The following is a 55,023-nucleotide window of genomic DNA, read 5'->3' on the forward strand; positions in this document are numbered from 1 at the left end:
GGGCGCGCGTCCGTCCGCGCGCCACGTCTGCTGGATATGCGCTGGGGTGATGCAGGCCCGCAGCTGACACTGGTCGGCAAGGGTGTCTGTTTCGACACCGGCGGTCTGAATATCAAGCCGGGTAGCTCAATGGGGCTGATGAAAAAGGATATGGGCGGGGCCGCCACGGTGCTGGGCCTTGCCCATATGATTATGGGGCTGGGGCTGAAGCTGCGGCTCCGCGTCCTGATCCCGGCGGTCGAAAACAGCATCGATGGCAATGCCTTCCGCCCGCAAGACATCTTGACATCGCGCAAGGGTTTGACGGTCGAGATCAACAATACCGACGCCGAAGGACGGCTGGTGCTGGCGGATGCTTTGTCCCTGTCAGACGAGGATGATCCGGATCTGGTGATTTCCATGGCCACACTGACCGGGGCGGCGCGCGTGGCGGTGGGGCCCGGCCTTTCGCCATTCTACACCAACAGTGACGCCCATGCGGACGCGATCATGCAAGCGGGCCGTGCTGTGGCAGATCCGGTCTGGCGGATGCCGTTCCACGAACCCTATGAGAAAATGATCGAACCGGGGATTGCCGATCTGGACAATGCGCCTTCGGGCGGGTTTGCCGGGTCCATCACGGCAGCCCTTTTTCTGCGCCGCTTTGTCGAAAGCCCCTATATGCATTTCGACATCTACGGCTGGCAGCCAAGTGCCGCCCCGGCCCGGCCCAAGGGTGGTGTCGGCATGGGCGCCCGCGCCGTGCTGGAAGCCCTGCCAAAGCTGTTGGACCTGTGACCGACCGCCGCCTGACACCGGTCAATGCCCGGGTGGCGGCGATGCATCTGGCGGGGCAGGTCACGGCAGAGAAGTTCGTCGAGGGCTGGCCGATGATGCTGGCCCGTCCGGTCACGGATCTCTGCGCGAGCCCCTGCGGGCCGCGCGACCGGCAGTTGCTGATCGGGGCAATTGTGACCGTGTACGAGGATCATGAAGGCTGGTCATTCGTGAAGGGGGCGGATGGTTACGTGGGCTACCTGCCCTCTGACCGCCTGATCCAGCCCGCTCAGGCGACACATATCGTGTCCACCTTTGCGATCCACGCTTATGAGGCCGAAGATTTCAAATCACCCGCGCTGGTCGCACTACCCTTTGGGGCGAGGCTGACCGTGGCGGATGAACGCCGCAAATTCTTTGAAACCAACCTAGGCTTTGTGCCCAAAAGCCATGTGCGCCCGCTCGATAAACCTTTCACGGATCCAGCCACGATCGCGCAGCTGCATTTCGGTGTGCCGTATCTGTGGGGCGGCAATTCCACCCGGGGCGTCGATTGTTCCGGTTTGATCAGTGCCAGCCTGAGCGCATGCGGCCTACCCTGCCCTGCCGATAGCGACATGCAGCGCGATGGGCTGGGCCATGATCTGACTGAACCGTTGCAGCGCGGTGATCTGATTTTCTGGAAAGGCCATGTGGGCATGATGGTGGATACCGAGACACTGATCCACGCCAATGCGCATCACATGGCCACGCGATACGAACCCATCGACCAAGCCATCCTGCGGATCGAAGCGCAGGGAGATGGACCTGTGATCGCGCGCAAGCGGCTTTAGGATGCGGTCAAACCTTGGGGTTCATCCAGACCGTTTGCCCGGCAACAGGCCGTCACCGTGTTGGCGAGCAGGCAGGCGATCGTCATCGGGCCAACGCCACCGGGAACAGGTGTAATGGCCCCGGCAACCGCCGCACAACTGTCATAATCCACGTCCCCCACCAGGCGGGTACCACCTTCGGGCTTTTCAATCCGGTTGATGCCCACATCAATCACAGTTGCGCCCGGCTTGATCCAATCGCCCTGCACCATTTGCGGACGACCGACCGCCGCAACGACGATATCGGCCTGCCGCACCACACCGGGCAGGTCCTTGGTCCGGCTATGGGCAATCGTCACCGTGCAGCTATCACCCAGCAGCAGTTGCGCCATGGGCTTGCCCACGATGTTGGACCGGCCGACCACAACGGCATTCATGCCCGACAGCGACCCGTGGTGATCGCGCAGCATCATCAGGCAACCTAGCGGGGTGCAGGGCACCATGCTTTTCTGCCCTGTCCCCAGAAGGCCAACATTGGAGATATGAAACCCGTCCACATCTTTGGCCGGATCAATGCTGTTGATCACCAGATCACTGTCCAGATGGTCAGGCAGCGGCAACTGGACCAAAATACCATGCACCGTCGGGTCATTGTTCAACTGATCAATCAGCGCCAGCAGATCGGCCTCAGTAGTCTGGACATCCAGCCGATGCTCAAATGACGCCATGCCAACCTCGACAGTCATTTTGCCTTTTGAGCGGACATAAACCTGACTTGCCGGGTCTTCGCCAACCAGAACCACCGCCAGCCCCGGCGTGATCCCATGATCAGCTTTCAACCGGGCCACGTGGTCCGCCACCTGGCCGCGCACTTTCGCGGCAAAGGCTTTTCCGTCAATCACAGTCGCTGTCATATCGTCTCTTTCAATATGGGAGGGTGGGCGGGGCGATGTTCCGGACCTGTCGGGGACGAGCGTCGCCCTGCCCGACCTAAAACAAACCTTCGATCTGACCATCCGCATTCAGCATGATCTGCTCTGCCGACGGGACACGAGGCAAACCAGGCATGGTCATGATTTCCCCGCAGATCGCCACGATAAACCCGGCGCCCGCACTCAGCCGCACCTCGCGGACCGGTACCGCATGGCCGGTTGGCGCGCCGCGCAGGTTCGGGTCGGTTGAAAAACTATACTGTGTCTTGGCCATGCAGACCGGCAAATGGCCATAACCCTGCTCTTCCCACTGGCGCAACTGATCGCGAATTTTGGTATCTGCGATCACCTCATCAGCGCGGTAAATCCGCTTGGCAATCGTGTCGATCTTATCAAAAAGCCCCATATCGTCAGCATAGATCGGCGCAAAATTCGCCTCATCAGCATCGGCAATCTGTGCCACACGCGTGGCTAGATCGGTGGTTCCCTCAGATCCGAGTGCCCAATGCTTGCACAGGATCGCTTCGGACCCCTGGGTTGCAACATAGGCCTTGACCGCGTCAACCTCGGCATCCGTATCGGTGACAAAATGGTTGATCGCCACGACAACCGGCACACCAAAGGATTTCACGTTCTCAATATGGCGACCCAGATTGGCACACCCGGCATTTACCGCGTCCACGTTCTCGACACCCAGATCAGCCTTGGCCACGCCGCCATTCATCTTCATCGCGCGCACCGTGGCCACGACCACGACGCAAGACGGGGCAAGACCCGCCTTGCGGCACTTGATGTTCATGAATTTTTCGGCCCCCAGATCGGCGCCAAAGCCCGCCTCTGTCACCACGTAATCGGCTAGTTTCAACGCGGTCGTTGTTGCGGTGACCGAATTGCAGCCATGCGCGATATTCGCAAATGGACCGCCATGCACAAAGGCCGGATTATTTTCGAGCGTCTGCACTAGATTGGGCTGCATGGCGTCCTTCAGCAACACCGTCATCGCACCATCGGCCTTGATATCGCGGCAATAAACCGGGCTGCGGTCGCGCCTGTAGGCCACGATGATATCACCCAAACGTTTCTGCAAATCATCCAGATTGCGGGCCAGACACAGGATCGCCATCACTTCGGACGCCACGGTAATATCAAATCCGGCCTCACGCGGGAAACCATTGGCCACACCGCCCAAGCTGGTCGTGATCTGGCGCAAGGCCCGGTCGTTCATGTCCAGAACGCGGCGCCAGACGACGCGGCGGATATCAATATCCAGCGCATTACCCCAATAAATATGGTTGTCGATCATGGCTGACAGCAGGTTGTGGGCCGATGTGATCGCATGGAAATCACCCGTGAAATGCAGGTTCATATCCTCCATAGGCACAACCTGCGCATAGCCGCCACCGGCGGCCCCGCCCTTCATGCCGAAACACGGACCCAGCGACGCCTCGCGAATACAGATCGCGGCCTTCTTGCCGATCGCATTCAGCCCGTCGCCCAGACCCACCGTCGTGGTGGTCTTGCCTTCACCCGCAGGGGTTGGGTTGATCGCGGTCACAAGGATCAGTTTGCCATCAGGCCGGTCCTGCACAGAGTCGATCAGCCGCTGGCTGACCTTCGCCTTGTCATGGCCGTAGGGCAGCAGATCGTCACTGTCGATGCCCAGCTTCGCCCCGATTTCCTGGATGGGACGCTTCTGCGCTGCGCGTGCAATCTCGATATCCGACTTGTATTCCATTGGTTTTTCCCTGTGCCCGGCCGAAAGCCACTGATCATTACCATCGCTTCTATCGGTGGCACACCATGGCATGCGCTTGGATTGCGACATTTTCGCCCTCAGAATCGTCCAGACAGGCGGAAACCGTTTCTGATGGGAAACCTATGGTCGCCAGGCGCGCTGATCAGGGACATGCAATCGCACTGTCTCACCGACCTGAATACGGCCCTCGCGCTCGACCCAGGCCGTCACACCGCGCTTGCCTTTGGCGGCCGCCTTGAACGCATCACCTGCCCCAGGATGATCCGCATTGATCACCTTGGCCGGCAGATGGCAGGGCCGGTTTTCCATATCGACCACAATCGCCGACCCGTCGGGAAACTGCAGGCGCGAGGACGGCGGGACATGAGTGAAATCAGGTATACCCCTCACCACCAACGATGCCCCGATATGGGCCGGATCAAAGGTGGGCAAACCACAATCCGCTGCAACCTCTGCCAGTTCCTCAGCAGACATCACCGTGAGCTGACGCACATTGCGAATTTCCGTGCCAGTGGCGTACTGGCTGCGCACCCGCACACAGGCAGCGCGGGTCAGCCCGCCATGCGCCTCGCCCGGAATACCGGCATAGGTCAATTCCGCCTGTTCCACAGCCACCGAGCGCAACGACGCCTCGCGATCCGGCACGCGCCCGATCCAGACGATTTCTCCCACAATCTCGGTCGGTATCAAGGCAGGCATCACACACTCCAAAGCAATCTCAGCCAAGGGCTATCCGATCCTGCGGGGACCTTCAAATCAGCAATCGTGACATCAGGTTTCAACCAAAAACGCCGCCCCTGAGGGCGGCGTTTGATCCAATCAGACCGAAGGTTCCGGCTCCATCCCGCTATCGGGTTCGCGCGGTGGTTTCTTCAGCTTTGTTTTCGGGATCGAGGTCACAGACGGTGTCCCGCCAGAGCTCGCATCGTCCGCATCATCACCGGTATGCGGCGGTTCGCCCGCCATGACGCGCTTGATCTCGTCACCGGTCAACGTCTCATATTCCAGCAGGCCGTGCGCCAGACGCTCGAACTCTTCCTTGCGCTCTGTGATGATCTCATAGGCGCGTTCATATCCCTTCTGGATAAAGCTGCGCACCTCTTCCTCGATCAGCTCCTTGGTATGGGCGGACACGGACAATCCAGCGGTATTACCCTGATATCCCTCATGGGCCTCGGCATAGTCGATATTGCCGACCTTGTCAGACATGCCCCAGCGCAGCACCATCGCGCGCGCCAACTGGCTCGCCTGCTGGATATCGCCAGCCGGGCCATTGCTGACCTGATCCTCACCATATTTGATGATCTCAGCCGCCTTGCCTGCCATGGTCATGGCCAGACGCTGGTGACATTCATCCTTGAACATGTTCAGGCGATCCATTTCCGGAAGGCTCATCACCATGCCCAATGCACCACCACGCGGGATAATCGTTGCCTTATAGACCGGATCGCATTTCGGCAGGGTTATCCCAACAATGGCGTGCCCGGCTTCGTGAAAAGCGGTCATTTCCTTCTGCTCGGCAGTCATCACCATCGACCGGCGCTCGGCCCCCATCATGACTTTGTCCTTGGCGGACTCAAAGTCGATCATCGTGACAAAACGGCGACCGACACGCGCAGCCATCAGCGCCGCCTCATTCACAAGGTTCGCCAGATCAGCACCGGAAAAGCCGGGGGAGCCACGGGCAATGATGCGCAGATCCACATCAGGACCCAACGGGATCTTGCGGGCATGCACGCCAAGGATCTTCTCGCGGCCCTTGATATCAGGGTTCGGCACCGTGACCTGACGGTCGAAACGACCGGGGCGCAGCAATGCAGGGTCAAGCACATCACGACGGTTGGTCGCCGCGACGATGATCACACCTTCATTGGCCTCGAAACCATCCATCTCGACCAGCAACTGGTTCAGCGTCTGTTCACGCTCATCATTGCCGCCGCCGTAACCGGCACCACGGGACCGACCGACCGCGTCAATCTCGTCGATAAACACGATACATGGGGCGTTTTTCTTGGCTTGTTCGAACATGTCACGAACGCGGGACGCACCCACACCCACAAACATTTCAACAAAATCCGATCCCGAAATCGTGAAGAACGGCACGCCTGCTTCACCGGCAATTGCCCGCGCAAGCAGCGTTTTACCCGTACCCGGAGGGCCTACCAGCAGCGCACCTTTTGGAATCTTACCGCCCAGGCGGCTGAATTTCTGCGGATTGCGCAGGAATTCCACGATCTCTTCCAGCTCCTCCTTGGCTTCATCAATACCGGCGACATCGTCAAACGTGACCCGCCCATGCTTTTCCGTCAGCAGCTTGGCCCGAGATTTGCCAAAGCCCATGGCACCGCCTTTGCCGCCGCCCTGCATCCGGTTCATGAAATAAATCCAGACACCGATCAGCAGTATGAAGGGCAGAATGCTCAACAGGAAGCTTTGGAAAAACGATGTTTCCTGACTGCGCGCCTCAACAGGGACATTGGCGGCGATCAAAAGATCAGTGATTTCAGCATCTTCCGGCTTGATAGTCGTAAAGGTACGACTGCCTTGGGTATAGCGCACCCGCTCGCCATCGATCACCACCTCGGTGACTTCGCCACCTTCGACGGCGGCCACAAATTCGGAGTAGCTGCGAGAGTCACTGCTCGTCGAACCCGGCGGACTGCTGAAAAGATTAAAGAGCGCCAGCACCATAAGGAACAGGACGACCCAAAAGACCATGTTACGCGCGTTGCCCAAGGCAGAAACTCCTTCGAAATCGGGAAATGTCGCGACAGAGTCGCGGCGTATGCGTTTCACCTAAAATAGAGGCAAAACCTTAATCTTCAATGCGCAAACGCCTCTTCGTGAAAATCCGCGACAATCTGCGCTGTCCAACCGTTGGACAAGCCCGCAATCGGGGCGGCGATCAGCGTATCGTCACGCCAAACCGCTGGTGTCGCCAGAAGCGAGGGGCGTGGCAGCCCCGTATTACGCCACCCCGCGCAGTCGGCGATCCCGTCACCCAATGCGCGGATCTCCAGATCATCCGCGTGTGGACCAGATAACTGCCAGCGATTGTCCCAAATGGCTGTCGTTGGACCGATCAGATCAGCCACTGCATTATATTCTCGCGTCACGCGCCACATCTCGCCCTTGCGGGTGATCAGGCAACCGCCAACCGTCGTGTTGCCCTCGGCTGAAAATCCATGGATCGTTTCAAACAGCGCCGTGTTGCGTGGCGGATAGGATGCGCCACTGACCCAAGGCAGCATCGCCCGCCACAGCCGTCGCCGCATCTCAATCGGCAAAGGATCGGTCTGGGGCAGATGCAGCACCAAATCCCCATGCTCCTGTCGGATGTACTTTGCTGCCTCAATCCTTGCGTAATAATCCAGCGCATCCTTGGTGGCGCGCATGGTCACGCCAACCGACTTCAGCACATCTGCTGTGATCCCCAACGCTTCCAGTTCCACCAACGCCTTGCGCACGCGACTGCGTTCATAGGTGTCATCCTCGTTGGTCGGGTCATCAATCCAGGCCACCCCGTGCCTGCGCAGGTAATCACGCAAGTCTTTGCGCGACTGCTGCCACAAGGGCCGCGCCCATGTAATCCCGTGGCGTTCAAACCGCACATCCATTCCGGCCAGCCCGTCCGGTCCAGACTTACGCGCGAGCCTGATCAGAAAATTCTCGGCCTGATCATCTGCCGTGTGGCCCAGAACAACCGCGCCAATGCCACGGGCATGCGCCCAGTCAGCAATCAGGCGATACCGGGCAGTGCGCGCGGCGGCCATCAGGTTGCCCTTACCGTCCCAACCCTCCCAGCGGAGCGTGTCGTGGCTGATCCCGGCAGCCTCGCAAAAGCGGGCAACATGGGCGGCTTCTGCCGCCGCATCAGATCTCAGACCATGATCGACAGTGACGACGGCAACCTCAAAACCGTCATCCCGCGCCAACCGGGCATAAAGATGCAAAAGCGCCATCGAATCCCCGCCACCCGATACGGCAACGCCGATCCGACGGGGCGGCTTATCAAGGAAAACAGTCCGCGCGAAATGCAGCAACAGCGCATCAATCGCGTCCGCATCAGCGGGGGTGTCTATTGACATCCCAGATTGAACATCGCCTGTTCGGCATCCGTCACCGCCGGATTGCCGGGGAACCGCACACCAACCTCGGCGAGGGTCAGACAGGCATCCTGGGTTTGGCCAATGGTCCCCAGCGACGCGCCCAGCTTGAACAGGGCATCAGGCGCCTTGGGGCCTGTCGGATCACCGGAAAACGCCGCCAGATAGGCACGCGCGGCCTCGGTCATCTCACCCAGGCCTTCCAGCGCCTCGCCCCGCAGATACTCTGCCTGCGCCGTCAGCGGGCTTCCCGGATAGGTCGTGCCAAAGGTCGCAAGCTGGTCAGCGGCGCTGCGAAAGTCACCGGCAGCGAGCGCCTCCTGCGCCCGCTCAAAATCGTTACGCTCACCCACAGCAAGGGCCGGACCGCCAGTTGCTGGCGGGGGATCGGCCACCGGCACATTTGTCAGGTTCTCACCACCGCCCAGGGTCGGAGTATCACCCAACTGGCTGATGTCGCAATTCGCCTCCAGCTCGCACAGACGGAACTCCAGATCACCGATACGGTTGGTGCCGTCCACGGTGATCCGGTTGACGCGAAACTCCAACTCTTCGGTTTTTGAGGTCAGACGCTGCAGCTCCGCCTCGATCGCGTTCAGACGATCCAGCGGGGTGCTGCCCACCACGCCGGAATTCAGACCACCGGTCGTTGACAACTCGCGTTTCAGCCGCTGCACATCGACATAAAGCACCGTCAACTGCTGGCGGATATCAGCAAGCGTTTCATCCTGCTGGGCCAGACCCGGAAGCGGTGCCAGAACAATGGCAAGGGCAATGGCGATACGGTGCAACATCAGTGTTCCTTTGGTCGGGGTCAGCTCGTGATGGCCGAGAATGAAAGCACCGTAACGGCTCTGCGGTTCTTGGCATAGCAGCTTTCTTGGCTACAGACTTCGATCGGGCGTTCCTTGCCATAGCTGGTCACTTCCAGACGGCCAGAGGGCACACCGCGCGACACAAGGTATTCGCGAACGGCATTCGCACGGCGGAAACCCAGAGCAATGTTATATTCACGCGTACCCTGCTCATCTGCGTGGCCTTCGACAACGGCGCGATAATCGGCGTTGGTCAGCAGCCACTGGGCCTGACCATCCAGAATGGTCTTGCCTTCGGGCGTGATAGTCGAGGTGTCGACAGCAAACAGCACGCGGTCGCCAATAGTCTGGTTAAAGAATTGCGGGCTGGTCGGGTCACTGGCCGATCCAGCCAGACCGCCATTCGCCCCATTGGCACCATCAGCACCGGCACCTCCACCGCCAAAACGGTCAGGGTTCGTACAAGCCGCAGTGGCGAGCGCCAGTAGCAGCACGGTCGCGCGTGTCATCATCTTCATCGGATTGATCCTGTTGTTATCTGCTCATTTTGTCCCAGCATAGCATGGCTTGCCTGCATTGGGAATCACACTTCATTACGGCTGCAGCGGACCCCATGACGGGTCAGACGATCCGCCTTGCAGCGGCACAGCCTTCAGGTTCCGGCCCGAGATATCGACCGAATACATCGATGATGTCCCGCCCGCACCCTGGGTTTCGCGGCTGAACATGATGACCCGGCCATTGGGGGACCATGTGGGGCCTTCATCCAGGAAGGACGAGGTGAGCAAACGCTCTTCCGACCCATCTGTGCGCATGACACCAATATGGAACCGGCCTGCGTTCTGCTTGGTAAACGCCACCAGATCGCCGCGCGGTGACCAGACCGGCGTGCCGTAACGGCCCTCACCAAAGGAAATCCGGCGCGCCTCGCCCCCGTTCGCAGGCATGATATAAAGCTGCTGGGTACCAGACCGGTCACTTTCAAACACGATCTGGCTGCCATCCGGTGACAGGCTGGGGGCCGTTTCAATCGACGGGGCCGAGGTCAGACGCACATGCTGCCCACTACCCAGGTCAGTACGATAGATATCGGTATTGCCACCATTCGCCAGACTATAGATCACCTGCCGCCCGTCGCGGGAAAAGCGGGGGCTGAAAGCCATTTCACCCGGTGCGGTCGCCAATTGCTGACGGCCTACATTGGCCACGTTCAGCACGTTGATGCGCGGGAAACCGGATTCGAAACTGGTATAAAGCACGCGATCACCATTCGGCGAAAATCGCGGCGCCAGCACAATGGCACTGCTATCAGTCAAGAACTGCACGTTCGCCCCGTCATAATCCATGACGGCCAGACGTTTCTGACGGTTATCCTTGGGGCCACTTTCGGACACGAACACCACGCGGCTGTCGAAATAGCCACCTTCACCAGTGATGCGGGAATAAGCGGCATCGGCCACCTTATGGGCCATGCGGCGCCAGCCATCGACAGTACCGACCAGTTGCTGGCCTTGCCCAAGCTCAGTGCCAGCAAAGACATCATATAGGCGGAACTTGACCACCAACTGATTGCCATTGACCGTCACGGCACCCGTGATCAGGCCCTGCGCGTTAACCGCGCGCCAGTCGGGATAGGCGATCGGCTGGGTGAAAGATGACACCTGCGAGATGAAAGCGTTTGAAGGTATTTCGCGAAACAGACCCGTGCCGGTCAAATCCTGCACCACCAATCGCGAGATGTCGGCGGCCACCTGTTGAGCCGCCGCGTTTTCAGCCTGGAACGCAGGTACCGCAATTGGCAGCGGTTCAACCTGCGGGTTTCGCAGGTCGATTTCGAGTGCATAGGCTTGCGTTCCCAGCAAAACTACAAACAGCAGGGTCATCAGTTTTTTAAACATGGGCTCTCTCATCCGCTTTACCGCGTCTCTGGTTATTATGATCCATGCGCATCTCTTGGCCAACACCGCAAGTCTTGCATGGTTCCATTGGCATATCTGCGCCGGGGGTTTATCAATAGCGTGCCCCCGATGCGTCGAAATTGGCTGTCACTTCGCGCCATTCTTCAAATTTCTCCGGGGGCAGCCGATATCCAGTTGATCCCTGACACCGTAAAATGGCCCGGCGTGCGGCCTCGAATGCGACGTTGATACTCGCATCAGTGCCACCACTGCCAGAGATCAGGCGAGGGTTACCCACAACTTTGCCATCACGACCAAGTTCAAAAACAACCGTGACCGTGACACGCGCCGCTTCTGACCCAGGATCAATATTCCAGCAATTGTTGATTGCGATGCGAAACGCGTCTTTCTCTGATCCGGTCATCGGTGGACCAGCCGCGACCGCCGGGGCTTCCGGTGTTGCGGTTTCACCAGCGCCCGCCAATGCATCGGCAAGAGCTGCGGCAACAGCATCGTCTGTCTCTGGCTCTACCGGCGTCTCAGCCTCTGCAGTCAAAGGTTCCTCCGTCGGCTCCTCTACAGGTTCTTCAACTTGCGGCGCGGGCCGGCTGGGTCGCGCGCTCGGGCGTATTGAAGTTTCCACAGCACCCGAAGGCGTCTCATCTGCAATCGCAATCTCGGTTTCCGCCTCTGGCGGCGCGGTTGCTTCCTGCTCATCTTCAACGATCTCAGGATCGGCAGTCTCGTCCTGCACAACCTCATCGCGGGCAATCTCATCCGGTGCTGCATCCGGGGGCGGAGGTGCTGCTGGCACAGGGGCGATGGTATCGGTCACGCGCGGGCGGGGGCGTTCGCTGATTTCAAGATCGGGGCGGGCCGGTGGCGGCGCAGGTGGCGCGGGATCAACAGGGGGCACATCATCCACCTCCGCCACAGGCGGTGCCGGAGGTGGCGGCGGTGGCGGAGTGTCCTCAACCGGCTGCTCAACAGGCTCCGGCGGCGGCGCCACTTCGGTAGGCGTTTCATCCGCTGGGGGCGGTGGTGCGGTATCTGTCACAGGTTGCACAGGGGCGGTCGGCTCTGCCGTACCCGGATCGGGTGTGCTCGCGGCCTGAAGTGCTGCAAACTCTTCCCCACTCACCGTTGTGACCACCATCGTGTCAAACTCAAGCGGGTCCGAACTCAACCCCCAGCCCAGCAAAAGCCAGCCGATCAGAACCGTGTGGCCCGCAGCAGAGATAATGGTGCCCGGCGTTTGCATGGCCCTACCCGCCGGTCTCCGGGTTCGCCACATCCGTCACCAGGCCGATATTGGTAAAGCCGGCTGCGTTCAGATCACCCATAATCTCGGCCACGACATTCCAGCTATTGGCCCCATCGGCGCGCAGATAGATGCGGTCACTGGTGCGCTCTGCGGCGACGGCCTGTAACTTGGCCACCAGTTCATCACGCGGGGTTTCGGTTTCCTGAATGGTCACTTCGCCTGCCGCCGTTATGGTGACGGTCAGCGGCTCCTCATCATCCGTCGGCAGGGCGGTTGCGGCGGTCTGCGGCAGTTCCACAGGAACGCCAACCGTCAATAACGGGGCAGCGACCATGAAGATGATCAGCAAAACCAGCATCACATCCACAAACGGGGTGACGTTAATCTCGGACATCGGTTGCGTACGACCCCCGCGACGGCGGCCACGGCGCCCGCCGCCTCCGCCTGATTTGATAACACTTGCAGCCATGGTCAGCTATCCAATTGACGGCTCAGGATCGTGGCGAACTCATCGGCAAAGGCCTCGTAGCCGCCCACGATCCGATCACTATCAGCCGACAATTTGTTATAGAATATCACCGCCGGAATGGCCGCTAGCAGGCCAAGACCCGTGGCCAGCAAAGCCTCTGCGATCCCAGGGGCCACAACGGCGAGGTTCGTGTTCTGCGCCTCCGCAATCTCGATAAAGGCGTTCATGATACCCCAGACGGTCCCGAACAGACCGACAAACGGGGCGGTCGAACCGACAGTGGCCAGCACCGGCAGACCGCCCTGCAATCGCGCCGCCTCTTTGGCGATGGCCACATCCATTGACCGGTCAATCCGGGCGGTGGCATTGGCGATCAACTCACCCTCTTGCGTATGGGATCTGCGCCATTCCAGCATGCCTGCGGCAAAAATCTTCTCGCTCGGGCCATCCGGGTCAGTCCCGATCTTGTCAAACAAGCCATCCAGCGGTTCACCCGACCAGAACGACCGGTCAAAGATATCGGCCTCCGCCTTGGCCTTGCGATACTGTATGATCTTGTCGATGATCACCGCCCAGCACCAGATTGATGCAGCGATCAGCATGATCATGACAAGTTTGACGGTAATCGTCGCGCGCGCAAATAGCGCCCACATGGTGAAGTCGGTTGCTGCTTCCATTGTGCCTGCTCTGCCTCTAGGCCCATTTTGGGCTCTGATTGGGCACAGGCATAACCCAAGGCGAAAGGGAAATCCAATCAATCCCGCATTTCAAAGCTGAAACTGGCGACTTTTTAATGGATCGAACGGCGGATCGCCGCTGGCAACCGGGCCACAGCACCGCTGGCATTCATGCAGATGATGGTGACCGTAGCGGTAAACAGGGTGACATCGGCACGCTTGACCTCCTGGCGGACAATCAGGCGAACGCCCGAATTCTCGACCATATCCGTCTCAACCACCAATTCATCATCATATTTGGCCGGCATCAGATAGTCCGCCTCGACCCGGCGGACAGCAAAGACATAGCCCTCCGCCTTCATCTGCGCCTGATCAATGCCCAAGCCACGAACCCACTCACTGCGGGCGCGTTCGATGAATTTCAGATAATTGGCATAATAAACAATGCCCGCCAGATCAGTGTCTTCATAATAAACGCGGATAGGGAAGGTATGTGTCATGATGGTCGTGTTATCCTCGCCTGCAACCGCAACGCATGGCTCGCATCCCGGTCCATGGCAGGCATAACCGGATCATAAGCGGCCCGTATCACATCTGCAATTTCAGGTCTTAAAACGGCGTTACCTTCAATCATCGCCAATGGCGGTTGCTGGTCAAAGGCGGTGTCGGACCACAACAGGATCGTCTGAACCGCCTGCGATAGCGCCAGCGTGTCGGCGGAAACGGCCCCCAGATGGTCATCCATGCGCAAAAACACGAATGCCGCGCGAATGGCACCTGCCGCGTCAAAACGGAAAATCCGGTACTGATTGGCATCCGCCTGCTGCAGCTTGGCGACCAGCGGCAGAAGATCAGGAACCAGAGCATCCAGATGCGGCACTTGGGGCAACTCAGCCCAGTCGCGACAAAAGAAGATCATGAAATTCGCACCAAGTTCCGGATCAGTCTCGGCCATCTGATGCCCGGCCAGGGTCACGACCGCTTCAATCGCGCCCTTGAACACCGCAAGGGTCGCATCATCCACCCCGAATACCACCGGCACAATCGGCCTGCCCCAGCGGGCAAACACATAATTCCCGTCGGCACGAGTGAAGAGCGCGGCAATATCCTGATTTCTTTCTTCCATAAATACTCCCGCCGGAGGCAGCTTAGCCAAACAAATCAGTCTGGGATTTCGGCGGCTCCAGCCCCAGATGTGCCCAGGCCGCCTGCGCCAGCATCCGGCCACGCGGCGTGCGCTGGATCAACCCTTTCTGCAACAGGTAGGGCTCGATCACATCCTCCAGGCTGTCGCGACTTTCCGACAATGCCGCCGACATGGTCTCGACCCCGACCGGGCCACCTCCATAGCTTTCCGCAATTAAGCGCAGATAGCGCCGGTCGGCATTGTCCAGCCCCAGATGATCCACACCGAGTCGGGTCAGCGCCCGGTCGGCAATCGCTTGGGTCACGGTGCCGTCGCCCTCGACAATCGCGAAATCCACGACCCGGCGCAGCAAACGCCCCGCAATGCGCGGCGTGCCCCGCGCGCGGCGCGCAATCTCGCGCGCGCCTGCATCGGCGGCAGGCGCCCCCATCAGCCGCGCACCACGGGTGACAATCTCGTGCAGTTCATCCTCGGTATAGAATTCCAACCGGGTCGGAATGCCAAAGCGATCCCGCAAAGGCGTTGTCAACAACCCCATGCGCGTCGTCGCCCCGACAAGGGTAAAGGGCTGCAACTCAATCCGGACTGTCCGCGCGGCAGGGCCTTCGCCAATCACCAGATCCAGCTCGAAATCCTCTAACGCCGGATACAGCACCTCCTCCACCGCCGGGTTCAGGCGATGAATCTCGTCGATGAACAACACATCCCGCGCTTCAAGATTGGTCAGGATCGCCGCCAGATCACCCGCCTTGACCAGCACGGGGCCGGATGTCATGCGAAAATTCACCCCCAACTCCCGCGCCATGATCTGCGCGAGCGTCGTCTTGCCCAGACCGGGGGGGCCATGAAACAGCGCGTGATCCATCGCCTCGCCACGTCTGCGCGCACTTTCGATAAACACCTTCAGGTTCGCGCGCGCCTCGCGCTGCCCGATAAACTCATCCAGCGTCTGCGGACGCAAGGCGCGATCAGCATCCTCAGGCTGCGGATCAGGACGCAAGGTGGGATCAGGCTGGGTCATCATCCTTTACCGTTATCCCACCGAATCCAGAGCACAAGCACAAACCCAACAAAGGCAATCGAGACCAAAAATGCTGCAATTGGTCCGATGACGTCAGATAGTACCGCGGCCAATAGCATGGCAGGAGGCATTGTCAGAGTCAGCAAACGTCTCATTGCCCTACCCTTTCGGCGCCAACAGCTTCAAGGCCGCACGGATCAGGGCAGAGGTATCCGCATCCGGGTTCGTGCCAGCCGCCTCTGCCACGGCACTTGCCGCCTCGCCCGGCGCGTAGCCCAGATTGCCAAGGGCCGACAGCGCCTCCGCCTGCGCCGGGTTTGCCTTGGGCGCAGGGGCACGCCGGACCTGATCCGGCGTCTCAGCCTCGATCACGACATCACCCAGCGCATCGCCCACTGTGCCGCCCATCGCCATCACACCCGGCGCCTTGTCTTTCAACTCAATGGTGACCCGCTGCGCCGTTTTGGGGCCGACGCCCTTGGCCTTGGCAACAGCGTTCCAATCGCCCAGCGCAATCGCCCGGCTGACGCCGTCAGCCCCGATCGTCCCCAGAATTGCCATCGACGCCTTGGCCCCGATCCCCTGCACCGACATCAGCAGGCGATGCCATTCCTTTTCGACCAAGGTCGTGAAACCAAAAAGCTGCAGATTATCCTCGCGCACCAGCAGATCGGTATAAAGCGCAACCGCTTCGCCATTGGCTGGCAACCCGGCCATCACACGGTCAGAAACATAAACGATATAGCCCACGCCGCGCACGTCGATCAGCACATGGTCGGCGGCGCGGTATTCCAGCCGCCCTGCAATCTTGCCAATCACGCGCCAGCCCTCGCCAGCGCCTGCGCCAAGGTACCCGCAGATTGCAGATGATGGGCGTGGCAAATGGCAATCGCGAGGGCATCTGCGGCATCCGGCCCGGCAATCTGCACACCGGGCAATTGCAGCTTCACCATGTGGTCGACCTGACACTTGTCGGCATGGCCCACGCCAACGACAGCCTTCTTGACCGCGTTCGGGGCGTATTCGCCTATGGCAAGACCCGCCTGTGCAGGCACCAGCATGGCAATCCCCCGCGCTTGTCCCAGCTTCAGTGTCGCAACTCCATCCTTGTTGACGAAGGTCTGCTCAACGGCAGCGGCATCAGGGCGATGGGTCGCGATCATCTCTGTCAGCCCGGCATGAAGCGATAGCAATCTGGCAGCCAGATCATCGCCAACCGAATGGCACACGCCATTCGCCACATGGCTCAGACGCGATCCGGTCACTTCGATCACGCCCCAGCCCATGTTGCGCAAGCCCGGATCGATCCCCAAAACACGCATCACTGCCCCATTCTTCTTATTGTCATAAAATTGCTAGCACAAAACGCGAACAAAGACCAAGAGGCTTTCAGCCGAGCCATGACGCCACGGCATGACACCAACGGCCTGAATGCGTCAGTATGGGGTCTAAAGGCGACAGATTTAACTATTTGTAAATAAACAATTTACGGCGTAATCCGCACAAAAATAAGGCATTCTGAAAACGCATATGAGTCATGCAAAAACGTCACTGGTAACACCAATCAAAGCCTCCTAGATGCGCCTTATCAGACAACGCTGCATCGCAGCACAAATCAAGGAACAAGGCCATGGCCGCATTTGACACCACCCGCCCCGCTGCTGGCCTCTCTGCCGGCGCTTTCTCCGCTTTCGTTGCACGCTCTTTCGCTTCTCTGGCAGCCTGGAACGACGCGCGCGTTACACGCAACGCGCTGTCGAAACTCTCCGCCCGTGAACTGGAAGACATCGGTCTGTCCTATGGCGACATCGACAATATCGCGACACGCGGCATTCGCTGAACCCGCGCGAGGCATCAACGCAAAAGGCCGCTTCCATCTGGAAGCGGCCTTTTTGTTTCCGTCACCCTAGCAGGATCAAGGAAGAATATTCTGGATCGCACCTGAGATGAATACAGTTGCAGGATCAGCCTGCATCACCCATGCGCCCGCCTGCTCCATCATGGAACCTTGCTGAAGCGAGGTCACACGGTCGGCGTAAGCAGCTTCGCCGAGATAGGCAAAAAGGAAGCCCTTGAACAGGAAGCCGGTGATAATCAGGGCAAGAAGCCCTTTCAGCGGAAAGCGCGGCTTATAGATGCGTGGACGCGCCACGATCAGGCCATCGGCATTCACCGTTTTCACAACGCCACGTGCCATACGATCATGGCGGCGCACGATACGCTTCAGTCTCTTATCAAAAGGAACATTGGCTTGAGCCATGCCATCCTCCGCTAAATTACCAACTACGGTCTATCAAAGATCGCTAACAAATCTGGCTATAACAAGACATTTCACTGTTGAACGTGCGGAATCTCACAATACCGGTGTGTTTTTGCTCATTACCAGGGTTGTCCAGTCAACAATACTGTCCGATTGCACCAGATTGAACCCGTTTTGTTGATAAACGCCGATCACTTCATCAGCTTGTTCATTCAAAATACCGGACAGAATCACATAGCCGCCCGGTGCGGTATGGGCTGCCATCTCCGGCGCCAGAGCGACCAGCGGTCCCTTTAAAATATTGGCAAAAATCAAATCAAAGGGGCTCGCATCGGACAGCGCAGGCGTATCAAATCCAGCGGCAACGACGCAGTTGACTCGCCCGTCCAGCCCGTTCGCCGCCACATTCGCCCGCGCCACATCAACCGCCACCGGATCAATATCGCTGGCCAGCACCTGACCGGGCAAAACATGCGCCGCTGCCATCGCCAGAACAGCCGTGCCACAGCCGATATCGGCCACCTTTTCGCCAACAAACCCGTCCGTCAGCAACGTGTCGAAGGCCCGCAAACAGCCCAATGTCGTGCCATGATGACCTGTACCAAAGGCCATCTGCGCCTCAATCAGCAATGCAATCGCATCCTCGGGAACCTTATCGGCGTCATGCGCGCCATAGACGAAAAACCGGCCTGCCGCGACCGGGGCCAGTTCCCGCTGCACCTTTGATACCCAATCCTGTTCGGGGATGTCGGACACCGCGAACAACTTGGCACCATGCAAGGCCGCCAGCACTGATAGCGCCGCCTGATCAGGCGCTTCGGTGAAATAGGCACCAACCTCCCACAACCCGGACCCATCCTCGATCTCGAACACACCCACACCGGTCGGTTCCGGCACCAGCGCCTCCAGATCATCGGCCAGCCGGTAGGCCGCATCTTCACCGGGGATCGTCGTCAAGGCGGAATAAGTTGTCATAGGGTCAAAGCCTTGTCAGGGATGCCACCGGTTAGGCCTTGCGCCGTGCTGCGTCAAGCAGACCGGGATCAGACAGGATCACCCCGCAAATCTCATCCGCCCAGGCGGCATAAACCGACGGGCCGGGATGAAATCCATCCGCTGACATATTGGTATCGTTCAGACCCAGCTTGATGGTGACCGGGGTGCAGGCAGGCCGTGCCGCCACCAACCGATGCAGATGCTTGTCAAACCACAGCGCACGTCGCCCCATCGCCCAGCGCAGGGGTTGTGGTAACAATGGAAATTGGCCCATCGGCGGCAGACCAGAGACAACAATGCGCCCCGCGCCGAAATCATGTTCCAGCCGGTCCAGCAACCGCGCCTGCAGCGACAGCCAGCGGCTGAGCGGGGTCGCCTTGGTCACATCATTGACGCCCAATGCGGTAACGACCACGTCATACTGATCGCGCGGCAGACGATCCAGCCAACCTACCGCTTCTGCGGTCTTGGCCCCGGTACGGGCCACCAGATCAAACTCAACCCGCGCGACACCCGCCAGCCGTCCCGTGATACGCCCCAGCAGGGCCTCGGCCTGCGTCGCCACGCCGACACCGGCAGCCGACGAATCCCCTATGATCAGCAGACGGAGCGGCGGCCCATCACCCAAAGTGCCACTACGATCCCCCGGCGGTTCCGGCAGTTCGATGACATGGCGCCGGACATAGGCCGCCTGCGCAAGCAGGATCGGCAGCAGAACAGTATGTGACAGCACATTGACGATCACAGATCGACGGTCCCCTCGATCAGAATATTCACATGCCCGCCGATCATCACCCGGTCGGCATTCGGGCGCACGAACACGCGGCCGACCCGGCCAATCTGTGTGCCCTGCGACATGACCAGATCACGGGTCAGCCGCCCTTCGACCCGCATCCACTGCGCAATGGCCGCATTCAACGATCCGGTGATCGGGTCCTCGATCATGCCGCTGGATGGGGACAAATTGCGCACCTCATAATCCGCCTCTGCCCCGGCGGGGTAAGGCCCCACAACCGACAGCGCGACAAAATCAGGCCAACTGACGCGGGACGCATCAATCGCAAGCACATCCTCTGCCGATGCCAGTTCCAGCACCTGCCAGACCGGGCCGTTATCCAACTGGGTTGCCCTGACCACCTGTTCAGGCCGCAAATCCAGCGCCTGCGCATAGCGGGTCAGATCCGCATCGGCCATCGGGATGACCTTGGTCGGCGGGGCAACAAACGCGGGCACCGGCCCGGTCACATCAATCTCAACAATACCGATCGCACATTGCTGACGCACGACACCGGCTTCGGCGGGCACACCGCCGGTATGCAGCCAGGCCATACAACTCCCCAGCGTCGGATGCCCCGCAAACGGCATCTCGCGACCGGGGGTAAAGATGCGCACGGCATAATCCGCCTCGGGTTCAGTGGGCGTGGTCAGAAACGTGGTTTCCGCCAGATTGGTCCAGGCGGCAAACCCCTGCATCTGGTCATCGGTCAGACCATCGGCATCGACAACCACAGCCAGCCCGTTCCCTTTGGAGGGAACAGCACTGAACACATCACATTGGACAAATCGCCTAGACGCCAACACCAATCGGACAGGTCACACCCGTCCCCCCGATGCCGCAATAGCCATTCGGGTTCTTCGCCAGATATTGCTGGTGATAATCCTCGGCAAAATAGAACTCCGGCGCATCCACAATCTCTGTCGTGATCGCACCATACCCGGCTTCCGATAAACGCGGGGCAAAGGCCGCTTTGGAGGCCTCAGCCGCTTCGCGTTGTGCCACCGAATAGGCATAGATGCCAGACCGGTACTGCGTGCCCCGATCATTACCCTGCCGCATCCCCTGGGTGGGATCATGGCCCTCCCAGAACACCTGCAACAGCTGATCATAGGAAATGACCGCCGGATCATAGATCACGCGCACCACCTCATTATGACCGGTCTTGCCGGAACAAACCTCTTCATAGGTCGCATTCGGGGTATAACCGCCCGCGTAACCCACCATGGTCGACTGCACACCATCCAGCTTCCAGAACATCCGCTCCACACCCCAGAAACAGCCCATACCGAACATGGCCTCTTCCATGCCCTCCGGCACCTCGCCAGTCAGCGGCGTGCCATAAACGAAATGGGTCGGGGCTGTCGGGATCGGTGCGGACCGGCCCGGCAGGGCGGCATCCTTTGTCACCATCTCGGATTTCGGGCTCTTGGTGAAAAACATCTGAACTCTCCTCTGGGGGTCAGGGCAGAATATAATGCCCGGCGGCGTAATTTCTACTCTGCCGCCGCAAGCAAACGGAACTGAAACACGGTCTCGTGACCCGGAGCCGGATGGCGCGGGATCAACAGCGACAACAGCAGCGAAATGATCGCCATGCCCGCCGCCATCAAAAACACCGTTCCCGGCGATTGCAGCCAGATATAACCCAGCAGGGCCGGCAGAAACACAGCCGCGATATGATTGATGGTAAAGGCCACAGCCGCTGTCGGGGCGATATCCTGCGGGTCCGCGATCTTCTGGAAATAGGTCTTGATCGCCAACGCCAGGCTGAAAAAGATATGGTTGGCCACATACAAAAACGTCGCCAACAGCACACCCCAGCCGAAATAATAGATGCCCCCATAGGCAAAGAAGATCAGGCAGAGGCCGGTATATTCAAACACCAGCGCCCGGCGCTCACCGAACACGGCCACCAGCTTGCCCAGAAACGGGGCGGCGATCATGTTGATGACAAGGGTCAGCAGGAACAGCTTGGTCACCTCATCTACCTCGAGCCCGAACTGTTCGACCATCATGAACGCGGCAAAGACAACAAAGATCTGGCGGCGGGCGCCCGACATGAACTGCAAGGCGTAATAAAGCCAATAACGGCGGCGCAGCACAAAAGTCTTCAACTGCGGATTGGGCGATTCAAACTGGGGATAGGCAAACAGACACAGCAGCGCCACGAAGGCCGTAAACCCGCCCGACAGCCAGTAGACGATCGAATAGGTCAGACCCAGCAGATCCCAGCTCAGCACGATCAGCACATAAACCACAATCGTGGCCCCCGCCCCGGCCGAAATCAGCCAACCCAGCGTCTGTGGCGCCCGCTTTTTTTCGATCCACTGCAACTGCAACGACTGATTGACCGTCTCGTAATAATGAAAGCCGATGGATGACAGCATCGTCACCGTCAGAATACCCGCCATGCTCGGAAACTGCGCCGTTACCGCCGTCGCCGCACCCAGCATGGCCAGCGCCACCAGACCCAGCACCTGCTCGCGAATAAACATGATCAGCGCGATCACACCAATGGCAAAGAAGCCCGGAATTTCGCGCACGGTGTGCAGCCAGCCGATGTCAGATCCATCGAATGCCGCCACCTCGATCACAAAGTTGTTCAACAAGGCCGACCATGTGGCAAAGGCCACAGGCATCGCCATTGCCATCACAAACAACAGTGATGTGGGCCTGCGCCACAGCGGCAGATGGCGCGCATCTTCAAGACGAACAATCTTCATGATTACCGACTTACGCCTGTTTTGGGACGATGGCGAGAGGTGTCATAGACCTGTCAAAGCCGACAAAACGATTAAAATTGAACCGACTTACTCACCATTATACGGCGAAACCTAACCAACTCTTCATTGTCAGATGAAACGGTGCGGTGATGGTTTCACTGACAAAGCGGGTCAATGTATCGGGTAATCGCATGTCTGGTCTATGAACACGATTACGGGCTGGTCGCCGTCGCGGCGCTTGTCTGTATTGTGGGGTCATGTCTTGCTGTCCTGCTCAGTCGGCGGATGCTGCGGGCTCACGGACTGCGCCGGGTGGTCCAGCTTGCCCTGACCGGTCTGATCACCGGCACGACCATCTGGACCACGCATTTCATCGCCATGCTGGCCTATGATCCGGGCGTCGAACACGGGTACGAACCGTTCACAACCGGGCTGTCGCTGGTTATCGCCATCTTTGGGACATTGGCTGCGAATGCGGTGTTCGGGCGCGGCAAAGGCCTGCGCAACACCATCGCGGCCGGTACCACCTTCGGCCTGACCGTATCCATCATGCACTATGTCGGTATGTCGGCCTATCTGTTTCCGGGGGACGTCATCTGGCATACCAGGCCGGTCATTGCCTCTGTTCTGCTGGGCATGGGGTTAGGCACGGCTGCCTTTCACCGCATCGCCTTTCCGGTTACGCGCTACTGCTGGCTGGGCGGGGCCATACTGATGGTGACCGCCATCTGCACCATGCATTTCACGGGGATGAGCGCGTTTACAATCGAACTCAACACGCTCAATGAGGTGCCGCCGCAGCTAATCTCGGACACGGCGCTTGGCTTTCTGATCCTTGCGATCATGGTCGTCATCCTGCTGATCGGTTTTGCCTCGGTCAGCATCGAAACCAATATTGAGGAAGAGGCGAAAAAACAGCTCAAGATCGCCGCCCTGAACGATCCGCTGACCGGGCTGCCCAACCGTCTGCAACTGGCCAACCGGATTGATCGGTATGCCGAAGAACTGCAGACCAACCCCGACGCCCAGGTTGCCGTCCTGACCATCGACCTCAACCTTTTTAAGGAAATCAATGATCTTTATGGCCACGCCACCGGCGATCAGGTGCTCCAGGTGGTCAGTGAACGACTCCGCTGGACCATCGAAGACGATGAATTCATCGCCCGGACTGGTGGTGATGAATTTGTCGCCCTCAAACGCGGCTTTCAGAGCGAGGATGACGTGATCGCATTCGGCACCCGCCTGAACAACGCTGTCATTCAGCCGATTGAACTGCCTGCGGCCCCGGTCAGCGTGCGGGCGGCCATCGGCGTTGCCATCGCATGCGGCGATGACATCAAGATGGACGACTTGCTGGGGCAATCCGACATCGCCATGTACCGGGCCAAATCGGACCCCGAAAACTTTATCTGCATTTACAATGCCGAAATGGATCGTGAAACGCAGGAACGGACCTTGATGATCTACGATCTGCGGCACGCGGTCGAAAACGGCGAATTTGAACTGGTCTATCAGTTGCAGAACGATCTGAACTCACTGCAACCCGTGGGGTTCGAGGCTTTGTTGCGCTGGAACCACCCCCAACGCGGCCCGGTTTCGCCCGCACAATTCATCCCCATCGCCGAAGAAACCGGCCTGATCCGTGATATCGGTCTATGGGTCCTGCGCACCGCCTGCACTGAGGCCGCCAGTTGGCCAAACGAATTCAGCATCGCTGTCAATGTCGCCCCACAACAATTGGTCCAGGCCTGCTTTGTGGAAAAAGTTTCCACCATCCTGACAGAAACCCGCTTCCCGCCTGAACGGCTTGAGCTTGAGGTGACAGAAGCATCAATTATCGACGATCAGGTCCGTACTCTGAAAGCCATGTACACGCTCAAGGCGATGGGTATCCGCATCGCGATGGATGATTTCGGCACCGGCTATTCCTCGCTTTCGACCTTGCAGGCCTTCCCTTTCGACAAGATCAAGATCGACCGCAGTTTCATTTCTGATGTGCACAGCGATCATCAGCGCGCGGCCATCGTCCGGTCTACACTTCTGCTTGGCACCGCCCTCGGGATCCCGGTGCTAGCCGAAGGGATCGAACAGCAGGAAGAACTGACATTCCTGCGTTCTGAAAACTGCGCTTATGCGCAAGGCTTCTATTTCGGCAAACCCAAAACGCTGCAAGAAGCGCGCCAGATCACGGGGCAAAAACCACTGGCCCGCGCGTCATGAAGTCAGACGACCTCAATCCTTAACAACGCCTTCATGTTTCGACCGTTCGCCGGGTTAATCCCGCAAAATCGCGCAAAAGGGTCCGACGCAAGTCCGACGTTTTGCCGACGCGATGCCGACCGCCGATTTTGGCAAAAAGCCCTGTATTAACACATGATTCGTGAAAATGGGCTGATCGGGGTGTTGCGCCGCCCCCCGCACCCCACCGAACGTTGCGTCAGGCCTCTTGCGCCAACCGCGCCTCAAGCACGTCAAACGGCACCCCCGGCTCGTCCTTGGCGCCGCGAATGACCAGCGATGTCTTTACCGACGCCACGTTGTCAGCACTCGTCAATTCCTCTGTCAAAAACCGCTGGAAAGTACGCAAATCCGGCGCCACGCACTTCAGGATAAAATCCACCTCGCCATTCAGCATATGACACTCGCGCACCAGCGGCCATTCCTGGCAGCGGCGCTCGAACGCACTCAGATCCACCTCCGCCTGGCTGACCAAACCCACCATGGCAAAGACCTGCACCTCAAAGCCAAGCTCGCGGGCATTTACATCTGCATGATATCCTTGGATAAATCCCTGCTCTTCCAATGTGCGCACCCGGCGCAGGCATGGCGGGGCCGATATTCCAACGCGTTTGGCCAGTTCCACATTGGTCATGCGACCATCGGCCTGCAATTCGGCCAGAATCATCCGGTCGATGTCATCAAGTTTCGTTCCTGGCATCATATTCCCTGTGATTTTTGCGAATACTACGAAACAGCGCGCACCTGCGCAACAATATTTCACCAAACAGCAATAAAATAACGTATCACTTCCGCTAGCCCCGGCCTTTTATCCTCGTGCAGGCGGGTCTATATCGGATCCATTGCAGCGTAATGAGGCCCCCATGTCCGACACCCGCCACACCAAAGTCCTGATCATCGGCTCCGGCCCCGCTGGTTACAGCGCAGGCGTCTATGCGGCGCGTGCCATGCTGGAACCGATCCTTGTGCAGGGCATCGAACCCGGCGGCCAGCTGACCACCACCACCGAAGTTGAAAACTGGCCCGGCGACACCGAAGTGCAAGGCCCTGATTTGATGGTCAGAATGGAGGCCCATGCACGCGAAATGGGCTGCGAAATCATCGGCGACATCATCACGTCGCTCGACCTGCAAAAGCGCCCCTTCACCGCTCAATCAGACAGCGGCACGGTCTATACCGCCGACGCCGTGATCCTTTGCACCGGGGCCCGCGCCAAATGGCTTGGCCTGCCAACCGAGGACAAGTTCAAAGGCTTCGGCGTCAGCGCCTGCGCCACCTGCGACGGGTTCTTTTACCGGGGTCAGGAAATCGTCGTGGTCGGCGGCGGCAACACGGCGGTGGAAGAAGCTCTGTTTCTGACCAACTTCGCCTCAAAGGTCACGCTGATCCACCGGCGCGATGAATTGCGGGCCGAGAAAATCCTGCAGAACCGACTGTTTAACAACAAGAAAATCGAAACGCTGTGGTTCCACGAAATTGATGAGGTCTATGGCACCGATCAGCCTTTGGGCGTCGAAGGCGTGCGTGTCAAACACACCAAAACCGGCAAAATCACCGAAATCCCGTGCAAGGGCGTCTTTATCGCCATTGGCCATGCGCCCGCCTCCGAACTGGTCAAGGACCAGCTGGAAACCCACAATGGTGGCTATGTCAAAGTCACGGCGGGCAGCACCCGCACAGCCATCCCCGGTGTCTTTGCGGCGGGCGATCTGACCGACCACATTTACCGTCAGGCTGTCACATCCGCGGGTATGGGCTGCATGGCGGCACTGGACGCCGAAAAATTCCTTGCAGAACAGGAAGATGCGCCCGTTCTTGCTGCCGTGGAATGACTGCCAGCAATACCAATCTGACACTGTTTTCGGGGCCTGCTTTTCGCATCGCCTTTGCGCGATATGCCGACAAGGTGCTGGACGGGGTGATCCACCCTGAAGGCCGGTTTCACCATAGCGGGCAGCCTGCTTTCTATGCTTCGCCTACGCCGGAAGCAGCAGCCATCGCGATTGACATATACCTGCGCGCGGACGATCTGCCGCGGGTGATGATCCCCTTGCAAGTGAGCGACGCACGGCTTGCCGATCTGCGCGACCCGGCGACTTGTGATCAGCTCGATATAGACCCGCGCTGGCCCAGCGTGCCATGGGCGGACGAGCGAGCAAACGGCCAGCCCGCCACCAGTTGGAAAGCATCAGACGCGGTGCGGGCCAGTGGCGCGGATGGGATGATCTATGCCTCACGCCGGGCGCCGGAACGGTGGCATCTGGTGCTGTTTCGCTGGAATGCCCCGGGCGCGGCGCAACTGCGTGTAGCGGCTAGCCCAACTGACTGGACTCCATCTATATTTTGACGTTTCTGCAATCTGCGGTAGAGTTTCGTTATCGCAGTGATCGGAGGGCAGATGGCCAACGCTGATACGCTGGCCCATGTACCGGGGCCCCGACCCAAACCACTGATCGGACATACGCTTGACCTTCTGATCGACAGCTATCGCCTTCATGGCAACGCGGCCAAACGATTTGGCCCGATCTACAAGGTCAAGGTGCTGGGGAAATGGCGTGTCGCCTTGAATGGCGCAGATGCGCTGGAATTCATACTTGGTGACAGGGATGATCTGTTTTCCAGCGCGGGTGGCTGGGACATGCTGGATGTGCTGTTCGGCGGCGGGCTGATGCTGCGCGACTTTGGCGATCACCGCGCGCATCGCCGGATCATGCAATCAGCCTTTCGCAAGCCTGTGATGGACGCCTATCGCGACAGCATGGCGACTGCGCTTGACAGTCTGATCACCGATTGGCCAGCCGAAACCGATTTCGCGTTTTTTCCCGCCATCAAGACAGCGACATTGCAGATGGGCGGTGCGGTCTTCATGGGGCTTTCGATCCACGATCATAGGGTGCCTGAACTCAATCAAGCCTTCCAGGCCGAGGTTGCAGCCTCGCTCGGGATCATCCGCAAACCCCTGCCCTATACCAAGATCAGGCGGGGGATGATGGCACGCCGCTATCTGTCCGAAACGTTCCGCCAATTGATCCCAGAGCGGCGCAAGACAGGCGGCGATGACTTCTTCAGCCAGATGTGCCTCGCCACCGATGATGACGGCAATGTCTGGACAGATGAAGAGATCGTTGATCACTTCAATTTCCTGCTGATGGCTGCCCACGACACCACGGCCGCCACCCTGACCAAAATGATCTGGGCCATGACGACGTATCCAGACTGGCAGGACCGGATGGTGGCAGAGGTCGACGCCCTTGGCGATGCACCGCTGGATGACGCCGCCTTGGACGCGCTTGATGTGACCGACCGGGTGTTTCGCGAAAGCCTGCGCCTGTTACCGCCAGTGCCATTCATCCCACGCCTGGCGGTGCGCGATTTCAGCTATGGCGGCATGGATTTCCCGGCGGGCACATCCGTTTCCGCCATGCCCGGCATGGTTCTGGTATCGCCGGATCATTGGACCGACCCCGAGGTTTTCGACCCTGACCGCTTTTCACCAAACCGGGCCGAGGATCAAAGCCATCGCTATGCCTGGGCGCCGTTCGGTGGCGGGGCACATAAATGCATCGGCCTGCATTTCGCCACGATGCAGGTCAAGGTATTCATGGCGCTGCTGCTGCGCCGCTACCGGGTCGAACGGGCCGATGACGGACCCGTCAAATGGCAGCGCGTTCCCATCCCTTTCCCCAAGGGTGGTCTGCCTGTCCGTCTGATCCCGCGTTAGCCACGCGTTGGTTCCCGCTTCAGCCGTTTCGCGCGAACCCCGGTCTTAACTGCCAGTGGTCGCTAGACACGGGCCAATGCCGGGTCTATGCCACCACGCAACTGAAAATCACAAACGTCAGGTCGTTATGATGGCACAGGATTTGGCCCCGATCCCGGAACTTTTTGTTTCGTATGAGAGCGCCCAGAAGATGAAGATGGAGGCGGCCGATCTGGTCAGCCATGATCTGAGCCCGCGCCAGATTTGCGATCTGGAACTGTTGATGAATGGCGGGTTCAATCCGCTGAAAGGGTTCTTGTCGCAAGCCGACTATGATGGCGTGGTGGAAAACATGCGGCTGGCCGACGGTACGCTGTGGCCCATGCCGATCACGCTGGATGTGTCAGAGCGCTTTGCCGAGGCGGTTGAACTGGGTCAGGACATCGCCTTGCGCGACCAGGAAGGGGTGATCCTGGCGACCATGACCGTGACCGACAAATGGTCGCCGGACAAGGCGCGCGAGGCGGAAAAGGTGTTTGGCGCCAATGATCTGGCGCATCCGGCAGTCAATTATCTGCATCATACAGCAGGCAGCGTCTATCTGGGCGGTCCGGTGACGGGCATCCAGCAGCCTGTGCATTACGATTTCCGGGGTCGCCGCGATACGCCCAATGAACTCCGCGCCCTGTTTCGCAAACTGGGGTGGCGCAAGGTGGTGGCCTTTCAGACCCGCAATCCGTTGCACCGCGCCCATCAGGAACTGACCTTTCGGGCGGCGAAAGAGGCACAGGCGAACCTGCTGATCCACCCGGTTGTCGGCATGACCAAGCCCGGTGATATCGATCATTTCACCCGCGTGCGCTGTTATGAGGCCGTGCTGGATCAATACCCGTCATCGACCACCACGATGTCGCTTCTGAACCTCGCCATGCGCATGGCCGGCCCGCGCGAGGCCGTGTGGCACGGGCTGATCCGCAAAAACCATGGCTGCACCCATTTCATCGTAGGGCGTGACCATGCGGGCCCCGGCAAGAACAGCCAGGGCGAGGATTTCTATGGCCCTTATGATGCGCAGGACCTGTTCCGGCAACATCAGGATGAGATGGGCATCGAAATGGTCGATTTTCAGCACATGGTATATGTGCAGGACCGCGCCCAATACGAACCCGCCGATGAAATCCACGACCGGGATAAAGTCACGATCCTCAATATCTCTGGCACGGAATTGCGGCGGCGCTTGTCGGAAGGGCTGGAAATACCAGAATGGTTTTCCTTCCCTGCCGTGGTTGAAGAGCTGCGCAGAACGCGGCCGCCACGGGCCGCACAAGGATTTACTGTGTTCTTCACCGGCTTTTCAGGGTCCGGCAAGTCAACCATCGCCAACGCGCTAATGGTCAAGTTGATGGAAATGGGCGGGCGGCCTGTGACACTGCTGGACGGGGATATCGTGCGCAAGAACCTGTCGTCGGAACTGGGGTTCAGCAAGGAACACCGCGACCTGAACATCCGGCGGATTGGATTTGTAGCCTCTGAGATCACCAAGAATGGCGGCATCGCGATCTGCGCACCGATCGCGCCCTATGCGGCGACACGGCGGGCCGTGCGTGAAGAGATCGAACAATTCGGGGCATATCTGGAAATCCACGTCGCCACATCCATCGAGGAATGCGAGAGGCGGGATCGCAAGGGGCTTTACAAGCTGGCGCGCGAAGGGAAGATCAAGGAATTTACCGGGATTTCAGACCCCTATGATGTTCCCGAAAACCCTGAATTGCGCGTCGAGACCGAGAATGTCCCGGTCGACAACTGCGCCCATCAGGTGATTTTGAAGCTGGAAAGCATGGGGCTGATCAAAGCGTAGGATGGGTCAAGACCCATCTTACGCTGTGGCATCTGTCAGTGAACAGTCACCGGGCGCATGTGGTTTTCACGCGCCAGATGAAAGGCCAGTTTGCGGTTGGCCACCAGCGCCAACTGCTCACCCTGGGCATTATGGACCGAAAACAGCGTGTCCAGATCACCCGCCTGCTGCTGCAATTCCTGCGGCAGTTCGGTGACGGCGATGGCTTTCACATAGACGATATCCTCGCCCATCGATTTCAGGTCAAACTTGGTATTCATGACTCACCCTTTCCGTATATTGATCGTCTGCACGATGCGATCCGGGATCGCCCGGGTCAGATCGATATGCAGCAGACCGTTTTCCATCACCGCCTCACCCACATCGACACCATCGGCCAGCACGAAAGAACGCTGGAATTGGCGCGCGGCAATGCCGCGATGCAGATAGATACGCCCGGCGTCATCTTCATTCTGACGCCCACGAATGACCAAAGAGTTATCTTCGACGGTAATCGCCAGATCACCTTCTGCAAAACCGGCCACGGCCAGCGTAATCCGATAGGAATGATCCGAGGTTTGTTCGATATTATACGGCGGGTAGCCGTCATTTCCGCTTTTCGCGGTACGTTCGACCAGCCGTTCAAGCTGTTCGAAACCCAACAGGAACGGATGCGTTCCCAAAGCCAATTTCGTCATAAGACATGCCCTTTTCGTCAAGCGACTGTCAGTTATGGCCCCGATTTCGGCGACCGTTATCAAAAATATGGGTCTGCAAGCCTTGGTGATCAAGAGGAAGTGTTAGGAACTTTGTGACTAAACCCCTATCTATAGTGATAAGATCACAAGCAATCGGACACGCCACAGATGAACAAATCTGCACAAATGGAACAGGTTGAGGTCCTGCGCGTCAAGCTGGAGGTGCTGCGGCGCGAGCATCGGGATCTGGATGAAGCCATCGACGCTCTGCAGGAGCGCGGGTCTGCGGACATGCTGACAATCAAACGGCTCAAAAAACAAAAACTGGCCCTGAAAGACCAGATTGTCACCCTCGAAGATCGTATTTTGCCTGATATTATCGCTTGATAGGGCGTTGCAGCGACCCGTGTCGCCGCTATAGTGCCGCTTCATTTTGGCAGCAGGGGTGCGTCATGGCCCAACCTTTGGTCGGTATCATCATGGGCAGTCAATCAGACTGGCCCACCATGCGCGAAGCCGCTGAAATGCTTGACCAATTGGGCATCGCTTACGAAACCAAGATCGTGTCGGCCCATCGTACACCGGACCGGCTGTGGGACTATGGTAAGACAGCCGTGGATCGCGGTTTGCAGGTGATTATTGCCGGTGCAGGCGGGGCGGCTCATTTGCCAGGCATGATGGCCTCGAAAACCCGGGTGCCGGTGATTGGTGTCCCCGTGCAGACCAAGGCGCTGTCGGGTGTCGACAGTCTTTATTCCATCCTGCAGATGCCGCGCGGCTATCCCGTGGCGACCATGGCAATCGGTGCCGCCGGGGCGGCGAATGCCGGGCTGATGGCTGCCGGTATCCTCGCCCTACAAGACACCGATCTGGCCACGCGCCTTGACCAGTGGCGCAGCGCATTGTCTGCCTCGATCCCTCATGAGCCAAGCGATGACTGATCCACTGCCCACCGGGGCGACAATCGGTATACTCGGCGGCGGCCAATTGGGGCGAATGCTGTCGGTCGCAGCAGCCCGTCTTGGGTTCAAAACCTGCATTTTCGGACCCGGCGGCGATTGCCCCGCCTCACATGTGGCCAATTTCCATATGAAAGCTGTTTATGACGATCGCGCAGCATTGGAAAATTTCGCCAAGAGCGTCGATGTCGTCACCTATGAATTCGAAAACATCCCGACCGCAGCGCTTGACCTGATTGAGGATCATGTACCCATCCACCCGGGACGTCTGGCCTTGGCGACCAGCCAGGACCGGCTGACCGAAAAGACTTTTCTGCAGGATCTCGGGCTGCAAACCGCACCCTTCGCCGATGTGACAAGCCTCGACGACCTCACTCGCGCCATTGATCGCATCGGCACGCCAGCCATCCTGAAAACCCGGCGGATGGGTTATGACGGCAAAGGCCAAGCCCGCATCAAGGACGTGGGCGACATAGAAAAGGCCTTTGCCGATATGGCCGGTGCGCCGGCAATCCTGGAAGGTTTCATTGATTTCAGCCATGAGGTGTCGGTCATCGGGGCGCGCAGCGCTGATGGGGCTGTGGCCTGCTACGATCCTGGCGAAAACGTGCACGAGGCCGGAATACTACGGACAACCGCTGTCCCCGCCCGGCTGACCCCTGACCAGCGGACCGATGCCGTGTTGATCGCCGCGCGTATTCTGAACGCACTGGATTATGTGGGCGTTTTAGGGGTTGAGCTGTTCGTGACCAGCAGTGGCCTGATCGTCAATGAAATCGCGCCGCGCGTGCATAACTCCGGCCATTGGACCCAGAACGGCTGCACCATCTGCCAATTCGAACAGCATATCCGCGCCGTTGCGGGCTGGCCGCTTGGCGACGGGACGCGCCATTCGGATGTGGTGATGGAAAACCTGATTGGCGACGATATGGACCGGATACCGGAAATCGCCGGAACCGATGCGGCGATCCATCTTTATGGTAAGGCCGAGGCCAAACCGGGTCGCAAGATGGGGCATGTGAACAGGGTCGTCGCGCCCGCCTCTTAATCCGTGCCGAGGATCACATCGGTCATGTTGAGGCTGCGATCAAACCGGCCGTCGCGCAGGAAGATCAGCACCTCTTCCATCACCAGCGGGTTGTTCATCATGAAGGTGTGGGTCACGGGTAATTCGATATGGTCATTCATCCCCGCCAGCCGGGTGGACGCGACCGAGACCTTGCCATCGTCGGGTCCGTCGATCAGGGCGGAATAAACCGGGTTCAGCGTGCGGTTACCGGCAATGATGCCGACCTCGTATTCCGGTAGTGTGCCCAACTGGTTTGGAAAACTGGCATCGCCAGTGCCCAATTGCAGGCCCGCCGGGCCGTTCACCCATTGAAACGGTTCAAAATCGCCGAAGATATCCACTAGTTCAGACCCTGCATTGGGCGGCCCCAGCATGACAACACGGCCCATCACCTTGGGCCGGTTATTGGTCAGCCATGCGCGGGCGAGGATTCCACCCATAGAATGGGTGACAAAGTGCACACGGGCATCACCGCAGGCCGCCACATCTTCGGCCAGATGTTCCTCGACCAATGTCGGGATTGTCGCCTCGGTCGATGGATAGCCGCGGTTGATGACCTTGTAGCCTTCGTTCTCAAGGACGATCTGCAGCGGGGTGAATGAGATTTCGGTACGTGCCAGACCGTGCAGCATCACGACGCATTCCTGCGCTGCTGCAGCTGATCCCATCAAGGACAGAAGGGCGGCCAAAACGTATCTCATGCGTGTTAGTTAGCATTGTGTTGCCGCGACGGAATACCCTTTCACGAAAAACCTAACGTCGCACTAGAAGCGACAAGGCGATGCCACCGAGCACCAGTGCACCTGCAGAGAGCAGACGCAGTGTCAACGGCTCAGCCAGCAGCACAGCGCCCGCAGCGACGGCAATCACCGGCACGCTTAGCTGCGCAATCCCTGCCACTGTTGTCGGCAATGATGGCAAAACCCGATACCAAAGGGCATAGCCCAGTCCAGAAGTTACTGCCCCGGCGACCACTGCCGTCAAAACGCCCATCACGGATAGATGCCCGCCGCCGGCTACCACCATTGCAAGCCCGGTCAGAGGTACACAGAGCAGGAAATTACCCGCTGTCGCCCCCAGCGCGTCACTTTCGGCGCGCCCCAGAAGAGTATAGGCGGCCCATCCAACGCCGGCCGCCGCCATCGACATTGCACCGGCGAAAGGCACGGTTGCCTGCCCGCCGGGCCAAAGCAGCACGCATAACCCGATCAGGGCGATCCCGGCACCGATCCAGCGCATCACGGGCACGGTTTGTCCTTCGATCACGGCCCAGCCAAAGACAACGACCTGCAGGACACCAAAGAGGATCAGCGCCCCTAACCCCGCCCCGAGGCTGATATAGGCCCAGGAAAACCCGACCATGTAGATTGCCAACATGACCGCCCCCGCCCAGCGTTTAGGGACCCAAATGGCGGGCCGGGGCGCATTGCGGGTCAGGATCAACAGCCACAACATGACGGCCCCGGCGACGACCCGGATGGCCGCGAAATCCATCGGGTCCATCCCGAAATCGGCCACGCCGATACGGTTGAGAATGGAGTTGGCTGCAAAAGCCGTCATCGTCAGGGCGACAAGCAGGAACAACTGCATCTGTCAGAGTCCGTCAAAAGCAGCCGGATAGACCAGCTGCTGCGCCGGAACAGCAGCATCAACTCCGGCCAGCATCGTGTTCTCTATCGGATATCGCGTCTGCAGCTTCGCCGCCTTTTCGCGCGAAAATCCCGCCTTTTCATAGAATTCCGGGTTACCCAGGACGACGACCGGCGTCTGCGTCAGCCGCGCCCATTCGGTCAGCATACCCATCATCCGTTTACCATACCCCCGCCGTTGCAGATCAGGATGGATCGCAACAGGGGCCAGGCACAGCCAGCCCTTTGGCTTCACAAATGTGGACAGGGCGTAATAGCCGATGATCCGGTCATCCATCGGCAACACAACCTCACCCGCCATCGCGCGAGACTTGCGGAGTTTGTGAGCAAGCTGGACCTCTTCCTCGCCCCCGAACGCAGCACGGAGCAGCGCGTCGACAGCACCTTCCTCTCCGGCCCGGAGGTCGCGGGCAAACTGGGGCGACTGGGATAATATCATTGGCGGACGGTATCGGTGGGGGCGGTAGCCGTCCAGTAGCAGACGATATCAAAATCTCGATGAGATTTTGTGATCAGAATTTCTGCGAAATTCTGTTTACGCAAAAAGGGCGGCCCATTGGACCGCCCTTTTTTCGTTTCCAACAAGTGGGTTCTCGGCATTTGCAAGCAAACGCCTGCCACCCACCAAACGCGTTTGGGCAAAGCCCAAGCCGCGTTTTACATCATGCCGCCCATGCCGCCCATGTCGGGCATGCCGCCGCCAGCGCCACCGGCACCTTCTTTGGCGGGTTTGTCAGCAACCATGGCTTCGGTCGTGATCAACAGACCAGCAACCGATGCGGCGTCCTGCAGGGCAGTCCGCACAACCTTGGCAGGGTCAATCACGCCGAACTTGAACATGTCGCCATATTCTTCGGTCTGCGCATTGAAACCAAAGGCCGCATCGCTGCTTTCGCGGATCTTGCCAGCCACGACAGAGCCGTCAACGCCAGAGTTTTCGGCGATCTGACGCAGCGGAGACTCAAGAGCCTTGCGGATGATAGCGATGCCGACGTCCTGGTCAGAGTTCGCACCCTTCAGGTCTGCAAGTGTCTTGCCGGCCTGTACCAGTGCAACGCCACCGCCGACAACGATACCTTCCTGAACAGCGGCGCGTGTCGCGTTCAGTGCATCGTCAACGCGATCCTTGCGCTCTTTGACTTCGATTTCGGACATGCCGCCAACGCGGATCACAGCAACACCACCGGCCAGTTTGGCCACGCGTTCCTGCAGCTTTTCCCGGTCGTAGTCGGATGTCGTTTCTTCGATCTGGCCACGGATCTGGGATACGCGTGCTTCGATCTCGGCCTTTTCGCCGTCACCGTCGATGATGGTTGTCTCATCCTTGGTGATCGCGACGCGCTTGGCAGAGCCGAGCATGTCGATGGTCACATTTTCCAGCTTCATGCCGAGGTCTTCGGAAATGACCTGACCACCGGTCAGGATCGCGATGTCCTGCAGCATAGCCTTGCGACGGTCACCGAAACCAGGTGCCTTGACGGCAGCGATTTTCAGACCACCGCGCAACTTGTTGACAACCAGGGTTGCCAGCGCTTCGCCTTCGACGTCTTCGGCAATGATCAGCAGAGGCTTGCCGGACTGAATGACCGACTCGAGCAGCGGAACCATTGGCTGCAGCGACGACAGTTTCTTTTCGTGCAGCAGGATGATTGCGTCTTCCAGCTCTGTTGTCATCTTCTCTGTGTTGGTCACAAAGTAAGGCGAAAGGTAACCGCGGTCGAACTGCATACCTTCGACAACATCAGTTTCTGTTTCCAGACCTTTGTTTTCTTCAACGGTGATGACGCCTTCGTTGCCGACTTTCTGCATCGCATCAGCGATCTGACGACCGATTTCAGCTTCGCCGTTGGCAGAGATCGTGCCGACCTGTGCAACTTCGTCGCTGTCAGTCACGTCGCGGGCGGCTGCTTTGATTGCTTCGACAACCTTGGCAGTGGCCAGGTCGATGCCGCGCTTGAGGTCCATGGGGTTCATGCCGGCGGCAACAGATTTCATGCCTTCCTTGACAATCGCCTGGGCCAGAACAGTAGCGGTCGTTGTACCGTCACCGGCTTCGTCATTGGTGCGCTGGGCCACTTCTTTGACCATTTGCGCGCCCATGTTTTCGAACTTGTCTTCCAGTTCGATTTCCTTGGCAACCGACACACCATCCTTGGTGATCCGGGGGGCGCCGAACGATTTGTCCAGCACCACGTTGCGGCCTTTGGGGCCCAGCGTAACCTTCACCGCATTGGCGAGGGTGTTGACACCTTTGAGCATGCGGTTGCGTGCATCTGTGTCGAATTTGACGTCTTTAGCAGCCATTTTCATGTGCTCCTTGCTTAAGAATAGATGTGATTGCGATCATTCGGCTTACATGATGCCGAGGATGTCGCTTTCTTTCATAATCAGCAGCTCTTCGCCGTCGATCTTGACCTCGGTGCCGGACCATTTGCCAAACAGCACTTTGTCGCCTGCTTTGACAGACATCGCGATCAGCTCACCGCTGTCTTTGCGCGCGCCTTCGCCAACGCTGACGATCTCGCCTTCAGCGGGCTTTTCTTTGGCGCTGTCAGGAATGATCAGGCCGCCAACAGTCTTTTCGTCGCCTTCGATGCGACGAACGAGTACGCGGTCGTGAAGTGGTGTAAATGCCATTTCAGAACTTCTCCAGTTCGTGTTTCTCTCATGTTAGCACTCATCAGTAGAGAGTGATAACGCAGCGTAGTTAGGGACCACGCCGGAGCGAGTCAACAGCTTCGAAGACGGCGATGGCAAAAATTTTAGTCGGCAGCGGGGGGCTGGTCATCGTCGGACAGTATGCGCCACGCATCCCCGTCCAGATCCTCATACTGATTAGCCCGCAAGCTCCACAAAAATGCCAGCAGCCCCAGCCCGCCAAGGATCAGTGACGCGGGGATCAGGATCACAAGAATATTCATACCCGCCCTCTTAGCCGTAACGCGTTCAAAAGAACAGTAATGGATGAGGTCGACATCGCAATCGCAGCCAGAAGCGGTGTTGCGAAACCAGCCAGTGCAATGGGAATGGCGACCGCGTTATAGGCCGCCGAAATGGCGAAATTCTGCATCACCAGTTTACGCGCCTTGCGTGCAACCAAGGGCAATTCGATCAGTGGTGTCAGGCTGTCATTCAGCAGCACAATGTCAGAGGCCGCGCGCGAGGCATCCGCCGCTGTCGCAGGTGACAAGGATGCATGTGCCGCCGCCAGCGCGCCAGTGTCGTTCAGCCCATCACCAACCATCAGCACCTTCAGCCCGGCATCATTCAGCGCGTTGATGTAGCTGACTTTCTCCTCTGGTCGCGTCGCAGCCTTCCAGTTGGCGATGCCAAGGGCCTCGGCGACCCGCGATGTTTCCTCGATCTCATCACCCGAGACCAGATGAACGTTCAGACCTGCGTTCTGCCATGCTGTGACCAGATCGCGCGCGCCCTCTCGCAACTCGGACTGCAGGGTGATTTTCTGGGGCGTTTCGCTGCCAATCTGAAGATACGTTCCGGGTTTCATCCCCAGCCACACGCCCGAGCCAAGCCGCACGATTTGACCCTCGTAGTTCGCGCTCAACCCCTTGCCGGAATGCTCCTTTTGGTCGGTCAGATTGGCTGGCATCACGCCGTCAAGCGAAGCGGCGATAGCCTGCGACACCGGATGGGTCGCATTCCGCGTCAGGGCCAGCGCGATGGATTGCGCCTTGCCATCCAGCGCGTCGCGCGCGGCGGCAGGCATGGTCAGCGTGCCAGTCTTGTCAAAGACCACAGTGTCGACCTCGGCCAAACGTTCGAGCGCGGTCCCGTCCTTGACCAGAAGCCCGGCGCGGAACAGGCGACCGGCGGCAGTGGTCGATACGGCAGGCACGGCAAGCCCCAGCGCGCAAGGGCAGGTGATGATCAGCGTCGCCACAGCGATATTCAGCGACAGGCGGGCATCGCCGGAATAGGCCAGCCAAGCGATGAACGCGGCCAGCGCCAGCAGGTGGACAACAGGTGCGTAAACCGCCGCGGCCCGGTCGGCTATGGCGGTATAGCGGTTGCGCACAGCCTCGGCCTGATCGACCATGGTCACCATCTTGCGCAGGGTGGTGTCGGACCCGACAGTGGTGGCGCGGATCGTTAGGGGGCCGGTCATGTTGACCTCGCCTGCCGTAACAGCGGCGCCTGTTCTGGCGGCAATCGGTTTGCTTTCGCCGGTCAGCAGTGACCGATCGATTTGGCTTGTGCCTTCGGCGACTACGCCGTCCACCGGGATACGCCCGCCGGGTAGGACCTGGATCAGGTCACCCACCGTCAGATCGGCAAAATCAACCATCTGCCGCGCGCCATCGGTCAGTCGCATCACACGCGGCACCTCCAGCGCTGACAGTTGTGCCGCAGCCGAAGCGGCAGCCTTGCGGCTGCGATAATCCAGATAGCGCCCGATCAGCAGGAAGAAGGTTAGCGATACAGCAGCGTCGAAATAGACCTGCGCGCCACCTACGAAAGTCTCATAAAGCGACATCGCCGCAGCAAGGACAATGGCTAGCGAAATCGGCACATCCATATTCAGCTTGCGCGCTGATAAAGCCCGCCACGCGTTCTGGAAAAATGGCTGCCCTGCATAGATTACGGCGGGAATGGCGATGCTGGCGCTGATGATGTGAAACAGGTGCTGGGTTGCGCCCACGGCCCCGGACCAGACCGCGACCGACAAGAGCATCACGTTCATCATTGCAAAGCCGGATATCGCGATGCGGGTCAGCAGGCCGCGCCCATATGTATCGGTGCCCACGTCTAAAAGCGATGTATCCAGTACGCGCGCCTCGAACCCGGCGAGCTCCAGCGTGTCGATCAACGCCTCCGGCGCGATGGGGCTGCTCGTGCCCACGGTGACCCGCTTCATCGATAGGTTCACACGGGCCGATGCGACGCCTTCCATGCCCGACAGCGCCCGTTCGACACCGTTTATGCAGGAAACGCAATGGATGCCCGGCAGGGACAGAACGATCTGATCGGTCCCCTTGGCTGCCGCTTGTTTCAGCGGTGCCTCGGGCATGCCGACACAGGCCGGACAGGCAGCCGTATCGGTCATTTCGCAGTCAGTTGGATGCGGCGGCGGAACGGTGTGCCATCAGGGGCCTCCAACACCAACCGCAGGTTCCAATAGCCTTCGGATGCGGAAACGGGGGCGGTCAACGCAGTGCCATTCCATGTGAACTGCGGCACCTCGTCTTGCCCTGTATGTGTCGCGCGACCTAGGATCGCATCCACGACCTTGGGCTGGACCGGGTTGCCGTCTTTGTCCGCGATGGCAACGGTCAGAACGCCGCCTTCCAATGTTGATGTCATATCCCAGCGCAGTGCATTCTGTGCCGCGCGATCCGCCTCGAACTTCTGGCTGACCACGTAGGAATTGCGGGTTTCAAGCCCCGGAAAGGTGGCGACAGCGTTATAGGCGAGCGTCAGATTCACCGCGATGATGATGCCAAAGCCGCCGACCATAAGCGCCAGCATGTGCCAGCCTGTGAATTCGCGGGTCATTGTGCTGTCCTTCCGTTAAAGATTGTATCCTTGTGCGCACGCTCTCCTGACACCAGATCCTCGACCCAGAAACGCAGATCGACCCGGTCCGTGCTGGCCGCAGGATCACCGGGGCGGGCCGAGACATAGACGCGTTGCAGATAGGTTTCATTCGCGGGCACGATAATGCTGCGCTGTGCCGTGCCTTCCAGATCGATCCGCAGAATTTCGTCGGAGCTGAGCGAGAGGTGGTATTCGCGGTCTTCGCCATGTTTGTTGAGCAGGCGGATGTCGTAGATGTTGCGGATCGTGCCGTCTGACAGTGTTACGAATGTCGGGTTACGCACGGCGGCGACCGTCATTTCGATATCGGCCCGGATGAAGAGCGCAAAGACAAGGCCGACACCAATCAGAGCCCAGAGCGTCGTATAAAGTATGGTGCGGAAGCGGAAGACATGCTGCCAAAGCTTCTTGGCAGGTTTGCCTTTTGCTTCTTCCTCTTGATCTGACAGGGCCAGATAATCGATCAATCCCCGTGGCTTACCGATTTTTTCCATCACATCATCGCAGGCATCGATACAAAGCGCGCAGGTGATGCATTCCATCTGCTGGCCGTCACGGATGTCGATGCCTGCCGGACAGACATTCACGCAGGCCATGCAATCGATACAGTCGCCGGTGGTATTGTCATGCTTTTTGCCGCGTGGTTCGCCCCGCCATTCGCGGTAGGCGACGGTCAGTGTTTCGGGGTCCATCATGGCGGCCTGAATGCGCGGCCAGGGGCACATGTAGTTGCAGACCTGTTCGCGCATGAAGCCGCCGAAGATGAATGTCGTGGCGGTCAGAACCCCGATTGTGGCCCATGCGATGAACGGCGCCTGGAACGTGGCGAGGTTGTAGGCGAGCGTTGGTGCATCGGCGAAATAGAAAACCCATGCGCCGCCGGTTGCGATGGCGATCAGCAGCCAGACCGTCCATTTTGTCAATCTTAACCGTATCTTACGGGAATCCCATTTGGCGTTCCAGAGGCGGACCCGCGCGTTGCGGTCGCCTTCGATCCAGCGCTCGACGAGGATGAACAGATCAGTCCACACCGTTTGCGGGCAGGTATAGCCGCACCAGACGCGGCCCAGCGCGGATGTGAACAAAAACAGGCCCAGTCCGGCCATAATCAGAAGGCCCGCCACGAAATAGAATTCATGCGGCCAGATTTCGATCCAGAAGAAGTAAAATCGCCGGTGCGCCATATCGACCAGCACCGCCTGATCGGGCAGGTTTGGGCCACGATCCCAGCGAATCCAGGGCGTCAGGTAATAGATGCCGAGCGTGATGCCCATCACCCACCATTTCAGGTTTCGATAGAACCCTTTGACGCGGCGCGGAAAAATCGGTTCGCGCGCGGCATAGAGAGGCTGGTCTTCGGCTGAGGACATGTGGGCGGCCTGACGGATAACTTCTGTTCGCAGGATCGGTTGTAAGGGGCGGGGCGTATAGGTCTTTGATGTGGATCAAGCCCCGAGGGCACGCAACGTGCGGTGGGGTGTCGCAGCGGATGCAACACCCCCGTCAGCCCGTTTTCGCGAATCATCAGTTAATACAGGGGTTTTTGCCAAAATGGTCGGTCGGCATCGCGTCGGCAAAACGTCGGACTTGCGTCGGACCCCTGAGGGGCGATTTGCGGGGTTAACGCAGCGCACGGTCTGAATCTGAAGATGCCGTTAACCTTTGTGGCAACGGGTCATGTGATCTGATTGATCAGCTGCATCAGCTGGTCGGGCAGGTCCGCCGCCTGCACCAGACCGCCATGGCAGGGTACCAGCAGCGCTGGTGGTGCGACCTTGAGATGATCCTGCATCCAGGCCGCATAAATCCCGCGATCACCAACGCCATATCGGGGGAACGTCTTGAGCAATTGCGCCCTGTCGCCATCACCCTTCGCCCCGGCGAATGCATCGACGACCAACCATGCACCGGGAGCGATGACCCAGACCTCGCCAGTCTTCAACCCTGGGGGCGCCACCAGCCGAATGTCCTCAGGCAAGGCCTGTTCGATACCTGATGTACTTTCAAACGTCAGTCCGGTGATCTTTTGCAACCGCGCGTGGCAGGCCTGCGGTGCGATCAGCCGCGCATCGGGAAACCGGCGCGCATACTCCACGAGCGCCTTGTTGTGGTACTGGTTCGGCGCGAACAGAAACGCGACCTTGCCGATTGCATCAAGGCTTGCCATTGCTGTGTCACCCAGACCCGCAACGGGGCTGTAAAGGCACAGATCGCCGGTGTTCAGCCGGATTGCATTGCAGCGCAGGCCGCCCCTGGTTGCGGTGTAAAAACCATCCAACCCGGTGATCGGTGTGAACGCGGTCAGTTCAGTCGGCATCCGCGACCTCCCATGTTTTGAGCAGATCAAGGACCAAGGCAACGAGGTGCCGCCCGGCCTCATGCGATTTGCCGACGCGGTTCGCGGTGTGAATGCCCATCACGGCAGAGACGAGGCCGCGTGCCGCATCATCAATGTCGCGCGTTGGCGCAATCTCACCCTTTGTTCGCGCGTTGGTCAGGGCCATACAAAAGTGGTCTTGCAGGTCGGTCCAATAGGCATCAGACGCCTGTTGCAAGGCGGCGCTATTGATCTCGGCGTTTTCGATGCCTGTGTTGACCATCAAACACCCCCATGCGCTGGAGTTGATGGACCCAGACGTAACGAGTCCCCGAAAGAACTGGGCAATCGCGGCAATACCGCCCGTTTTCAAAGGGGCGAGAACCGTGTCTTTGGCGGCTGTGTGATAATGGTTGAGGGCGGCCAGATACAGCCCCTCCTTGCCGCCGAATTCGGTGCGGATGGCAAATTTGTTCAGGCCGGTCTGTGCTTCCAACGCGCGTACGCCTAGGGCGGTGTAGCCATGCTCCCAAAATGCCATGCAGGCGCGGGTGACGGCGTCTTGCCAGTTATATGATTTGGGACGTGCCATTTCTATACGAGTGTATTTATATACAAGTGTTTAGAAATGGCAAGATGTTTGAGTAGCCGTGAGACGTCGCGGACCATTGACTAAAACGAAGCAATTTCCTGGACGTTTTCAGTGTGGCCAGCCTGTCCTGTTTTCCCAGTTTTTCTTGGGTGAAGGGCTGTTGTGCGGGACAAAGCACCAGTCCGCTGCGGTTGCTCCATAGTCCGCTGTTGGAAAATGAACGCTGCCAAAAACAGTCGTTAATGTCACTCGTCCGCCAATCGTCCTAGGGTTGATTGTGGTTACATTTGATATGCGTACCTCGCCACAGTACACGCGATCATGGTATTAGGTTTCCAATCACGTTTAGCGCTCTAGGAGAACGAATTGTCAAATCCGATTTTGAACGGCGTCAAGCTGGTCATCGCACTTGGTGGATTTGCCGCGAAACCAAGCACCCTGGACGCACTCAAGGCAAGCGTCTCGGTTGAGAAAGTGCTCAAAGAAATATTGCGCGATCAGCCCGCGTCGATGAGTTCGCTCGCAGCAACGTTGGAGAGAGACGCGCAAGAAACCTTCCGAGGGTTTGTCCGAGACCTGCCAGTAGATGCGCCAGTTCTCTACGAGCAAATGGTTTTAGCCGGACTTCCAGAAGCAATTGATGTCATCGCGAGCGACATGAATGCGGAGAAGGTTACATCCGCTATGCTCGCCTCTCATTCTGATCCTGAGCACCGAACTCCGTCGATGCAGGAACTTTTCCGTGCAATCACTGAACCGACGCTGGCTCGCTTACTGGCCGACCCAAGTTTTTCCAATGACCTCACTCCTGCATTCATGGCTGGCGTCCTACAGCGCCTTTCGGACCAGAGTGGAGCAAATTCTCGAATAGAGGACATGTTCGAGGACCTACCGAAAAAGATCCGTCAGGAGTTGTATGGCGTCACCGGCGGCGTCTCCAAAACGATGGCGCGGGGATTAAGCACGTTGGTCGTTGACCTTTTCCGCATGCTGTATGTCTTGGGTAGCGACGAGGCCAAGTCATTGAACCTGGATCGACTTGTGCATTTTATTGAGCTGGCCGATCAGCATTTTGACGAGTTTCGTATTCATGTTCATAGATCGGCAAACGGGATAGACGCGAAGCTGCTTGGCGAGGTTGAGCAGATCGAGCGGGAATGTGCATGGGTTCTTGGTCAAATCAAAAGACGCACCGACATAACTTTTGACCTTGGAAGGTGTTTTGCGTCAATGAAGCATGTGACTGAGAAGGCCTTTGCAATCTTTGTGATGAGCATTCCTGATGACGTAGCGAGCGCGCAGGCGGCAGTTGATAGCGCGTACGATGCATCTCTCTCAGATAATCAACCCGGCAGCATAGAGAACTATCGCCTACGACTGTCTGTCCAATCAGCAATTCTTCCCATTCCAACAATCGCATTCGATGCATCGCAGGAATACAGCCTCCACTACTTCCTCATAGACAAGCGCCTTCTGTCCAGTACGTAATTGTTCAGCCGCAGCATTTCGTCTTTGGATTGCGAACCCATCAATGGAGTGGTGCAAAAACGGCCGTTGTCGCCCTTGCCAAAACGTATGAGTTTTGGCACCGGCAGGCTGCATACCGAAACCTCTGGAAAACTTTGTGCCACAAACCCTCGGCAAAACTAACTTTGATTTTGTCACGTTTTGGCCGCGCTTTGATGAGCGGACGTTGGTGTGATGTGCAGCATCCGCCAAAGTGGGCTGATACTCTTGAAAAACTCCAGTATTCGCGAAAACAGGTAAAATACTTCCCCGTAGGAGGCCTATCCGAAAATTCGGCGAGGGGGTCGGCCTAAGACCAGAATTCGCAATGTCCGAAGCTCTCAGCGCCGCCGCAGGGCATTTGCTTTCAAGTTGGCCATTGCAATGGATATTGGCAGAAAAATGCGGTCGTCAGATTTTCGAGTTTTTCAACACAATCGGCTCAATGCCGACATGTAATGCGATGGGTGCAGCCACAATTGGCTGATGAAATGACAGCCGAAACCATCTGACCTTCGACTTTTTCAAGATCCGTCCCGGGCCTATCCCCCGATGAAATCGGATTTGGCGACGATGGCCTCGGCCAGGAATTTGGCGAAGACGCGGACCCGTTCCATGCGCCTCAGGTCAGGATGGGTCAACAGCCATGCTGGCCGCCCATCCTGTACCCCGGCGTCGGGAACGCGGCCGAGGCGGGGGTTGTTGTCGCCCATCATGATTGGCAGCGAGGCCATGCCGAGGCCCTGAGCCGCAGCCTCTGCCTGTAGGTGCAGCGAAGGGACGCGCCAGTTGATGGGGGCCTTGGGAAACGGCGTCGCCTTGATATGTTTGGCAAAGGCCGCGCTGTCCGCCCAGCTGATCCATTCCGGCTGACCATCGGGCCAGTGGGCCGCGATGTAATCAGGGGTGGCATAGATGCTGTCGCGGAATGGGGGCAGGCGACGCCCGACGAGGTGATCGTCCGGTTTGTCAGAGAACCGAATCGCGATATCGGCGTCGCGTCGGGACAGGTCGGCATAGCCGTAGCTGGGCACCAGTTCGATATTGATCAGCGGGTATTGATCGCGGAAGTCCCGCAGCATCGGGAACAGCAGGAATTCGATCAGCGGTGGCGGGGCGGTCAGCCGGATGTCGCCCTGCAGCCGGATATCATCGCCGATGACAGAGCGTTCAAGCTCCAGCATCTCGGCCTCGATCTGTTGCGCGCGGGCGAGGATGCGCGCGCCGGAGGCGTTGACGGTGAAGCCATCAGGCGTCCGGTCAAAAAGTTTGGTTCCAAAGCGGGTTTCGAGCGCATCGAGCCTGCGCGAGATGGTTGAATGGCTGCATTTCAGCCGGTTGGCGGCGGTGCGCGCGGTGCCTTCGCGTTCGAGGGCCAGAAAGATTTGCAGGTCGTTCCAGTCGTTTCTCATGGGTCGCAGGGTGGTGCAATTTTGGCCCATGTGCAACGCAATATTGCGTGTTTTGATCCGTTCACGGTCCACCTAGCTTGAATTTGCATCAACCGAAAGGACCATCCGATGACTAAGCATATGACGGAACGCAACTTTACCATTCACGATCTGACCAGCGCGCCAGAGGCATCCCGCCCGGCGCTGGACTGGTATCATGACAATTTCGGCATGGTGCCCAATCTGGCCGGTATTCTGGCCGAAAGCCCTGCCTTGCTGCTGTCATACTGGCAGTTGCAACAGAACCTGCTGGGATATGGGACGCTGGACCGGCAGGCGATCAACATCGTCCAGACCACTGTCGCCCATGCCAATGCCTGCCAGTATTGCGTGGCCGCCCATACGGTAATCGGAAAGATGGAATTCTTTGAAAACACCGATGAACAGCTGGAGGCCATCCGCAAGGACCTCGCCTTCGAGGACCCCAAGCATGAGGCCCTGCGCGACTTTACCTTGCTGGTGCTGCGCAATCAGGGGCGCATGGCCCGAAGCCAACTCGATGCGTTTCTGAATGCGGGCTACAGCCGGGCGCAGGCGCTGGATGTAGTGGCCTGCATCGCGGCCAAGGTGATGAGCAACTATGCCAACCAGATCGCCCTGACCCCTGTGGATGAGGCCTTTGCCCCCATGGCGGTTGACCTGCCCTACCGCGAAGACCGGACGAGCACAGCAGCCTGAACCCAAGGAGAAAATAACATGAAAATCTCGAAACTTTTTACCTACAGCTTTGATCCCAATGTCGGCCCGATTGACCGGGTGTTCCGCATCATTTCCGGCGCCGCCCTTGCAGTCCTGCCGTGGATCGGCGTGATTGCCGTTCCGCAGGTGGCGGCCATTGTCATGACGGTGTTCGGCACCGCCTGGTTCATGACCGGCGCCGTCAGCCGCTGCGGGATGTACTACATGCTGGGGCTGTCGAGCAAGAAGGCCTGAGGCTCTATTGCCGTGTCCAGCTGGTCGACCATTCGGCGGCCAGTTCGGCCCGGCAGGCATGGGCGAGTGCGATTGACCGGCCTGTACGCGCTTCTTGGTGGTCGGGGGCGTCCTTTGCGCGCGACGGCGCAAGCGCGGGCGTATTGAGAGCCTCGCCGAAATCCTCCATCGCCTGTGTCACAGCCTCGTTTTCGATCAGGCCCATGACACCCCAGTAAAGCTGCCAGAACTGCAGCAGATCTTCGGCGGCAGGCTCTGGAACGGTGGCGATCTTTGCGGCGGTTTCGACAGCCCTTTCGCACCAGTCCAGCTTCTTCTCAAGATAAGGCCGGGCGGCGGCGATGGACTGGACCTGAATGAACTGGATGATCCCGAAGAGCAGCCCTGCGATCCCGACAATAGCAGTCGTCAGTTTGATCTTTTCTTCGGTCGACATGGCGGCCTCCTGTGTTGGGCGCTGCCAGCCTAGCTGATGGTCGCCTGCTTAGCCAACCGCGTCCTACTGGTCGCACCATGTCCGGATGATCGCCTGTAGTTCATCGTGCTTGGTCACGAGATCATCGAGGTCGCTGACCTTGAAGCTGCGCGCCTCTTTCCCGTCGCCGGTCAGGTTGGGGAAGTTCCCTGCGATTTCGGCCCCTTTGTGGAACATCAGCGAGGCGTGTTTTTTCGACTTCGGAAAGAAACTGGCGATCATGCCTTTGTAGGTGAAGGTGGGGGCCTGCCATTTGATGCATTCACCGACGCGCGGATCGGCGGCGAGGATGGCGTCGCGCATGGCGGCCACGACCGGTTTCATGGGGTTGTCATAGGCCGTGAGCCAGATGTCGACGTCCGGGTTTTTCATGGCTGCCCCTGATCCAGCGTTGTTTTCAGCGAGGCGATCTTGCCGTCCTTCATCTGAAAGACGTTGGTCCCGCTGCCGCGCCCGCCGGGGATGGCTTGCGAAATGCAAGTCCACTGGACGGTAATCTGATTGCCGTCGACCTCGACCGCGCCGAGGGTGATCACCGCGTCGTCAAAGGCGTCGCTGCGGCTGGCAGCGAAGGCGGCGATGATGGCAGCGCGCCCATTGTGCGGCGCGGTTTGCCCCGAGAAAGGTTCCCAGTAGTCGGCGTCGGGGGCGAACATGTCCGCCAGCATATCGAGCCCATGCGGCCCGGCTTGCATTGCGAGGAAGAAATTGGTGATCTCAAGGGGCATTTGGGTCATTGGAGGTCCTTAAAAGATGGCGTTGGAACCAGCAGTTCTGGCCGCGCTGGCGAAGGCGCTGGAGGAAATGAAGGGCGAGACGGGTGCGATACCTGCAGGCGCGCTGGATGCGTTGGCACCGATTGCCCGGCCGGGCATGCGCCTGCGGATCGATCTGGCGGCAAGCGATGTGATCGGCGCACCGCTGGTGACAGTGACAGAGCCTGCGCGGGACACGCAGTTTCTGGCGGGTTTGACGGTCCGCCAGCGCGAGGTTGCCGGGCTTCTGATCGACGGGATGTCAAACAAGGCGATTGCCGCAGAGCTGGGGATTTCCATTGCCACCGTAAAGGACCACGTTCATGCGATATTGCAGGCGCTGCAACTGCCATCGCGCAGTGCGGTGATGGCTGCAGCGCATAAAGTGCGGTCAGATTAGGGGGCGTTTGAACATGGCACAATCCATCCAAGGATGGAGGCCGTGCGGCGCGCGGTGTCAGACTTTCGCCGAAAGTCTGAAGCCAAATCCTCGGAGAGGATTTGCTGCCGGTCGCCACCTATGTTCCATAAGAAAAGGGCACCCTGGTGCTGGGCGCCCTTCCCTTCACTTTCCGTACCTATGCGCGAACAGATGGTACGTGGGTGATCCTATTCACCGCCGCCAAGCTGGTGGACGTAGGCGGTGACCGCCTTGATCTCGGCCTCGCTGAGCCGTTCGCCCCAGGGCGGCATGACGCCGAAACGGGCATAGCGCACGGTTTCTTCAAGCGATGCCTCATCCCCGCCGTAAAGCCAGATGGCGTCGGTCAGGTTGGGTGCGCCAAGGTCGTAATTGCCCATACCGTTGTCGCCATGGCAGGCCGCACAATTGTTCAGGAACAGTTCTTCCCCCGCTGCGGCCAGTGTGGCGTCGTGGTCCTGACCAGAGATCTGGCGAACATATTGCACGGTGGCGTCCACCTCTTCATCGTTGAAAACCTCGTCATATGCGGTCATGACCGAATAGCGCGCATCCCAGTCTTCTTCGTTCCGGATGCCGTGGCGGATCGTGTATTCGATATTGTCGAAATCCCCGCCCCACAGCCAGTCATCATCCAGAAGGTTGGGATAACCCGTGAAACCCGCCGCACCCGACCCGTGGCATTGCGAACAATTGTTGCGAAAGACAGCCGCACCTGCGGAACTGGCGTAGCGCAGAAGCTCTGGGTTGTCGCTGAGCGTGGTCAGGTCTGCGGAGGCGAGTTGCGCCGATATTTCGGCATTCGCCTCTTCAAACCGCGCGATGTCTTCGGCGACCTCACCCCGTGTGGAGTAGCCCAGAACCCCGGCGGTCGCACCGCTGATCATCGGCCATGCCGGATAGGCGATCGTATAGCCGATCCCCCAGATGATGGTCAGATAAAAGCACCAGAGCCACCAGCGCGGCAGCGGGTTGTTGAGTTCCTTGATCCCGTCCCAGCTGTGACCGGTTGTGTCGATGCCGGTGACATCATCAATGTCTTTTTTGTCCTGGCTGCTCATGGTTGCAGCTCCTCGATGTTGAATGATTTGCACGCACAGTCGGCGCAATCGTTTGCGCAGCCTGGCCGGTCCTCGTTACGGAAGGGGATATTGGCAATGTCGCTGTGGACCTTGCGGCTGCCGGGCCGGAAGGCCCAGACAATCGTGCCAAGGAAGAAAAGAAACAGCGCCAGAAGCACCCAGCTATCGGCGATTTCGCGCAGGAGTGAATAGGTATCCATCTTTTCTCTCCCTACCGGCTGGCGTCTGGGGTGAAGGTCGAGAAATCGACCATCGTGCCCAGCACCTGCATATAGGCGATCAGCGCGTCCATTTCAGACACCCCCGGTTCGCCGTCGAAATTGCGGATTTGTGCGCCCGGATAACGTTCGAGCAGATCGTCATAAAGCTCGGTCTCCGGGTCGGCCTGTGCCAGCACATCGGCGGCGGCGATTTCGACCATTTCTTCGGTATAGGGCACCCCGATAAAGGCATGGGTCGAGACCACATCTGCTGCCATCTGTGCGTCAATCATCGTGTCGAGCAGATAGGCGTAGCCGGGCATAATCGATTCCGGCACAACCGATTGCGGTTTGATCAGGTGATCCACGTGCCAGTCATCAGAGTATTTGCCACCGACCCGGGCCAGATCAGGCCCGGTCCGTTTGGACCCCCATTGGTGCGGGTGGTCATACATGGATTCCGCCGCGAGGCTGTAGTGCCCATAACGTTCGACCTCGTCCCGCATGGGCCGTATCATCTGGCTGTGGCAGACATAGCACCCTTCGCGGACGTAGATATCGCGCCCGGCCAGTTCCAGCGGGCTGTAGGGCCGCACGCCGTCCACCTCTTCGATTGTGTTTTCGAGGTAGAAGAGCGGTGCGATTTCCACGATCCCGCCGATTGTCACCACCAGAAGAGAGGAGATGAGCAACAGCGTCGGGCTGCGTTCGAGGATGCTGTGTTTGGCAAGGAAGCCTTTGGCAGGGCCGCTGCTGTTTGGTGTTGTATCAGACATATCTCAGCCCTCCTTATTCTGCGGGGACGCCGACCTGGGCAGAGACCTTTTGTCCCCCCCGGATCGTCATCCACATGTTCCAGGCCATGATCAGCGCGCCGGTCAGGTAAAGCACCCCGCCCAGCCCACGGACCACATACATCGGGAATTTGGCGCTGACGGTGTCAGCAAAGCTGTTCACGAGGAAACCGTTGGCATCGACTTCGCGCCACATCAGTCCTTCCATGATGCCGGTCACCCACATGGATGCGGCGTAGAGGATGATGCCGATGGTCGCCAACCAGAAGTGCCAGTTGATGGCGGACATCGAATACATCTGCGCCCGCCCCCACAGTTTCGGTGTGAGGAAGTAAAGGGCGGCAAATGTGATCATGCCGTTCCAGCCCAAGGCCCCGGAATGGACGTGCCCAATGGTCCAGTCTGTGTAGTGTGACAGGCTGTTGACGGCGCGGATCGACATCATCGGCCCTTCGAATGTGGACATACCGTAGAACGCCAGGCTGATCACCATCATCCGGATGATCGGATCGGTGCGCAGCTTGTCCCAGGCCCCTTGCAGGGTCATCAGGCCGTTGATCATGCCGCCCCAGCTGGGCATCCACAGAATGATCGAAAACACCATGCCAAGGGTCGACGCCCAGTCAGGCAGGGCTGTATAATGCAGGTGGTGTGGACCGGCCCAGATATAGAGAAAGATCAGTGCCCAGAAGTGGATGATCGACAGCTTGTAGCTGTAGACGGGCCGTCCGGCCTGTTTCGGCACGAAATAGTACATCATGCCAAGGAAACCGGCAGTCAGGAAGAAGCCCACTGCGTTATGCCCGTACCACCATTGGGTCATGGCGTCCTGCACGCCGGAGAACAGCTGCACGGATTTGCTGCCCCAGATGCTGACGGGGATCGAGATGTTGTTGACCACATGCAGCATCGCCACGGTGATGATGAAGGACAAAAGGAACCAGTTAGCGACGTAGATGTGCTTTTCTGTCCGCTTGAAGATCGTGCCCATATAGACGGCAAGGAAGGCCAGCCAGACGATGGTCAGCCAGAGATCAACATACCATTCAGGCTCTGCGTATTCCTTGGATTGGGTGGCCCCCAGCAGGTAGCCCGTCGCGGCCAGTACGATAAAGAGGTTGTAGCCCCAGAAGACAAACCACGCCAGGTTACCGCCCCAAAGCCGCGCGCCGCAGGTGCGCTGTACGATATAGAAGGACGACATGATCAGGGCGTTGCCCCCAAATGCGAAAATCACCGCGCTGGTGTGCAGCGGGCGCAAGCGGCCAAAGTTGCCGTACGGTTGGAGAACCTCGAAATTGAGTACGGGGAACGCGAGTTGGAAGGCGATGACAACTCCGACAAGAAAGCCGACGACCCCCCAGAACCCTGTGGCGATGACCCCAGCGCGTATGACGTCATCCATGTACCCATCTGTTGCAACGGCTTTGACCGGATCATCTGTCTGGCGCAGCACGCGCAAGAACATAAAGCCGGCCACAAGCATGATGATGACGGCATGCACGACATAGGATACGTCTCGCCCCCAATTCGCCGCGATTGCAGCGAACAGGGTGATGCACCCCAGCGCTGCAAGCTTGATGTAGTTCCCCATAAGAGATTTCCCTTCCTTCGCCGCACCAATACCAGGGGTCCGACTGATAACTCGTGAGGGTCTTATGGAATCCTGCGGCGCCCCCAGTCTTTGATGTGGATCAAGACAGGGCGCGCCTTGCTCTGCCATGTTGATTTATAAGGAGCGGTTTTGCGCGAACGATCGCCCCCCGAAACGACCTGCTTGGGGAGTGCCGATTATGGCGTACAAAATTATTGCGACGATTCTGACCGATACCGATCAGTCGACCGAAGGCCTTGATGCCGCGATAGCCCTGTCCGACAGGATGGGGGCGCATCTGGATATCTATGTGGTAACGGTCAGTCACACCGAAAATCACAACTACTATATGGGCACCGAGGCCCTGTTAGTTGCCGAACAGACCCGCGACGCGATGGAACAACGCGAGAAGCTGGAGGCCTGGCTAAAGGACCGGATGCAAGGTGAACTGGTCCGCTGGGCCATGCATGCCGCCACGGTACAGGGGCCGGAGCTGACTGGCTTTCTTGCGCGCAAGCTGCGATTTTCCGATCTGGTGGTTCTGCCCCGCCCCTATCAGGACAATCCCGAAGCCTCTACCCTGGTGGAGGCGTGTTTGTTTGCCGCCGAGCGGCCAGTGCTTATGATCCCCAAAGGCTGCAAGGCACCCGACGCGGGCGGTCATGTGCTGATGGGCTGGAATGACGGGGCAGAGGCATTGGCCGCCGCCCGCGCCGCCCTGCCCCTGCTGGAACAGGCCGAAGTGGCCGATATTTGCATCATCGACCCACCCACCCATGCTGCCGACCGGTCAGACCCGGGCGGGGCGATGGCCCAGTATCTGATGCGTCACGGCACACGGTCGGAAGTGGTCGTTCTGGCCAAGACCGAACCGTATGTCGGTGAAATCCTGCTGCGACGCGCCCGCGAAGTTGGCGCGCAGATGATCGTCAGCGGGGCTTATGGCCATTCGCGCCTGCGCGAGGCCGTTTTCGGCGGGGCGACCCGCAGTCTGCTGGAAAGGGCGGACCGGCCAATCCTGATGTCCCGCTGATCGCCGGGGAGCAGGATGGATCTGCATGCGTCCCGCCAGACAACAATAACCAAGGAGACCACTATGTTTGACACAATCGTCGTTGCTGTGGATGGCTCTGACTGCGCCAAGAACGCCGTCAAAGCTGCCTGCCAGATTGCCAAGCCGAACCAGGCCAAGCTGATCATCGTGCATGCGCCGCAGGCCGAAACGACAGCGTTTATCGTTGGTGGGCCTGCCGGTTATCACGAATTGCTGACGGCCCCGAGCCATGATGAACTTGAGAAAGCAGGCCAGAAGATCCTGGATGAAGCAACGGCCATAGCCAAGGAGGCCGGATGCGAGGCGCAGACAGACCTGCATATCGGCGATCCGGTGCGTCAGGTGCTGAAAGTCGTCAAGGAGAGTGGCGCCGATCTGATTGTCACAGGCAGGCGCGGCCTCGGATCAGTCGCCAGCCTTTTTCTGGGCAGCACCTCGCAGCGCATCCAGCATCACGCCCACTGCGCCTGCCTGACGGTGGTCTAGCATCAGGCGTTGTCAGGCAGGTCGGCTGGCCCATTTTTAATGTGATTTGCACCGCGCCAGCGCGACGCGGTGTTCAGCGGGGCGACCCCCAGCCTGTCTCAGGTAGCGGGTCGTTCGATCTTGATGTCAGGCTGATTGTGCCGGTGCCGTCAGAATGTGACGGTGCCTTGCGATCCAACGTCCGGCTTTTCCTCGGTCAGATTGGCCTTTGCGATTTCATACAGGAATTTCACGCCGCTCGTGTTGGTGACCGATACCTCAGCATGTGCCGGGGTGAATTGCAGCAAGCAGACGTCAGGGTCATGCTGGCCGCCTTCGAACCACGCATCTGAAACAAAGCTCCAGACTTCATCCAGCGCTTCGCGGTCGACCGACCGGCGCAGGGTGCCTTCGATATCAGCGTAGAGACCCGAATCGGCGTCTGCCACAACAAATTGAGCGGTCTGATCACCCGTTTCAACGGCCTTTGCCAGATCGGTGCCTTTGGCGGTGATAAAGAAAATCTGGTCGCGATAGTCATCATCGACCTGCGGCGACATCGCGACAAGGCGTCCCTGCCCCTTTACCCCCAACATGCCCGCACGCACATCGTCGATCCGCTTCCAGAATTCTTTCCTCAGGTCAGTCATTATTGTCGTCCTCTTTCAGGTGGTTTGAAGGACAACGGGAAAGATGCGACGGCGTTCCATGGAAACGCGTGGAAGGTGGGATAAACTATGCGTCCTCGCCAGTTTCGGCCTTGAGCGCCTCAAGGTCGGGTACGGTGATGTCGCGCCGGTCGTCGAAGGCGATCAGCCCATCCTTTTTCAGCGCCGACATCTGGCGGCTGACGGTTTCGATGGTCAGCCCAAGATAGTTCGCCATGGTTTCCCGGGTGATCGGCAGGGTAAATGTGGCCTGCGCCGTCTGCCCTGGCTTCAGCGAGGCCATCCGCGTGGCGATCATATGCAGGAGCGAGGCGATCTTTTCCCGTGCCGTCTTGCGTCCGAGCACCAGCATCCATTCGCGGGCTGCGTCCAGTTCATCGAGGGTCATTTCCAGCAGGCGCTGGCCGACATGAGGCGTGTCCTCGATCATCCGTTCGAAGGGTTTACGCCGGAAACAGCACAACATCACATCGGTTTCAGCCACCACATCGCAATCAATCGTGTCACGGTTGGGCCGACCCATGAAATCGGCAGGCAGCAACAGCCCGACCATCTGCACCCGCCCGTCGGGCATTGTCCGCGTCAGGCTGGCCACCC

63 protein-coding genes (1 of these 63 only partly in view) are annotated in these 55,023 nt (G+C 58.9%); 17 read left to right on the plus strand and 46 right to left on the minus strand.

Annotation, left to right across the window (positions count from 1 at the left end; all coding sequences use genetic code 11):
• Both ACFWW4_RS14675 and ACFWW4_RS14680 read left to right on the plus strand, forming a co-directional pair.
• A partial coding sequence (locus tag ACFWW4_RS14675) for a leucyl aminopeptidase family protein (protein ID WP_411891547.1) occupies window positions 1-777 on the plus strand: 777 nt, incomplete at its 5' end.
• Window positions 774-1,589 carry an NlpC/P60 family protein gene (locus tag ACFWW4_RS14680; RefSeq protein WP_411891548.1) on the plus strand — a complete coding sequence of 272 codons (816 nt, stop codon included), beginning with the start codon at window positions 774-776 and terminating at the stop codon, window positions 1,587-1,589. The genes ACFWW4_RS14675 and ACFWW4_RS14680, both read left to right, overlap by 4 nt.
• Here the strand turns inward: ACFWW4_RS14680 and folD are convergent.
• The 16 genes from folD to ruvC form a co-directional block, all read right to left on the minus strand.
• Window positions 1,586-2,482, minus strand: a complete 897-nt coding sequence (gene folD, locus ACFWW4_RS14685; protein ID WP_411891549.1) for a bifunctional methylenetetrahydrofolate dehydrogenase/methenyltetrahydrofolate cyclohydrolase FolD — start codon at window positions 2,480-2,482, stop codon at window positions 1,586-1,588. The genes ACFWW4_RS14680 and folD overlap by 4 nt on opposite strands.
• Before the next feature lie 76 nt (window positions 2,483-2,558).
• Window positions 2,559-4,235, minus strand: coding sequence for a formate--tetrahydrofolate ligase (locus ACFWW4_RS14690; RefSeq protein WP_411891550.1), 1,677 nt, complete (start codon window positions 4,233-4,235; stop codon window positions 2,559-2,561).
• Window positions 4,236-4,376: 141 nt separating this feature from the next.
• Window positions 4,377-4,955, minus strand: coding sequence for an MOSC domain-containing protein (locus tag ACFWW4_RS14695; protein ID WP_411891551.1), 579 nt, complete (start codon window positions 4,953-4,955; stop codon window positions 4,377-4,379).
• Window positions 4,956-5,075: 120 nt separating this feature from the next.
• Window positions 5,076-6,992, minus strand: a complete 1,917-nt coding sequence (gene ftsH / locus ACFWW4_RS14700; RefSeq protein WP_393932430.1) for an ATP-dependent zinc metalloprotease FtsH — start codon at window positions 6,990-6,992, stop codon at window positions 5,076-5,078.
• Between the two features lie 86 nt (window positions 6,993-7,078).
• Window positions 7,079-8,344, minus strand: coding sequence for a tRNA lysidine(34) synthetase TilS (gene tilS / locus ACFWW4_RS14705; protein WP_411891552.1), 1,266 nt, complete (start codon window positions 8,342-8,344; stop codon window positions 7,079-7,081).
• On the minus strand, window positions 8,335-9,156 hold the full coding sequence (gene ybgF / locus ACFWW4_RS14710; protein ID WP_411891553.1) for a tol-pal system protein YbgF: 822 nt from the start codon (window positions 9,154-9,156) through the stop codon (window positions 8,335-8,337). The genes tilS and ybgF overlap by 10 nt, the downstream gene beginning before the upstream one ends.
• A gap of 20 nt (window positions 9,157-9,176) precedes the next feature.
• The gene (gene pal / locus ACFWW4_RS14715) at window positions 9,177-9,695 is read right to left on the minus strand and encodes a peptidoglycan-associated lipoprotein Pal (RefSeq protein ID WP_411891554.1); all 519 of its coding nucleotides are present in this window, start codon (window positions 9,693-9,695) and stop codon (window positions 9,177-9,179) included.
• A 75-nt stretch (window positions 9,696-9,770) separates the two neighbouring features.
• Entirely contained in the window at window positions 9,771-11,075 is a 1,305-nt protein-coding gene (tolB, locus tag ACFWW4_RS14720) for a Tol-Pal system beta propeller repeat protein TolB (RefSeq protein WP_411891555.1), read from the minus strand.
• Window positions 11,076-11,187: 112 nt separating this feature from the next.
• Window positions 11,188-12,336: an energy transducer TonB gene (locus ACFWW4_RS14725; protein ID WP_411891556.1), complete on the minus strand. Its 1,149-nt coding sequence runs from the start codon at window positions 12,334-12,336 to the stop codon at window positions 11,188-11,190.
• 4 nt (window positions 12,337-12,340) lie between these two features.
• Window positions 12,341-12,808 (minus strand): protein TolR, encoded by a 468-nt coding sequence (tolR, locus tag ACFWW4_RS14730; RefSeq protein ID WP_411891557.1) that lies wholly within the window; start codon window positions 12,806-12,808, stop codon window positions 12,341-12,343.
• A gap of 2 nt (window positions 12,809-12,810) precedes the next feature.
• Window positions 12,811-13,485, minus strand: a complete 675-nt coding sequence (tolQ, locus tag ACFWW4_RS14735; RefSeq protein ID WP_393931905.1) for a protein TolQ — start codon at window positions 13,483-13,485, stop codon at window positions 12,811-12,813.
• A gap of 113 nt (window positions 13,486-13,598) precedes the next feature.
• A complete protein-coding gene (gene ybgC / locus ACFWW4_RS14740) occupies window positions 13,599-13,985 on the minus strand; it encodes a tol-pal system-associated acyl-CoA thioesterase (protein WP_411891558.1) in 387 nt (128 codons plus the stop codon).
• Window positions 13,982-14,611: a hypothetical protein gene (locus tag ACFWW4_RS14745; RefSeq protein ID WP_411891559.1), complete on the minus strand. Its 630-nt coding sequence runs from the start codon at window positions 14,609-14,611 to the stop codon at window positions 13,982-13,984. The genes ybgC and ACFWW4_RS14745 overlap by 4 nt, the downstream gene beginning before the upstream one ends.
• A gap of 22 nt (window positions 14,612-14,633) precedes the next feature.
• Entirely contained in the window at window positions 14,634-15,653 is a 1,020-nt protein-coding gene (gene ruvB, locus ACFWW4_RS14750) for a Holliday junction branch migration DNA helicase RuvB (RefSeq protein ID WP_411891560.1), read from the minus strand.
• A 159-nt stretch (window positions 15,654-15,812) separates the two neighbouring features.
• Complete coding sequence (gene ruvA, locus ACFWW4_RS14755; RefSeq protein ID WP_393927101.1) at window positions 15,813-16,472, minus strand: Holliday junction branch migration protein RuvA; 660 nt, start codon at window positions 16,470-16,472, stop codon at window positions 15,813-15,815.
• Window positions 16,469-16,975 carry a crossover junction endodeoxyribonuclease RuvC gene (gene ruvC, locus ACFWW4_RS14760; RefSeq protein ID WP_411891694.1) on the minus strand — a complete coding sequence of 169 codons (507 nt, stop codon included), beginning with the start codon at window positions 16,973-16,975 and terminating at the stop codon, window positions 16,469-16,471. The genes ruvA and ruvC overlap by 4 nt, the downstream gene beginning before the upstream one ends.
• A 308-nt stretch (window positions 16,976-17,283) precedes the next feature.
• Here ruvC and ACFWW4_RS14765 point away from each other — a divergent pair, with 308 nt between their 5' ends.
• A complete protein-coding gene (locus tag ACFWW4_RS14765; RefSeq protein ID WP_393927103.1) occupies window positions 17,284-17,493 on the plus strand; it encodes a DUF1127 domain-containing protein in 210 nt (69 codons plus the stop codon).
• Window positions 17,494-17,568: 75 nt separating this feature from the next.
• On the opposite strand, the gene ACFWW4_RS14770 is transcribed toward ACFWW4_RS14765, so the two are convergent.
• From ACFWW4_RS14770 to ACFWW4_RS14795, 6 genes are all read right to left on the minus strand, one after another.
• On the minus strand, window positions 17,569-17,913 hold the full coding sequence (locus ACFWW4_RS14770) for a hypothetical protein (RefSeq protein WP_393927104.1): 345 nt from the start codon (window positions 17,911-17,913) through the stop codon (window positions 17,569-17,571).
• Between the two features lie 93 nt (window positions 17,914-18,006).
• On the minus strand, window positions 18,007-18,888 hold the full coding sequence (locus tag ACFWW4_RS14775; protein ID WP_411891561.1) for a 50S ribosomal protein L11 methyltransferase: 882 nt from the start codon (window positions 18,886-18,888) through the stop codon (window positions 18,007-18,009).
• A 31-nt stretch (window positions 18,889-18,919) separates the two neighbouring features.
• Complete coding sequence (locus ACFWW4_RS14780; protein ID WP_411891562.1) at window positions 18,920-19,654, minus strand: SGNH/GDSL hydrolase family protein; 735 nt, start codon at window positions 19,652-19,654, stop codon at window positions 18,920-18,922.
• Window positions 19,651-20,490, minus strand: coding sequence for a PhzF family phenazine biosynthesis protein (locus ACFWW4_RS14785; protein ID WP_411891695.1), 840 nt, complete (start codon window positions 20,488-20,490; stop codon window positions 19,651-19,653). Before ACFWW4_RS14785 ends, ACFWW4_RS14780 begins: the two co-directional genes overlap by 4 nt.
• Window positions 20,477-21,127 (minus strand): peptide-methionine (S)-S-oxide reductase MsrA, encoded by a 651-nt coding sequence (msrA, locus tag ACFWW4_RS14790; protein ID WP_411891563.1) that lies wholly within the window; start codon window positions 21,125-21,127, stop codon window positions 20,477-20,479. Before msrA ends, ACFWW4_RS14785 begins: the two co-directional genes overlap by 14 nt.
• A 53-nt stretch (window positions 21,128-21,180) precedes the next feature.
• Complete coding sequence (locus tag ACFWW4_RS14795; RefSeq protein WP_411891564.1) at window positions 21,181-22,410, minus strand: MFS transporter; 1,230 nt, start codon at window positions 22,408-22,410, stop codon at window positions 21,181-21,183.
• Window positions 22,411-22,584: 174 nt separating this feature from the next.
• Between ACFWW4_RS14795 and ACFWW4_RS14800 the strand changes: the two genes are divergently transcribed.
• Window positions 22,585-24,630, plus strand: coding sequence for a putative bifunctional diguanylate cyclase/phosphodiesterase (locus ACFWW4_RS14800; protein WP_411891565.1), 2,046 nt, complete (start codon window positions 22,585-22,587; stop codon window positions 24,628-24,630).
• Between the two features lie 217 nt (window positions 24,631-24,847).
• On the opposite strand, the gene ACFWW4_RS14805 is transcribed toward ACFWW4_RS14800, so the two are convergent.
• Complete coding sequence (locus ACFWW4_RS14805) at window positions 24,848-25,348, minus strand: Lrp/AsnC family transcriptional regulator (protein WP_393927110.1); 501 nt, start codon at window positions 25,346-25,348, stop codon at window positions 24,848-24,850.
• A gap of 163 nt (window positions 25,349-25,511) precedes the next feature.
• Here ACFWW4_RS14805 and trxB point away from each other — a divergent pair, with 163 nt between their 5' ends.
• From trxB to ACFWW4_RS14825, 4 genes are all read left to right on the plus strand, one after another.
• A complete protein-coding gene (gene trxB / locus ACFWW4_RS14810) occupies window positions 25,512-26,480 on the plus strand; it encodes a thioredoxin-disulfide reductase (protein WP_411891566.1) in 969 nt (322 codons plus the stop codon).
• Complete coding sequence (locus tag ACFWW4_RS14815; protein WP_411891567.1) at window positions 26,477-26,995, plus strand: RES family NAD+ phosphorylase; 519 nt, start codon at window positions 26,477-26,479, stop codon at window positions 26,993-26,995. The genes trxB and ACFWW4_RS14815 overlap by 4 nt, the downstream gene beginning before the upstream one ends.
• 51 nt (window positions 26,996-27,046) lie before the next feature.
• Complete coding sequence (locus tag ACFWW4_RS14820; RefSeq protein WP_411891568.1) at window positions 27,047-28,369, plus strand: cytochrome P450; 1,323 nt, start codon at window positions 27,047-27,049, stop codon at window positions 28,367-28,369.
• A gap of 127 nt (window positions 28,370-28,496) precedes the next feature.
• Window positions 28,497-30,209, plus strand: coding sequence for a bifunctional sulfate adenylyltransferase/adenylylsulfate kinase (locus tag ACFWW4_RS14825; RefSeq protein WP_411891569.1), 1,713 nt, complete (start codon window positions 28,497-28,499; stop codon window positions 30,207-30,209).
• 35 nt (window positions 30,210-30,244) lie between these two features.
• Here ACFWW4_RS14825 and ACFWW4_RS14830 read toward each other — a convergent pair whose 3' ends face one another.
• Window positions 30,245-30,469, minus strand: coding sequence for a DUF1150 family protein (locus ACFWW4_RS14830; RefSeq protein ID WP_393927115.1), 225 nt, complete (start codon window positions 30,467-30,469; stop codon window positions 30,245-30,247).
• A 3-nt stretch (window positions 30,470-30,472) separates the two neighbouring features.
• Entirely contained in the window at window positions 30,473-30,886 is a 414-nt protein-coding gene (locus tag ACFWW4_RS14835) for an Hsp20 family protein (RefSeq protein ID WP_411891570.1), read from the minus strand.
• Window positions 30,887-31,054: 168 nt separating this feature from the next.
• Between ACFWW4_RS14835 and ACFWW4_RS14840 the strand changes: the two genes are divergently transcribed.
• The 3 genes from ACFWW4_RS14840 (at window position 31,055) to ACFWW4_RS14850 (ending at window position 32,893) form a co-directional block, all read left to right on the plus strand.
• Window positions 31,055-31,273, plus strand: coding sequence for a YdcH family protein (locus ACFWW4_RS14840; protein WP_411891571.1), 219 nt, complete (start codon window positions 31,055-31,057; stop codon window positions 31,271-31,273).
• Between the two features lie 65 nt (window positions 31,274-31,338).
• The gene (gene purE, locus ACFWW4_RS14845) at window positions 31,339-31,827 is read left to right on the plus strand and encodes a 5-(carboxyamino)imidazole ribonucleotide mutase (protein ID WP_411891572.1); all 489 of its coding nucleotides are present in this window, start codon (window positions 31,339-31,341) and stop codon (window positions 31,825-31,827) included.
• Window positions 31,820-32,893 carry a 5-(carboxyamino)imidazole ribonucleotide synthase gene (locus ACFWW4_RS14850; RefSeq protein WP_411891573.1) on the plus strand — a complete coding sequence of 358 codons (1,074 nt, stop codon included), beginning with the start codon at window positions 31,820-31,822 and terminating at the stop codon, window positions 32,891-32,893. Before purE ends, ACFWW4_RS14850 begins: the two co-directional genes overlap by 8 nt.
• On the opposite strand, the gene ACFWW4_RS14855 is transcribed toward ACFWW4_RS14850, so the two are convergent.
• The 11 genes from ACFWW4_RS14855 to ACFWW4_RS14905 form a co-directional block, all read right to left on the minus strand.
• Window positions 32,890-33,615 carry an esterase/lipase family protein gene (locus ACFWW4_RS14855; RefSeq protein ID WP_411891574.1) on the minus strand — a complete coding sequence of 242 codons (726 nt, stop codon included), beginning with the start codon at window positions 33,613-33,615 and terminating at the stop codon, window positions 32,890-32,892. The two genes, ACFWW4_RS14850 and ACFWW4_RS14855, sit on opposite strands and share 4 nt — an antisense overlap.
• 52 nt (window positions 33,616-33,667) lie before the next feature.
• The gene (locus ACFWW4_RS14860; protein ID WP_411891575.1) at window positions 33,668-34,504 is read right to left on the minus strand and encodes a DMT family transporter; all 837 of its coding nucleotides are present in this window, start codon (window positions 34,502-34,504) and stop codon (window positions 33,668-33,670) included.
• A gap of 3 nt (window positions 34,505-34,507) precedes the next feature.
• Entirely contained in the window at window positions 34,508-35,002 is a 495-nt protein-coding gene (locus ACFWW4_RS14865) for a GNAT family N-acetyltransferase (RefSeq protein WP_411891576.1), read from the minus strand.
• Window positions 35,003-35,220: 218 nt separating this feature from the next.
• Window positions 35,221-36,867 (minus strand): chaperonin GroEL, encoded by a 1,647-nt coding sequence (groL, locus tag ACFWW4_RS14870; RefSeq protein ID WP_393927124.1) that lies wholly within the window; start codon window positions 36,865-36,867, stop codon window positions 35,221-35,223.
• Between the two features lie 48 nt (window positions 36,868-36,915).
• Window positions 36,916-37,200, minus strand: coding sequence for a co-chaperone GroES (locus ACFWW4_RS14875; RefSeq protein ID WP_393927125.1), 285 nt, complete (start codon window positions 37,198-37,200; stop codon window positions 36,916-36,918).
• 125 nt (window positions 37,201-37,325) lie between these two features.
• Window positions 37,326-37,484 carry a cbb3-type cytochrome oxidase assembly protein CcoS gene (ccoS, locus tag ACFWW4_RS14880; protein WP_393927126.1) on the minus strand — a complete coding sequence of 53 codons (159 nt, stop codon included), beginning with the start codon at window positions 37,482-37,484 and terminating at the stop codon, window positions 37,326-37,328.
• On the minus strand, window positions 37,481-39,628 hold the full coding sequence (locus tag ACFWW4_RS14885; RefSeq protein WP_411891577.1) for a heavy metal translocating P-type ATPase: 2,148 nt from the start codon (window positions 39,626-39,628) through the stop codon (window positions 37,481-37,483). The genes ccoS and ACFWW4_RS14885 overlap by 4 nt, the downstream gene beginning before the upstream one ends.
• Window positions 39,625-40,077, minus strand: coding sequence for a FixH family protein (locus ACFWW4_RS14890; protein ID WP_411891578.1), 453 nt, complete (start codon window positions 40,075-40,077; stop codon window positions 39,625-39,627). Before ACFWW4_RS14890 ends, ACFWW4_RS14885 begins: the two co-directional genes overlap by 4 nt.
• Window positions 40,074-41,489 (minus strand): cytochrome c oxidase accessory protein CcoG, encoded by a 1,416-nt coding sequence (gene ccoG, locus ACFWW4_RS14895; protein ID WP_411891579.1) that lies wholly within the window; start codon window positions 41,487-41,489, stop codon window positions 40,074-40,076. Before ccoG ends, ACFWW4_RS14890 begins: the two co-directional genes overlap by 4 nt.
• A gap of 305 nt (window positions 41,490-41,794) precedes the next feature.
• Window positions 41,795-42,436 carry a hypothetical protein gene (locus ACFWW4_RS14900; RefSeq protein WP_411891580.1) on the minus strand — a complete coding sequence of 214 codons (642 nt, stop codon included), beginning with the start codon at window positions 42,434-42,436 and terminating at the stop codon, window positions 41,795-41,797.
• Entirely contained in the window at window positions 42,426-43,028 is a 603-nt protein-coding gene (locus ACFWW4_RS14905) for a TetR/AcrR family transcriptional regulator (protein WP_411891581.1), read from the minus strand. The genes ACFWW4_RS14900 and ACFWW4_RS14905 overlap by 11 nt, the downstream gene beginning before the upstream one ends.
• 366 nt (window positions 43,029-43,394) lie before the next feature.
• Here ACFWW4_RS14905 and ACFWW4_RS14910 point away from each other — a divergent pair, with 366 nt between their 5' ends.
• Window positions 43,395-44,516, plus strand: coding sequence for a hypothetical protein (locus ACFWW4_RS14910; protein WP_411891582.1), 1,122 nt, complete (start codon window positions 43,395-43,397; stop codon window positions 44,514-44,516).
• A gap of 560 nt (window positions 44,517-45,076) precedes the next feature.
• Here the strand turns inward: ACFWW4_RS14910 and ACFWW4_RS14915 are convergent.
• Complete coding sequence (locus ACFWW4_RS14915; protein ID WP_411891583.1) at window positions 45,077-45,946, minus strand: LysR family transcriptional regulator; 870 nt, start codon at window positions 45,944-45,946, stop codon at window positions 45,077-45,079.
• A 108-nt stretch (window positions 45,947-46,054) separates the two neighbouring features.
• Here ACFWW4_RS14915 and ACFWW4_RS14920 point away from each other — a divergent pair, with 108 nt between their 5' ends.
• A complete protein-coding gene (locus ACFWW4_RS14920) occupies window positions 46,055-46,663 on the plus strand; it encodes a carboxymuconolactone decarboxylase family protein (RefSeq protein ID WP_411891584.1) in 609 nt (202 codons plus the stop codon).
• Between the two features lie 18 nt (window positions 46,664-46,681).
• Complete coding sequence (locus ACFWW4_RS14925; protein WP_411891585.1) at window positions 46,682-46,918, plus strand: DUF2892 domain-containing protein; 237 nt, start codon at window positions 46,682-46,684, stop codon at window positions 46,916-46,918.
• Window positions 46,919-46,922: 4 nt separating this feature from the next.
• Here the strand turns inward: ACFWW4_RS14925 and ACFWW4_RS14930 are convergent, their stop codons facing one another.
• The 3 genes from ACFWW4_RS14930 to ACFWW4_RS14940 form a co-directional block, all read right to left on the minus strand.
• On the minus strand, window positions 46,923-47,354 hold the full coding sequence (locus ACFWW4_RS14930; protein WP_411891586.1) for a hypothetical protein: 432 nt from the start codon (window positions 47,352-47,354) through the stop codon (window positions 46,923-46,925).
• 63 nt (window positions 47,355-47,417) lie between these two features.
• Window positions 47,418-47,765 carry a DUF1801 domain-containing protein gene (locus ACFWW4_RS14935; RefSeq protein ID WP_411891587.1) on the minus strand — a complete coding sequence of 116 codons (348 nt, stop codon included), beginning with the start codon at window positions 47,763-47,765 and terminating at the stop codon, window positions 47,418-47,420.
• Window positions 47,762-48,130, minus strand: a complete 369-nt coding sequence (locus ACFWW4_RS14940) for a nuclear transport factor 2 family protein (RefSeq protein ID WP_411891588.1) — start codon at window positions 48,128-48,130, stop codon at window positions 47,762-47,764. The genes ACFWW4_RS14935 and ACFWW4_RS14940 overlap by 4 nt, the downstream gene beginning before the upstream one ends.
• 16 nt (window positions 48,131-48,146) lie before the next feature.
• On the opposite strand from ACFWW4_RS14940, the gene ACFWW4_RS14945 reads away from it, so the two are divergent.
• Window positions 48,147-48,548 (plus strand): LuxR C-terminal-related transcriptional regulator, encoded by a 402-nt coding sequence (locus tag ACFWW4_RS14945; RefSeq protein WP_411891589.1) that lies wholly within the window; start codon window positions 48,147-48,149, stop codon window positions 48,546-48,548.
• Between the two features lie 209 nt (window positions 48,549-48,757).
• Here the strand turns inward: ACFWW4_RS14945 and ccoP are convergent, their stop codons facing one another.
• Genes ccoP through ccoN form a run of 4 tightly spaced genes read right to left on the minus strand, consistent with a single transcriptional unit; the run spans window position 48,758 to window position 52,239 of the window.
• A complete protein-coding gene (ccoP, locus tag ACFWW4_RS14950; RefSeq protein ID WP_411891590.1) occupies window positions 48,758-49,630 on the minus strand; it encodes a cytochrome-c oxidase, cbb3-type subunit III in 873 nt (290 codons plus the stop codon).
• Entirely contained in the window at window positions 49,627-49,851 is a 225-nt protein-coding gene (locus ACFWW4_RS14955) for a cbb3-type cytochrome c oxidase subunit 3 (protein WP_393927143.1), read from the minus strand. The genes ccoP and ACFWW4_RS14955 overlap by 4 nt, the downstream gene beginning before the upstream one ends.
• 11 nt (window positions 49,852-49,862) lie before the next feature.
• Complete coding sequence (ccoO, locus tag ACFWW4_RS14960; RefSeq protein ID WP_411891591.1) at window positions 49,863-50,627, minus strand: cytochrome-c oxidase, cbb3-type subunit II; 765 nt, start codon at window positions 50,625-50,627, stop codon at window positions 49,863-49,865.
• 13 nt (window positions 50,628-50,640) lie between these two features.
• A complete protein-coding gene (ccoN, locus tag ACFWW4_RS14965; RefSeq protein WP_411891592.1) occupies window positions 50,641-52,239 on the minus strand; it encodes a cytochrome-c oxidase, cbb3-type subunit I in 1,599 nt (532 codons plus the stop codon).
• A gap of 199 nt (window positions 52,240-52,438) precedes the next feature.
• On the opposite strand from ccoN, the gene ACFWW4_RS14970 reads away from it, so the two are divergent.
• Both ACFWW4_RS14970 and ACFWW4_RS14975 read left to right on the plus strand, forming a co-directional pair.
• Window positions 52,439-53,272, plus strand: a complete 834-nt coding sequence (locus ACFWW4_RS14970; RefSeq protein WP_411891593.1) for a universal stress protein — start codon at window positions 52,439-52,441, stop codon at window positions 53,270-53,272.
• Between the two features lie 63 nt (window positions 53,273-53,335).
• Window positions 53,336-53,779 carry a universal stress protein gene (locus ACFWW4_RS14975; protein WP_393927147.1) on the plus strand — a complete coding sequence of 148 codons (444 nt, stop codon included), beginning with the start codon at window positions 53,336-53,338 and terminating at the stop codon, window positions 53,777-53,779.
• A 149-nt stretch (window positions 53,780-53,928) separates the two neighbouring features.
• On the opposite strand, the gene ACFWW4_RS14980 is transcribed toward ACFWW4_RS14975, so the two are convergent.
• Entirely contained in the window at window positions 53,929-54,408 is a 480-nt protein-coding gene (locus ACFWW4_RS14980) for a pyridoxamine 5'-phosphate oxidase family protein (RefSeq protein WP_411891594.1), read from the minus strand.
• An 85-nt stretch (window positions 54,409-54,493) separates the two neighbouring features.
• A protein-coding gene (gene fnrL, locus ACFWW4_RS14985) for a transcriptional regulator FnrL (RefSeq protein ID WP_411891595.1) crosses the window boundary here: on the minus strand, window positions 54,494-55,023 show its 3' portion. Its footprint extends 190 nt past the window's final position; the window shows 530 of its 720 coding nt (coding positions 191-720); its start codon lies beyond the right edge, outside the window; it ends in the stop codon at window positions 54,494-54,496.

The organism is Yoonia sp. SDW83-1, from assembly GCF_046762885.1.
Classification (GTDB): domain Bacteria; phylum Pseudomonadota; class Alphaproteobacteria; order Rhodobacterales; family Rhodobacteraceae; genus Yoonia.

Excerpts from the sequence above, each read along its gene's own strand:
- folD (WP_411891549.1), bottom strand. The coding sequence starts at position 2,482 with ATGACAGCGACTGTGATTGACGGAAAAGCCTTTGCCGCGAAAGTGCGC.
- ACFWW4_RS14690 (WP_411891550.1), bottom strand. The coding sequence starts at position 4,235 with ATGGAATACAAGTCGGATATCGAGATTGCACGCGCAGCGCAGAAGCGT.
- ACFWW4_RS14695 (WP_411891551.1), bottom strand. The coding sequence starts at position 4,955 with ATGCCTGCCTTGATACCGACCGAGATTGTGGGAGAAATCGTCTGGATC.
- tilS (WP_411891552.1), bottom strand. The coding sequence starts at position 8,344 with ATGTCAATAGACACCCCCGCTGATGCGGACGCGATTGATGCGCTGTTG.
- ybgF (WP_411891553.1), bottom strand. The coding sequence starts at position 9,156 with ATGTTGCACCGTATCGCCATTGCCCTTGCCATTGTTCTGGCACCGCTT.
- pal (WP_411891554.1), bottom strand. The coding sequence starts at position 9,695 with ATGAAGATGATGACACGCGCGACCGTGCTGCTACTGGCGCTCGCCACT.
- tolB (WP_411891555.1), bottom strand. The coding sequence starts at position 11,075 with ATGTTTAAAAAACTGATGACCCTGCTGTTTGTAGTTTTGCTGGGAACG.
- ACFWW4_RS14725 (WP_411891556.1), bottom strand. The coding sequence starts at position 12,336 with ATGCAAACGCCGGGCACCATTATCTCTGCTGCGGGCCACACGGTTCTG.
- tolR (WP_411891557.1), bottom strand. The coding sequence starts at position 12,808 with ATGGCTGCAAGTGTTATCAAATCAGGCGGAGGCGGCGGGCGCCGTGGC.
- tolQ (WP_393931905.1), bottom strand. The coding sequence starts at position 13,485 with ATGGAAGCAGCAACCGACTTCACCATGTGGGCGCTATTTGCGCGCGCG.
- ybgC (WP_411891558.1), bottom strand. The coding sequence starts at position 13,985 with ATGACACATACCTTCCCTATCCGCGTTTATTATGAAGACACTGATCTG.
- ACFWW4_RS14745 (WP_411891559.1), bottom strand. The coding sequence starts at position 14,611 with ATGGAAGAAAGAAATCAGGATATTGCCGCGCTCTTCACTCGTGCCGAC.
- ruvB (WP_411891560.1), bottom strand. The coding sequence starts at position 15,653 with ATGACCCAGCCTGATCCCACCTTGCGTCCTGATCCGCAGCCTGAGGAT.
- ruvC (WP_411891694.1), bottom strand. The coding sequence starts at position 16,975 with ATGCGTGTTTTGGGGATCGATCCGGGCTTGCGCAACATGGGCTGGGGC.
- ACFWW4_RS14765 (WP_393927103.1), top strand. The coding sequence starts at position 17,284 with ATGGCCGCATTTGACACCACCCGCCCCGCTGCTGGCCTCTCTGCCGGC.
- ACFWW4_RS14770 (WP_393927104.1), bottom strand. The coding sequence starts at position 17,913 with ATGGCTCAAGCCAATGTTCCTTTTGATAAGAGACTGAAGCGTATCGTG.
- ACFWW4_RS14775 (WP_411891561.1), bottom strand. The coding sequence starts at position 18,888 with ATGACAACTTATTCCGCCTTGACGACGATCCCCGGTGAAGATGCGGCC.
- msrA (WP_411891563.1), bottom strand. The coding sequence starts at position 21,127 with ATGTTTTTCACCAAGAGCCCGAAATCCGAGATGGTGACAAAGGATGCC.
- ACFWW4_RS14795 (WP_411891564.1), bottom strand. The coding sequence starts at position 22,410 with ATGAAGATTGTTCGTCTTGAAGATGCGCGCCATCTGCCGCTGTGGCGC.
- ACFWW4_RS14800 (WP_411891565.1), top strand. The coding sequence starts at position 22,585 with ATGTATCGGGTAATCGCATGTCTGGTCTATGAACACGATTACGGGCTG.
- ACFWW4_RS14805 (WP_393927110.1), bottom strand. The coding sequence starts at position 25,348 with ATGCCAGGAACGAAACTTGATGACATCGACCGGATGATTCTGGCCGAA.
- trxB (WP_411891566.1), top strand. The coding sequence starts at position 25,512 with ATGTCCGACACCCGCCACACCAAAGTCCTGATCATCGGCTCCGGCCCC.
- ACFWW4_RS14815 (WP_411891567.1), top strand. The coding sequence starts at position 26,477 with ATGACTGCCAGCAATACCAATCTGACACTGTTTTCGGGGCCTGCTTTT.
- ACFWW4_RS14820 (WP_411891568.1), top strand. The coding sequence starts at position 27,047 with ATGGCCAACGCTGATACGCTGGCCCATGTACCGGGGCCCCGACCCAAA.
- ACFWW4_RS14825 (WP_411891569.1), top strand. The coding sequence starts at position 28,497 with ATGATGGCACAGGATTTGGCCCCGATCCCGGAACTTTTTGTTTCGTAT.
- ACFWW4_RS14830 (WP_393927115.1), bottom strand. The coding sequence starts at position 30,469 with ATGAATACCAAGTTTGACCTGAAATCGATGGGCGAGGATATCGTCTAT.
- ACFWW4_RS14835 (WP_411891570.1), bottom strand. The coding sequence starts at position 30,886 with ATGACGAAATTGGCTTTGGGAACGCATCCGTTCCTGTTGGGTTTCGAA.
- ACFWW4_RS14840 (WP_411891571.1), top strand. The coding sequence starts at position 31,055 with ATGAACAAATCTGCACAAATGGAACAGGTTGAGGTCCTGCGCGTCAAG.
- purE (WP_411891572.1), top strand. The coding sequence starts at position 31,339 with ATGGCCCAACCTTTGGTCGGTATCATCATGGGCAGTCAATCAGACTGG.
- ACFWW4_RS14850 (WP_411891573.1), top strand. The coding sequence starts at position 31,820 with ATGACTGATCCACTGCCCACCGGGGCGACAATCGGTATACTCGGCGGC.
- ACFWW4_RS14855 (WP_411891574.1), bottom strand. The coding sequence starts at position 33,615 with ATGAGATACGTTTTGGCCGCCCTTCTGTCCTTGATGGGATCAGCTGCA.
- ACFWW4_RS14860 (WP_411891575.1), bottom strand. The coding sequence starts at position 34,504 with ATGCAGTTGTTCCTGCTTGTCGCCCTGACGATGACGGCTTTTGCAGCC.
- ACFWW4_RS14865 (WP_411891576.1), bottom strand. The coding sequence starts at position 35,002 with ATGATATTATCCCAGTCGCCCCAGTTTGCCCGCGACCTCCGGGCCGGA.
- groL (WP_393927124.1), bottom strand. The coding sequence starts at position 36,867 with ATGGCTGCTAAAGACGTCAAATTCGACACAGATGCACGCAACCGCATG.
- ACFWW4_RS14875 (WP_393927125.1), bottom strand. The coding sequence starts at position 37,200 with ATGGCATTTACACCACTTCACGACCGCGTACTCGTTCGTCGCATCGAA.
- ccoS (WP_393927126.1), bottom strand. The coding sequence starts at position 37,484 with ATGAATATTCTTGTGATCCTGATCCCCGCGTCACTGATCCTTGGCGGG.
- ACFWW4_RS14885 (WP_411891577.1), bottom strand. The coding sequence starts at position 39,628 with ATGACCGATACGGCTGCCTGTCCGGCCTGTGTCGGCATGCCCGAGGCA.
- ACFWW4_RS14890 (WP_411891578.1), bottom strand. The coding sequence starts at position 40,077 with ATGACCCGCGAATTCACAGGCTGGCACATGCTGGCGCTTATGGTCGGC.
- ccoG (WP_411891579.1), bottom strand. The coding sequence starts at position 41,489 with ATGTCCTCAGCCGAAGACCAGCCTCTCTATGCCGCGCGCGAACCGATT.
- ACFWW4_RS14900 (WP_411891580.1), bottom strand. The coding sequence starts at position 42,436 with ATGCCGACTGAACTGACCGCGTTCACACCGATCACCGGGTTGGATGGT.
- ACFWW4_RS14905 (WP_411891581.1), bottom strand. The coding sequence starts at position 43,028 with ATGGCACGTCCCAAATCATATAACTGGCAAGACGCCGTCACCCGCGCC.
- ACFWW4_RS14915 (WP_411891583.1), bottom strand. The coding sequence starts at position 45,946 with ATGAGAAACGACTGGAACGACCTGCAAATCTTTCTGGCCCTCGAACGC.
- ACFWW4_RS14920 (WP_411891584.1), top strand. The coding sequence starts at position 46,055 with ATGACTAAGCATATGACGGAACGCAACTTTACCATTCACGATCTGACC.
- ACFWW4_RS14925 (WP_411891585.1), top strand. The coding sequence starts at position 46,682 with ATGAAAATCTCGAAACTTTTTACCTACAGCTTTGATCCCAATGTCGGC.
- ACFWW4_RS14930 (WP_411891586.1), bottom strand. The coding sequence starts at position 47,354 with ATGTCGACCGAAGAAAAGATCAAACTGACGACTGCTATTGTCGGGATC.
- ACFWW4_RS14935 (WP_411891587.1), bottom strand. The coding sequence starts at position 47,765 with ATGAAAAACCCGGACGTCGACATCTGGCTCACGGCCTATGACAACCCC.
- ACFWW4_RS14940 (WP_411891588.1), bottom strand. The coding sequence starts at position 48,130 with ATGACCCAAATGCCCCTTGAGATCACCAATTTCTTCCTCGCAATGCAA.
- ACFWW4_RS14945 (WP_411891589.1), top strand. The coding sequence starts at position 48,147 with ATGGCGTTGGAACCAGCAGTTCTGGCCGCGCTGGCGAAGGCGCTGGAG.
- ccoP (WP_411891590.1), bottom strand. The coding sequence starts at position 49,630 with ATGAGCAGCCAGGACAAAAAAGACATTGATGATGTCACCGGCATCGAC.
- ACFWW4_RS14955 (WP_393927143.1), bottom strand. The coding sequence starts at position 49,851 with ATGGATACCTATTCACTCCTGCGCGAAATCGCCGATAGCTGGGTGCTT.
- ccoO (WP_411891591.1), bottom strand. The coding sequence starts at position 50,627 with ATGTCTGATACAACACCAAACAGCAGCGGCCCTGCCAAAGGCTTCCTT.
- ccoN (WP_411891592.1), bottom strand. The coding sequence starts at position 52,239 with ATGGGGAACTACATCAAGCTTGCAGCGCTGGGGTGCATCACCCTGTTC.
- ACFWW4_RS14970 (WP_411891593.1), top strand. The coding sequence starts at position 52,439 with ATGGCGTACAAAATTATTGCGACGATTCTGACCGATACCGATCAGTCG.
- ACFWW4_RS14975 (WP_393927147.1), top strand. The coding sequence starts at position 53,336 with ATGTTTGACACAATCGTCGTTGCTGTGGATGGCTCTGACTGCGCCAAG.
- ACFWW4_RS14980 (WP_411891594.1), bottom strand. The coding sequence starts at position 54,408 with ATGACTGACCTGAGGAAAGAATTCTGGAAGCGGATCGACGATGTGCGT.